Here is a 57,671-nt window from a genome sequence, read left to right as displayed (position 1 = left end):
GTTGGTGACCCTAGAGCAGCCATTAGTTGTCACGAATAACTATGGTTTAGGTCGATATGGTGAATTAGAGCTTGCCACCGAACGTTTATATCAAGGGACACAAGTTGCACTTCCTGGTGCGGCAGCAAATGCGGTTGAAGCGCAAAATCTAACTAAAAAAATACTCGTAGATGATGGCTCAACTCGTCAAAATCGCGACCCTATTGCTTACCCTGTACCTGGATTATCAGCAGAGAATACGCTGCGTACTGGCGATACAGTAAATACCGTTACTGGCACCCTAGCGTACAGTTTTAGCACTTACCGTATTCACCCAACGGTCACACCTCAGTTTATAGCAACGAATCCGCGTACCGATGCACCAGAGTTAAACCCTGACGCTGATTTACGTGTTGCCAGCTTTAACGTACTTAACTACTTTAATGGCGACGGCCAAGGCGGCGGTTTCCCAACTAGCCGAGGCGCTGACTCAGAAGTAGAATTAATTCGTCAGCAGGCCAAACTAGTTAGTGCTATCAGTGCTATGCAAGCTGATGTGATTGGCTTAATGGAAATTGAAAATGACGGCTTTGGCGAATTTAGCGCAGTTGCAAGCTTAGTAAATGCACTTAATGATGCCGACAGTCAAAATCAATATGCATTTGTGGACTTTGGCGTTGATAAAATCGGCACCGACGCTATTACTACCGCGCTTATTTATCGTGCTGATAAAGTACAGCAAGTAGGAACAGCAGCGATTACAACTGACGCGCCTTTTGACTACAGCAATCGCGCACCTATTGCGCAAAGCTTTAAGTCTTTAGAGACAGAAGAAGTCTTTACTGTTGCCGTTGCTCACTTAAAATCTAAAGGTGGTTGTGGAAGTGCAACTGGTGGAAACGCTGATCAAAATGACGGCCAAGCATGTTGGAACGAAATTCGAACTGCTGGCGCCAATGCATTTGCTGATTGGTTAAATAGCAAACCAACAGGGGTTGATGATGAAGATATCATTCTTGTTGGCGACATGAACGCCTATGCAATGGAAGATCCTATCCGTGCATTTGCTGATAAAGGCCTTAAAAATGTGGTTGCTGAGCTAGATGGCAACACTTTAGGTTACTCTTATAGCTTTTCTGGCCGAGCGGGTAGTTTAGATCACGCCCTAGTCAGTCCAAGCTTATTAAATAAAGTAGTCAGTGCAACCGATTGGCACATTAATGCCGATGAGCCTATCTCGCTTGATTATAACGTTGAGTTTAAATCTGACGCACAACAATCAACCTTATATGCTCAAGGTCCTTACAGAGCGTCAGATCATGACCCTGTTATTGTCGATATTCGCTCGACCATTATCGCGCCACCTGAGCCAGAACCTGAAGTAATTATTGGCGAAATTAATAATATTGGCGGGTGGTTTTGGTGGAAAAGCTACAGCTTTGAAATCCCACAAGGTTATGACGAGCTAACGGTTAGCCTTGACGGTGGCTGGGGTGATGCAAACTTATTTGTACGCCATAAAAGAAACCCGACTCTTTTCAGAAAAGATTGCGCCTCAATAAGCTTCGGTAATAGCGAAAGCTGTTCATTTACCAACCCTAAAGAAGGTAAGTGGCGAGTGCGTGTAAACGGCGCCATTCCTTTTGGTAATGTTAAATTAACGTACAAAGCAACAAAGTATGCTGATTAAGCTTAATTAGTCGGTTAACAATTAGGTATTGTGACCTAAAATATCTATATAGTTACTCAAAAGCCGCTTTCGCGGCTTTTTTATTTTTTATACAAATGTAATTCAGACAAGCTTCAGCAAACATTGCTTACTATCTATGCAAACCTTGATATGGCCTTTATCAAATTTCACACCTTTCATTTATTGTTTAATAAATACAAAGTGTGAAGCTGCGTTACTACACCTGCGCTAAAACGATAATTGCCCAGTCCTGCTAACCCATATAAAAACCATTGAGATAGACGTTACTCTCGCTGTAAATATATTTTTATAAAGGATTCAAAATGAAAGAACGCATTCACCTTATATCAACTTGTCAAAGGGCTTTTAAACCTTTGGTAGGGATGTTGATAGTTTTTTCACTGTGGGGAACGAACAACGCCATTGCAGCAACCTCATTAGAAGCGGCAATACCACAAGGCAGCTTATTTGATGTGATAAGTGCGCGTGCTAAAAAGCTTGCTGAGCAAGATTACATTGCACCTAAAAACATACAAATAGAAGCGCTCAATAGTATTGATTATCAAGACTACCGCTCAATTCGCTTCAAACACGATCAATCGGTATGGAAAGATGAAGGGCTTTATGAGCTGCAACTATTTCACCCAGGTTTTTTATATAAAACCCCAGTCAAAATCAATATCGTTGATCAAGATGCCAAGCTTAGCCGTCTCCCATTTAGCACAGACTTTTATCAATATGATGGAACAGCAGCATACCTAAAAGATGAAATAGCGAAAAGTGTTGAAGGTACACAGTTAGGGCATGCTGGTTTTAGATTGCACTACCCACTAAATAACGATGACTATAAAGATGAAATTATGGTGTTTCAGGGCGCTTCTTATTTTCGCCTAGTTGGACCTAATCAAGTTTATGGCTTATCAGCACGCGGATTGGCAATTGATACCGCACAAACATCTGGTGAAGAGTTTCCTTCATTTAAAGAGTTTTGGTTAGTAAAACCAACACCAGAGCAAACTAATATTACTATTTTTGCTTTACTCGATAGCCCATCGGTAGCGGGAGCCTACAAGTTTGAAATAGACCCAAACACACAGACACGAGTTAACGTCGACATGCAAATTTTTGCGCGTAAAGATGTTAAAAAGCTAGGTATAGCGCCATTAACGAGCATGTTTTATCACGGTGAAAATAGCACTAAGTTTTTTGATGATTACCGCCCTGAAGTACATGATTCAGATGGTTTGCTCACGCAGTCACAAGAGAGTAATTGGGTATGGCGTCCGCTTAATAATCCATCCCAACTCAGTGTAACCTCTTTTTCATATGAGAATCCAAAAGGCTTTGGCCTTGTGCAGCGTGACCGTGACTTTAATAACTACTTTGATATAGAAGCGCATTACCATGACCGCCCTAGCCTTTGGATAGAACCACAAGGTGAATGGGGCAATGGCCGTGTTGAGCTAGTAGAAATTCCAACAGATACTGAAACAAACGATAATATTGTAAGTTATTGGGTTCCTGAAAAGCCGTTCAAAGCAGGAGAGGCATTAAAGTTTAGCTATAAGATGACGACGTTTAATGATTATCTAAGCCAAAATAATTTGGCCAAAGTAGCTAGAACGCGTATTGGTAGTGCCGCATTACCTGGTGAAGATAATCCACCGCCAAAAAGCCATCGTCAATTTACTGTTGACTTTACCGGCCCTGATATCAATCAGTTATCAGCAAAATTAGCACTTAGCGCAGATCTTCAGCTGACTACCGGTGAAGCCCGCGATATTACAGTGCAAAAATTACCAAAATCATTAGGTTGGCGTGTTGCTTTTAAAGTCGCTCCCCAAGGTAGTGATCCTGTAGATATGCGTTTATCGCTAAAGCTACGTAATAAAGAAGTGAGCGAGGTATGGAGCTATGTTTGGTATCCAAATGACATCAAGTAAACAAAGCACAGGCACGCCGATGCCTCTTAAAACACTTCGTGTGTGGTTATTTGCTATCGCTGCTATTGGTCTTTCAGGCTATGGCATTTCAATTATGTTTGAAATTTTAAACTCAAATGGCATGACCTTGCTTGAGTATGCACTTCTTGCTTTATTTTCTATTACTTTTGCGTGGATAGTCACCGCATTTTGTAGTGGTTGTATTGGTTTTATACTGCAGCTATTTCGGATAGATCCACTCACACTTAAAAAAATAAAGCCGGTCTCTATTAACAGTGAAGCACTATCACAGCAAAAAACAGCTGTGGTTATGCCTATATATAACGAAGATACGCACAGAGTGATTGCAGGCTTTGAAGTCAGCTTACAATCATTAAAAGCGACAGGGCAATTAAAACACTTTGATTTTTATTTACTAAGCGATACACAAGACGCAACTATTGTTAGTAATGAATTAAGTGCATGGCATGCGTTATGTGAGCGCTTAGGTGATACTGCAAAGCAGGTATTTTATCGTCGCCGTGAAGATAACAAACATCGTAAAGTGGGTAACTTAACCGACTTTTGTGAGCGCTGGGGTAGCCAATACGAGCATATGATTGTATTGGATGCCGATAGTGTGATGACTGGCCAATGCATGCTAGAGCTCACTACCAGTATGCTAAATAATCCACAAGCGGGATTGATTCAGACTATCCCTATTCCTGTGCGCCAAGATACTTTTTTTGGACGCTTTTTACAGTTCGCTTCAATTCTTTATAGTCCAATGTTAGCTACCGGCTCTGCTTTTTGGCAGACCGACAAAGCCAATTACTGGGGCCATAATGCCATTATTCGCGTCAAAGCATTTATTGATTGCTGTGGCTTGCCAACACTAAAAGGTAAAGCGCCTTTTGGTGGTGAAATTTTAAGTCATGATTTTGTGGAAGCCTCTTTATTACATAGCGCGAATTGGGACGTATTATTACTTGCCGATATTGAAGGCAGTTACGAGGAAGTTCCGAGCAACATATTAGATTATGCTGTACGCGATAGACGCTGGGTTCAAGGTAATATTCAACACCTTGGCTTATTATCATCAGCAAAATTAAAGCTAATGAGTAAGCTGCATTTTTTACTGGGTGCAACCGCGTATATATCATCACTCATTTGGTTATCTATGCTGGCGTTAAGTACCATAGATGCGGTAACACGCGCTTTAAATAGCGATGTCTATTTTAATCGCGCCTATCAACTATTTCCAACTTGGCAAATAGCCAAAACAGAACTCATTGACTCATTACTTTACCTAACTATCATTATTTTATTATTGCCTAAACTCATGGGCGTGATTGTTACCTTAGTACACCGTAAGCAGCGCTTTGGTGGTGCATTAAAACTTACTTTAGGATCTATAATTGAAACCGTGTTTGCCATTATTGTGGCACCATTAATGATGGTTTTTCATGCATATTTTGTAGTCTGTGTATTTTTAGGTAAAAAAGTAAAATGGGACGCTCAACCGCGTGAAGGCAGAATGGTGCCATGGAAAGAAGCGTTTAGTTATACATTGTTTTCTTCGCTTGTTGCCATTGTATGGGGTAGCGTTGCTTATTACTTTACACCGGTCTTTTTTTGGTGGTTATCTCCTATTTTATTAGGGCTCATCCTCGCTGCTCCTATTGTGCGTTACTCAAGTAGTATCAAGCTAGGCATTAAGCTAAGGCAGTGGGGCATTTTCCTCTGCCCGAGTGAAGTAGATAATGATGCAACATTAGCAGCTCTTAAAGTACACCTCAAAGAGATAGCCGTTCCACCTGTAGGGCGTTATTCAACAGCAACACCGCTGTTACCATTAGAACATAAAGTGACAATGCCTATTCAGAACTTTAATAGTGAATCACATCGAAAGAAGTTTAAAGCACTCATCACAAAAACTGCAAATAAGCTAAGTTAATACCACTACAAATAAAAAAGGAGCAACCTTGTGTTGCTCCTTTTTTTTAGCTGCGTTTACACTCATTTTTTTAACCATGCTCATTTAATACGACGGGCTTCATTATCTTTAAATCAATCATGCTTTATAAAAGTTAAACAATAAAAAACCCGCAGCAAGTGCGGGTTTTTTTAAAGAGTTAGAGTGCTAATTACTTAGCCGCTTTTTTCTCTTTTTCTGCAGCGATTACAGTTTCAGCTACGTTAGCTGGACATGGTGCATAGTGTGAGAACTCCATAGAGAACTGACCACGACCTGATGTCATTGTACGTAGTGAACCGATGTAACCAAACATTTCTGATAACGGTACGTCAGCTTTAATACGAACGCCAGTTAAACCAGCTTCTTGATTGCTTAACATACCACGACGACGGTTAAGGTCACCAATTACATCACCTACGTGATCTTCTGGCGTGAACACGTCAACTTTCATGATTGGCTCAAGAAGTTGTGCACCCGCTTTAGGGATAGACTGACGGAAAGCGCCTTTAGCTGCGATTTCGAAAGCGATTGCTGATGAATCCACGGCGTGGAAGCCACCGTCGAAAAGTTCAACTTCAACATCAAGTACTGGGAAGCCAGCTAGAACACCTTCGTTCATCATTGACTTAAAGCCTTTCTCAACTGCAGGCCAGAATTCTTTAGGTACGTTACCACCAACAACTGAAGATGTGAACGTGAAACCAGAACCCACTTCGCCAGGCTTGATACGGTAATCGATTTTACCGAATTGACCAGAACCACCAGATTGTTTCTTATGCGTGTAGCTATCTTCGATTTCACGAGTGATAGTTTCACGGTAAGCAACCTGTGGTTGACCAACGATAAGGTCTACACCGTAAGTACGCTTAAGGATATCTACTTTGATATCTAAGTGAAGCTCACCCATGCCTTTAAGGATAGTTTCACCTGAATCTTCATCAGTTTCAACTTGGAAAGATGGATCTTCTGCAACCATTTTACCGATAGCAACACCCATTTTCTCATTACCGCCTTTATCTTTAGGCTGTACAGCAATCGAGATTACTGGAGTTGGGAATACCATTGGCTCAAGTGTTACTGGGTGCTTAGGATCACAAAGAGTGTGACCAGTTTGCACGTTCTTCATACCAACGATAGCGATGATATCGCCCGCTTGCGCTGAAGTAAGCTCTTTACGATCATCAGCTTGCATCTCAACCATACGGCCAACACGCTCAGTTTTACCAGTAAATGCATTAAGGATAGTATCACCCTTGTTAAGCTTACCAGAGTAAATACGTACGAATGTTAACGCACCAAAACGGTCATCCATGATTTTGAATGCTAACGCTTTGAAAGGTTCGTCTGCAGATACAATTGCGTGCTCGCCGTTTTCGTTACCTTCTTCATCCATAAGAGGTTGAGGATCAACTTCTGTAGGAGCTGGTAAGTAATCAACAACAGCATCAAGGATTAATTGCATACCTTTGTTTTTGAATGCAGAACCACAGTATGTAGGGAAGAACGCAAGGTCACGAGTACCTTTACGGATACAACGCTTGATATCTTCAACTGAAGGCATTTCACCTTCCATGTACGCTTCCATTAGGTCATCGTCTTGCTCTACAGCAGTTTCAACTAGGAACTCATGGTATTCATCAGTTTTTTCTACCATGTCTGCAGGAACGTCAACAATTGAGTAGTTCTCAGGAAGACCTGTCTCATCCCAAACATATGCTTGTTTGTTTAAAACGTCTACAACACCTACGAATTCGTCTTCAATACCAATTGGTAAAGTCATAACTAATGGAACAGCACCAAGTACTTTTTGTACTTGCTCAGTTACACGGTAAAAATCAGCACCCATACGGTCTAATTTATTTACGAAAATAATACGTGCAACACCTGATTCGTTCGCGTAGCGCCAGTTAGTTTCTGATTGTGGCTCAACACCACCAGAACCACAGAATACACCCACACCGCCATCTAATACTTTAAGTGAACGGTAAACTTCAACGGTGAAGTCAACGTGTCCAGGAGTATCGATAACGTTAAAACGGTGATCTTTCCAGAAACAGCTTACTGCCGCAGACTGGATAGTAATACCGCGCTCAGCTTCTTGCTCCATGAAATCGGTAGTAGACTCACCATCATGTGTCTCACCGCTTTTGTGGATTGTACCTGTAAGCTTTAGGATACGCTCAGTAGTTGTGGTTTTACCCGCATCAACGTGCGCGAAAATACCAATGTTTCTGTACTTCGATAAATCTGCCATTAATTTTACTCTTAATAAAGTCGATAAATTATTCGGCGGGAGTATAGCATTACTTAAAGCGAACATCACCATTGAAGTCGCTTAAAATGCAATCAATTTATAAAAAACTTGCTTTAAAGATATTTTGGGGTATGAGATAGGCTTGATAGGGGCCCGTTATAAACTGAATTTAAATGAATTAAGTGCTTAGTAAGTGCAATGCAGTGATGGCATGAAGCATATAAAATTATTTTGCTCCATGCCCATCATTAGTAAAATTACTCAAAAGTCATGGTTTTGACTTTGTCACAAATAACTAAATTACCCGCCGTTTTAGCTTTAATTTCATCAACACTTACACCGGGGGCGCGTTCTAATAAGTGAAAAGCGCCGTCTTTAATTTCTAATAAGGCTAGATCCGTAATTACTTTATTAATACAGGCAACACCGGTTAGTGGCAGACTACTTTTTCCCAGTAGCTTCGCTTCAGCTTATTTAATAGTAGCTATAAAGTAGTGTTTTCCCCGCAACATGAAATCCGTTTTACAGCCCTTACTTTAGTGCTATAAATGAACAAAAATTAAAATGAGAATTATTTGTATTTAGGTGTTGACAGTTACTTAGATCTAACTGATAATCAATCTCAACAAGGAGGAAGTACATTGCTTTTTGTGACGGTAAAATTCATTTGTTTCTCGACCCTGAAACAACGTGTGGCTCACGTTAAAGCCAAGATTATCTGTTATTAATCACAACGCCCCTTGATATTGATTGCAGATAATCGTCTATTACTTGCTTGCTACATTGCTCATATCGGTGACGGTTGATATGAAACTAAAAAGCCCTTACGGGCTTTTTTTATGCCTGTAATTTAATATACAATCAGCTCAAAGTTAATGAGAATTATTTTCAATTGAGTATTGACAGTTCGACAAATCTAACTGATAATCAATATCAACAAGACGGTAAAGCATACTTCTTGTGACGGAAAAGTTCATTTGTTTCTCGACCCTGAAACAACGTGTGGCGCACGTTAACAGCTATGGAAACCTGTTATAAACCACAACGCCCCTTGCTGTTTATGACCTGTTTCCGCCCTACTCATTTACTTGCTACATTGCTCATATCGGTGACGGTAGATATGAAACTAAAAAAGCCCTTACGGGCTTTTTTTATGTCTGTAATTTAGTGCGTAAGGCCTTAACCTGCGCTTTTATAAATTAACGACGGTTTTTTCGTGCACGTGCTCGGCGTTGTTTTTTCTCTTCTTCTTTGGCTTGCTTTTTAGCCTCTGCAGCAGCGCGCAATCCAGCCACCATTATTTCTTCCTCTTCACGCATGGTAGGTGTTTCCATGGTGATACGGCCAATAATACCATCTCGTAATTCATTAATTAGAATTTCTGACATTTTATACGTATCGATTTGGTTACCACCGCGAATACAGCCGCGTTTTTTACCCGCCATTTCAACAAACTCCCAATCACTTTCTGGTAGCTCATCTAACTTATAACGTGCCTTTAAAAGCTCAGGATAAGCATGCAATAAATACTCAGCGGTGTAACTTGCTACTTCTTCGTACTCAATAGCGGTATCACGTATCGCACCGGTTGCGCCTAAACGATAACCTGAGTTTTCGTTCTCTACTTTTGGCCACAGCATCCCTGGCGTATCGTAAAGCATAATGCCATCATCAAGCTTAATACGTTGCTGCGCCTTAGTTACTGCAGGCTCGTTACCTGTTTTAGCCACTATACGCCCAGCAAGCACATTTATGAGCGTCGATTTACCTACGTTAGGAATACCCATTATCATGGCTTTAATTTGCTTATCGGCACCAACTTTATGCGGCACTAACTTTTTACATAGCTCATTAATACGATGCACTTCAGCCGCTTTATCGTTACCAAATGCAATGGCTTTTACGCCATTTTCTTGCTCAAAATAGTCTTTCCAGGTTTGCGTCATTTTAGGATCAGCTAAATCGGCTTTATTCAAAATTTTGATGACCGGCTTACCTTCTCGTAAGGTAGCCACCATCGGGTTTTCGCTACTGTAAGGAATGCGCGCATCTAGCACTTCAATGATCACATCCATTTGTGGCATTATTTCTTTAATTTCATTTCGGGCTTTATTCATGTGCCCAGGGAACCACTGTATTCCAGCTCTACTCATTTGATTTATATGACCTTTAATTAAAGGCCGTAGCCTATGGGTACTAATGTGGGTACTAAAAGTAAAACTATGCTTTTGTACTTTTGATATTAATGTAAGTCTACTACATTACTTGAAGTTATTGCAGTTGCTTGTGTTATTCGGTAATGAGCTTACCATCATTAGGCTTAATAACCCTCAAATAAAGACTTTATATGCGTACATAGTTGATGACATATAAGCAATTAGTTAAATAGCATGGAGAGCTAAGGTTTCACGGGACAAACTGGTTCAATCGGTAATCCCCCCTCAATAATAACTGCAACCTATGAGTACATGAAAAAGTATGCTGTGGGTTTTGATGACATCCCAGATAAAGCAGTTAAGCGCCTGATAGATTCGATAGAGTATTTAACTGGAGAAAGATCTGTTAAATAAAACCCTTATAAACCCGACTTACCATTTCATAATTTAAATTATGAAATGGCCATGAAAAAACACGTAGCATTGAGCCGTGGCGTAGTAGTATGGTTAAATCGCGGCGCGCTTAAATGAATTATGCGAACCAGCGCCGATATCAGCAGTCTATTACAATGACACTTTAAAACCTAGGTAGTGTCCCCTGCTGACTGTAACTAAACTACTGTAATAACCTAGCACAGTTATTACAGTAGTTTAGCGCTTTATTATTTAATTACTATCGGATTAATTGGAGAACCTGACCCTTTTTTCATTTTCAAGGCTGCCGCAGAAAATAGGAATGTATACTGACCGTCTTCAGCACTGTCTTTTGCTAAATCATCTAACCAATATAATTCACTCAATACTACACCAAGGTCACGAATTAACGCGCCATGTAGAGGAATCACATAATCTTGACCATTGATATTTTGTGGCACAAGCTCTACAGCTAGATTATCAGCCGCAATAACAGGAATTTCCATGTTATCAACCCATCTTATTAGTTCTTTGCTATAACACAGCCCAGGCTCAGTTGTAGCTGACCATGGTGCATCAGGAGTATCGGCATAAAAGCGACCTACAGAACCAGTGCGGATTAACAGTATGTCACGCTTTTCAACTTTGACGTTTTGAGCTTTCGCTGTTTCCTTCAAATCATCCAGTGTAATGCAACTGCTAACAGGAAGACGGCCTGATTTACCCCCCTTCAAACGGCCAACATCTAACAGAATACCTCGACCAACGACACCATGCTCTCCCAGTACACCAACATCAACATGGTCATGACCATGCACGGTGCTATCAGCAGATACGCCACCGAATACTTTATCACCATACCAAGCATGACCAAGCGCATCCATATGTGTAGTACCTTGTAGATACATGAATACCGCATCATCTGAATATTTCACACCACCCGCTAATGCGTCTAACTTGCCAGTTGAATACATACTTTGATCTTGGGTCATAAAGTGTCTTGCTGGCACTCTACCGGGAAAAACAGGACCGATACCATGAGTAAGTGGTAGTTGAAGGGTAAAAGTTTCACCTGTTTTAACCGCTTTTACACCTCTTAGCGCTTGCTCATTATCTAGATAATTAAGTGCACCAATTTGGTTCTCTTTACCCCATTTAGTCCAGTTGTTTGGCATGTCTTTTTGTAACTCTTCGATTGGGCTCGTTTCAGCTAAAGCTGCACCTGCCGAAGCTAGTAGAGCACTTGCAATCGCAACATTAAGTAGTTTTGTTATACATTTCATAGTTTTTTCCTTTGTTGTTGAAGACGTCAATATTATTATTTTGTTGCTAACACACTTTTATGTACTTTGTTTCCAGATATTCCTCGATTCCCTGCTTACCGCCCTCACGACCAACACCAGAGGACTTAATACCGCCAAAAGGGACTGCTGCATCAGAAATCAACCCCGTATTAACACCGATCATCCCTGCTTCGATTACGCGTGAAATTCGTTTAATTTGAGCTAAATTAGAACTGTAAAAGTAGGCCGCCAACCCAGTATTTTGCGCGCGTAAATGCGCTAGTAGCTGGTTCTCATCGCTGTACTTTATCAAGGGTGCGATAGGACCAAATATCTCTTGTTTTACGCAGTCCATTTCAATCGTTGCAGAATTTAAAACAGTGGGTTTAAACCAATTTGGTGATTGTTCCCAGCGTTCTCCACCACATACTACTTCAGCTCCTTTTGTTACGGCATCCTGTAACAAGGATTCCACTTTTTCTAAGGCTTCTTGATTAATTAAAGGCCCCATATCAACGCCATCTTGAGAGCCTAAACCTAAGGTTAATTTGCTTACACGCTCGACAAGTAGTTGGGAAAAGTCGTCATAGATACTTTCATGGACGTAAAAAGCATTGGCACAAACACAGGTCTGCCCAGCATTGCGAAACTTGGAAACCATAGCTCCTTGTACCGCGCTTTCTATGTCAGCATTTTCGCTCACGATGAATGGTGCATTTCCACCAAGCTCCAAAGATAATCGTTTTACGTTCGTGGCGGATGCGGCCATTAAGTATTTTCCAACACCAGTAGAGCCCGTGAAGCTCAACTTACGAACAATATGACTTTGCGTTAAACATTGACCGATGACTTCTGCCTCGCCGGTCACTACATTTAAGACACCAGCAGGAATACCTGCTTGCGCAGCTAACTCAACCAAAGCTAAGGCAGTAAATGGAGTGTCAGGAGCAGGTTTTACAATCATAGTACAACCCGCGGCTAGGGCTGGAGCAACTTTACGAGTAATCATTGCAGCGGGAAAATTCCAAGGTGTAATAGCACCACACACACCAACAGGCTCTTTAGTGACAATCATTGTGTCTGCGTTTTCTGCAAAAGGCAGAACACCACCGTGCTCCATCAGTGAAGGCTGGGCGTACCAATTGACATAGCTGATGGCGTAATCTATTTCACCGAGCGCCTCATGCAGGGGCTTTCCTTGTTCCAAGGTTAGGATTTTTGCAATTCGCTCTCTGTCATTCGTTATTTTCTCTGCCCATTTTGCCAGAAGTGCACAACGCTGGCGCACGCTAACATCACGCCATTTATAAAAAGCTACCTCGGCATCAACGATGCAAGCATCAATTTGTTCGCGGCTTAAACAAGGGACAGAACCAATTTTTTCATCCGTCGCTGGATTTAAAATTGATTGTCCTTTTACACTGGCCCCTGATACCCATTCACCATTGATAAAAGCCTCTTGACGCAATTTTAAAGCTTCAATATCAAACATCGTCTTCTTGTTCCTCATTGTTATGTTGACGCCAACGCTTTTGTTTTTTAACTAAGGTTGACTGATCTATATCAAGTGCTTTCGCAGCTGCTCGAGTTGTTCCGTGCTCAAGCAAAGCTTCGGTGATTAATTGTTGCTCCAAGGCCTCCACTTGAGATTTCAATGTATGAGTTCCTGAGTTCATCACCTTCTTAATAGCAAGCTCTTTTGGTAATTGAGCCACCGTAATTAAAGATTCATTTGCCGTAACAACTAAGCGCTCTGTTAGATTGATTAACTCGCGAATATTGCCCGGCCAATCATACGAACTTAACTGCGCAATGAGGTCGGGATGCCATCGACAATCCAATTCATACTTGTGGTTAAAGTGTTGAATAAAGTGCTCGAGTAGAGGTTTAACTTCATCGGTTCTTTCTCTCAAAGGAGGCAGGCTAATAGGCACAACGTTTAAACGGTACAGTAGGTCTTCTCTAAATAACTTAGCTTCAACCAAACGCTTGAGATCGTGATGCGTTGCCGAAATCAAACGGAAGTTGGTGGTTTTAAACTCAGTGCCACCGACGGGAATAAAACGGTGCTCAGCAATCACTTTGAGTAGCTTTGCTTGTAAACTAAGAGGTAGATCACCTATTTCGTCGAGAAATAGTGTGCCATTGTTAGCCGCTTCTAGTAGTCCGGTTTTGCCTTTACTCAATGCGCCAGTAAAAGCGCCAGGCACGTAGCCGAAAAGTTCAGCCTCGAGCAATGACTCAGGCATTGCTGCGCAATTAAGCTCAATAAATGGACCGTCACAGACTTTGCTGTATTGATGGATTGTGCTTGCCAGCAGTGTTTTTCCCGTTCCCGTTTCGCCCTGAATAATTATTTTTGCGCTTGAGGTGGCTACTTTTTTAGCCAAGTCATAACAGGCTTTAGTATTTCTACTAATAATGAAAGACGCTTGGTTATCAGCATTTTCGACTGATGCACCATAGTGCTCTCGTAGTTTAAATATTTGCTCTAGCTTTTCTTCTGCTCTTTTAGCCTTTGAGAGTTCAGTGATATCTCTGACTGTAGTAACGACATATTCAATTCGACCTTGTGCATCAAACATTGGTGTGCCCGAAACAAAGATCTTGTGGTCATTGCCAATAGTTTGAACAATGGTCACAGCGCCAAGTTCTTTCAGCACTTCAAGCGAGACCGAGCGAGAAATGAAACCCGCTTTGACAATTTCGGACATGTGCTTGCCAATGAGGTTGCGCTTGTTAAGTCCTGTAATGCGCTCATACGCTTTATTAATAGTAACAGTGACGCCGAAGCCATCGGTGATATAAACACCATCACTCATGGCGTCTATCACTCGCTGCAAGTTTTCATCAAGAAACATTGCTTTTGTTCCTATCTTTATCGCCTTTTCCTTCACGTAAACGCCAGCCGTAAATTAAAAAACAAAGTAGTATTCCGGCGGCAAATGCCCAAGTAGCACCTTTAATTACAAGGATTGCAGCTATCACCCCGGCGATCCCTAGATCACTGTCACAACGCGCTTCTTGTATGCCAATTCGAACACTCACATAACCTTGGATTAACAATGTTAATGCCAACGCGATACCTAAAATTGGTTGCACTAAACTGACCACTGGTAATAGTAAAAGGCCCGTATTGGTTCCCCAACGGAATGAGCCCGCGCCTCCAAAAACAGAATCCATCGCCTTTTTACCTTGTTTATACCTTTCCACGATAACCACGTGCATGGCTGCCCATAAAGGGCCGCACATCGCAACATCAGGACCTAAAATACTCATCCCAAGGTTACGAGCGCCAAAAATCATATGAGCGCGATCAGGGTCGTAATCAATTTTTTCATCTTGGCGAGCTTCATCCGCCTCTTCTAAGATTGATTTACTTTGCAATACATCACCAAACAACACAATGTAAGCAGCGAGAACCGTTGGAATTGCAGTTAGAAACATTATTATTGGCGGAAAGCCCACACCAAATACCGTATATTCGGTAAACATCGTGACAAAATCGGGTTTTGTAATTCCCCACTCAATGTCAGGCCATGGCGCTTCAGAGAGTATGGGGGCAACAATGATGGCCAGAGCGATGATTGGGAACACGCCAAGGTTGCCAAGAAAGCGAAAGCTCCAATGGTGTTGTTTCAACCTAGCAAAGTGCTTAGAGAAAATAAGATAAAAGGCGATGCCTACCGCAATAGTGATCGTGAATGGGTAAGTTTCAAATCGCCCGCCCTCTTTGAATACAACAGCAACAGCAGCAAGGCCTGCGCCCATAATTACACCTGCTTTAATTGCACTTGGTATAATATGAACAACGCGTTTTGCCGCTCCAGATGCACCTAGTAGCATTGCGAATAAACCGAGCATCATCTGGAACGCAATCAAAGCATGGACCCGCGCTTCGCCTTCCGGAAATGTCGACACATAGATCATTAAAAGAGGGATTGCTGGTGTGATCCAGCCAGGCACGACGGGGTCTCCCAATAAATGATGTAACAAATAGAAAAAGCCATTAATCATAACAATTGCAAGTGCAGCCTCGAATGGCATACCGAGCAATTCAGTCATTAGTGAGATAGCGGCTAAATCGACAGCGCACATAAGTAGCCCTTGCAGATAATCTGGCCATTCAAAGCGATAATGAATAAATGGTAAACGGACTTTAAAAGGACCTAGTGGGAAAAATGGTGCTTCATCCCCTGCGACTCGCTTCTTCCATAATGACATAACTTACCCCTTAAAAAGCTTCTGTATAAATGGCTTCAATATCTTGAACACTGAGCTCTCGTGGATTATTGCGTAACAAACGCGTAACACCGCTAGCGGCATTGGCCAATTCACTTATGTCCTCTTGTTTAATTCCGTAATCACGAAGTCTTCTCGGAATGCCTACGATTTCACATAAAGATTCAATTTTTTCGACAACATAGGCTCCAGAGTCTACCAAACTAATCGCGTTATTCGCGCCCATTGCTATAGCGATGTCTCTAAACTTCTCTGGACAAGCCGAATAATTCCATCTCATAACATGAGAGAACATGAGGGCATTACTAATTCCGTGCGATAAATGAAACCGTCCCCCTATAGGGTACGCAAGGGCATGCACCGCACCAACTCCTGCATTACCAAAAGCTAGGCCAGCCATCAGACTAGCAGTAGCCATTTGTTCACGCGCCTGAATGTTGGCAGGGTCTTTATAAGCAATAGGTAAGGCCTCAATAATCATTGGAATTGCACCGATAGATATTGACCGTGTAATCTCAGAGGAGAAATTAGAGAGATAGCTTTCAACTGCATGAACTAAAGCGTCAACTCCGCTTGCTGCGGTTACTGATGCGGGGCAACTCAACGTTAGTTCAGGCGCTACAATTGCAACATCTGGCAGTAGTTCATTGCTAACGATTCCCTTTTTGAGCTCCGCTTGAACATCTAACAGAATGGATATGTTGGTGACTTCAGAACCCGTACCTGCTGTAGTTGGCATGCATATTAGCGGTATCGTTCGCACCGCAACATTATCTTCACCAAATAACTCCGTCAACGGTTTGGTTTCACCACTGAATACAGCCACTGCTTTCGCGGTGTCCATAGCGCTTCCGCCACCAATTGCGATCACCCCATCGCATAGGTTCTGATCAAAGACATTACAACATGCTTGCACAATATGAGTTTCAGGTTCTGCCGAAATATCGCTATAAGTGAAAATATCTGCAATGCCATTCTCATTGAGCAAAGTCATAATTGGTTCGATAATCCCTGCTTTCAAGACGCCTCGGTCGGTCACAATCAAAGGACGCTTAATTTTCAAACTAAGCATTTCTTTAGGTAATAAATAACTCGCATTTTCGCCTGTTAACAATCGACGAGCAGTTTTGAAGATTTGAACATTTTCGAGACTCATCCATTTACCTTAATATAAACATTTTTTAATAGTTATTAACATTAGCAATCTACGTACCAATCTTTAAATTTCACACAAGTACTTGATAAATTACCAAAAATTAAATTTTGATCAATAAAATCAGCATAAAGATCGATGCTTAAATTCATCAAAAATACAAAAATGATGATTTATTTCATCAAAAATACAAATTAAACACCATGAAATTCCCATTAAAAACAAAGCATTAACATTTATCACCTGTTGGCATAGTTAGTGCTATCTATTCTGTCTCTAATAGAGATATGTCACTAAAATAAAATTTATAAGGACAAGTAAATGCAATTAATAAAAACAACAGGTTATGTAACTTTGCTAGCATCAGGGCTGCTTAGCGCCCAAAGTCATGCGCAAACTGATCAAGCTTGGGATTTTAACTTTCACGGGACAGTAAACACTCACGCGGTATATGTAAGTTGCGATGATTCAGGAGATAGCGTTGCTGGAAATGCCTTGCTATGTTCTGGTGATGATGCAACCTCGGTTTCTAATGGATATAGCCCTGCCAGCTTTCAGTTTTCAGCGGCTACTCGACGCAATGGCTTCGATATTAATGCTGTTCTTGCCATTGAACCTGGTACCACTGATAACAGTGCATTTAATGGTAATGGCGACAACAGAGCGTATAGAGCATTCTTCACAGTAGGTAATAATGAATTTGGTATTTTAAAAGCTGGTCGTGACTATGGAATATTTGGTCTAGATGTTGTTCTTGAAGACATGGCTCTTGGAGGTGTTGGAGCAACAGCTTCAATTAGAAGTCCATTAAATACTAGTCTAGGTGCTGCGGGTTACGGCTATATCTTTAGTGATCGCTTGTCACAAATAACTTATAGCAAATCTTTTAATAACGGGATTCATGCAGACATAGGTGTATTTCAAGCGCTTGATTCAGTGAGCTTTGGCGGTAATGGTTACGTCGGAGACTCAGGCTCTAAAAGACCTGGCGTACATGGTCGTTTAAAGTACAAGTTCTCCAATGGCTATATTTCCAGCTCCTTTTATAACCAAACTGTAGATACGGTCAATAATGATTATTCTGCTCGCGGAATAGATCTGACAGCCGCATTACAATTCGACGACACCCGTTTGGCAGTCTCAGCTTTTGATGCTTCCGGACTAGGTTACTATGGTTTACTAATCGATTCGGCCGACGTTACTGGCATCCCAAGAGATAGTTCAGGTTGGTTTACGCAAATAACTCACAAACTTGGTGAAACGAAGTTAGGCTTCAATTATGGTATTTCAAAGGTAGATCTTGCTGGCGTGGACACGTTAATTCAGGTCAAGCAACAAACAAAAGCCAGCATTGGAATCTACCATACATTGTGGGAAATATTTACTCTTTCAGGTGAATTGTCTTCAATGGAAGCAGAAAACCATCAAGGTGGAACAATAAAAAATGAAGCTATTAGTGTAGGTGTGGCAGTTTCTTTTTAGGTTGCACCTAAAAAATACACGGTTAATATAATAATCTAGTATTTAGGCCGAGATTCTAGCTTGGCCTTATATTTTTAGACTTTCCTCAACCAGTCTAAGTCTCATTTTATAAATTGAACTAAATGCCTGTTCTTACAACCGATTTTTCGATCAAGAACGACTGTATAAAAAAGAGACAGACATAATTGAATTAGTTGAATTGTTTTGCGGTATCGGTGATTTTTTAACGTATTTATACCCTAGTGGGGAAAACAATTAATCGATGATGACACCCTAAAACGTCAGCAGCAGGGCATATAAGGACCAGTAAAGTTATGAATATTGTTATTAGTTTTCATATGCGAGTACTTATGCCTATGTGTGCCTATTTTACTTCGCTTAAATGAAAGCCTAAAAGTATTGAATTCATTGACTCCATATGTATTAGGTATGCCCATAAAATTCGTACTCTTAGACGCAAAACCTTTGATGGAATAGCCCTGCGTGTCAATGAAATAATAGGCTTGATTTATGGTTTCAAGCTGCATTTAATCGTGAATCATCATGATAAAATTGTTGTCGCGAAAGTAAAAAAATTTGAATGTTAACAAAAGTTCGACTTAGAAACCCAGTACAATACGCACAAGCTAAATACGTACCTCTCAGAGATGTTATTGTCTAACTAAACGATTATTCGCTGTGTAAAGAGAAAGATCTAGACCATTAAAGTCACTATCATCGGTGACTATTTTAGTGATTTGGTTAACTGCCATAGATTCAATGTAAAACGCATCATAAGCATCCAAACAATGCTTATTTAGGGCATCTAATGCTTTATTCGATATATTTGCGTCAATATTGATATCTAACGACTCAGACATCTGAGTAATCTGCTTCCAAGCATTTGATACTTCGCCCATTACTCGGGCACGCAGTTCTGGCAACATGCGAAACTGTTTTCTAGTTAGTTCTTCACCTGTATCCTCTTTATAAATATCATATTCAGTTTTTTCGACAATATTGGTTAACTCAGATAAAGTTAACGGGCTATGGTAGATACAGGCCCCCTCGTCTAATATTTTTTCAATAAATGCTGGATACTCTTGAAGTTGATATCTCAAAGGGGCATTTGGTGTTTCTATCTCATTCGATGCCGCATATGTAACCCAAAACCATACATTAGTGTCAATAAAATATTTATCAGAGCAGTGAGGTGTAACCTTTTTTAAATTGTTAATTTCCGTCATCGTTAATCTTCATGCTTATCGAGCGCTTGAGTAACTTTACTTTCTCCACCATAATAATTAATTGCATTTTGAATAACTGTATTTAACAAACTAATACCAATATCATTGCAATTTACTATCTTCATACTCTTCATTAAATCATCAATTGAAATTTCTCTTAATAAAACACCGACGGCAGCGTTAAAAAAGGGGGATGCATATAGTGCAACACCTTGAAAATCAATCTCAACATTTTCATTATTTAAAAGTGGTTCCGAAATTACTTTATTTAATTTCGAGCCACTTTGCATCGAAATAGCATTTTTACCGACTAGCTCAAAAACTTTTACTTTTAACATTACCGCCTCCTAGAAATACTTAGTCTGTTGAGTATTTTCAGATTTAAAGTGATAGTATTTATTATCGCAATTTATTTTAATGCTTACTAAAGTGCCAGGTAAGTCATACTCAGATTCACTAATAGTAAAGTCACTACCATCGATTATTTTGGCTGAAACTTTATTGCTGTAAACCCTAATTTCACCATTGTTTAGTTTCACAAAGTCACTTAATAAATCAAAACCTAAACCTCTTGCCATTCCCTTTTTAATACTATCGGTCTCAGTAGAGTTCCCTCTAGTTAAAGCCCATTCTAATGCATCAGAGGGAGTCTCTATATCTTGATTATATTCCATTACGTTATTTACGATACCAGGACCAAAATCTAATACACTCAAGCTTAACGTATTTTCTTTGCGATCATATTGACCACAACTATACACCCCGAGCTGACTTAAAGCTTGAATAGAAGTCCCGTGCCCGTATGCATTCATAAATATTTCAAAAATTCGACTGACTATTTCTGGCTTTAATGCACCACTAAGCTTTACTTTATCATCAGATAACCATTGGTCATTCAGGTGCTCAGCTATATTATCTTCATCAAGCTTTGTCGTGTGCTCTCTATAGCCAATATAATCACCTTGAGCATAACCACTAAAACCACTTTGGGTAAAATGGCTCAAAAAGTTATTCTCTATTAAGTTTTTTCGTATTAATTCACTCATTGAATTCACATCAAACATGACACCAGCTGTAGCAAAAGGCTCTCCATTGAATGCTCTTATAAGAGTTCTAGCTAGCTTAGAGTTTTGGAAATTAACATAACGGGATATTCCACCTAACAGCACTACACCATGATGGTCTAACCTAGAACACTTACTAAAATCAAAATCAAAACTCTTTTTAGGGTTTGATGTGATAATAGATATTACTTTCAAAATTTGATTAAATCCATTGGTATCAAATTTCACAGTAGGTATTATTATTTTCTGTTTACTCATAACTGTATTCCACGCTGTACCGATGGGCATTTTAGCGCTTTGAAGCCTCTCACCCTTTGGCTATTCATTAAAGCTTAATCTTCTAAAATAAAGCCTTGCAGGTGCTTATCTACCTTTATTCTTAATTTAAAAGGAGGAATAGCACTACCTTCTATATTCTCAAAGTATGCTTTAGCTTTATCTATATCAACTGTCGCTTTTAGGTTATCAAATCGGCCAAATTGGTTTATGTTTTTCTCATTAATTACACTGCCCATTAGCTCAATTAAAAGCGATTTATCAACACCTAAAGCATCAACCAAAGCATTAATTTTGGCGTTTTCTACGTTGTTTTGATAATCGTTTATGTAATCTCTAAAGCTATGACCATCTACTAACTTAGCATCACCGCGCTGTAAATCATGCAAAAACAACTTAGCATACTTTTGTTCGGTTTGCGTGAGCGATGAAAACGACTTATGTAGTTCGTTGAGTGTAAGCTCAACACTTGCCTTATCCTGGCCCTGATTCAGTTCTTTTAAATATTTATCAAAGCGACTGTTCATATAGTCGGTGTCGATTTTATCGGTATCAATTTCAGTCAAATAACCGCTAATATCAAAAGGTACTTCACCGCCACCAGCACCGCCGCCATCACCTGAACGAGCAAGCTCTTTATAACGTAGCACTAAGCTCAGGTAGGTTTGCTCGTCTATAGTTAACTCAGCCTCATCGCTAACAACAGAGTCAACCGAATACTTAGCACTCTGTTCAGCAATGCCCACACTAAAATCACGCCATTGAAAGCCCTGCACTTTTGCTGCCTCTAAGTGCTGGTTAAAGGTTTTAAATAAATCTGCAAACTTAGCGCAGGCTTCAAGATCTTCGGGTAGCTTTTCAAAACTTTCAACGCCAGCACTTGCAAATAGCTCTGTTATATCTGCTGCTATTGTGTTCATAGCTTCAAGGTTGCTTTCTAAGCGATCAACAAATAAGCCTATAGGGCGATCTCCTGAATAGAGTTTAACTGCATCGTTAATGTGCTGTTCCATGGTGTGAGGATAACGGTAGTAACGAATAATACCGTGTGGTTTATCTGGTCCAAATAAGCGGTTAGTGCGAGAGAAGGCTTGAATGATATTTTGGTATTTAATTACCTTATCAAGGTACAGCGTGTTAAGCCACTTAGAATCAAAGCCTGTTAGCATTTGGTCTACTACTATTAGTAAATCTAACTGTTTTTCTGGCTCTGTGTGTATGCGCTCATAGGGCTTTTTATGGGCAAGACGTGCGGCTAAATCTTTTTTAAACTTACCATGTTTTGCAAAATCAAAGTCTTGTCCATAACGTGCATTATAATCAGCCATAATCTCGTCTAAGCCATCACCTTTAAAAGTGGGGCCTCGATCGCCGCTACCGTCATTATCAATATTAGGGTCAAACAAGGCTGATATTTTAAGTAAAGGTTTGGCCGCTTTTAACCGGCGGTAGTAGTCAATGGCTTCAGCAATACTGTTAGTAGCTAAAATGGCATGAAATTTATTAGCCTGGCTTAGCACATCCCATTTATCTAAAATGTCGCTTACTACTTTTTCTTGGTGGGCATCTGTTAAGTATTGGTCTTTAGGCACATAGTCTTCAATGCCTTTATGGTATTTACCCGTTGCATCTTTTTTGCCTGCCATAGGCACATCATTTATAAAGTGGTTAAACTTTTTCTTTTTAGCGGGGCTACTCATAGCATCAGCCACCGAGTCAGCTTTTGCTTGGGCTAAAGCCACCTCTTTTTTTAAGTCGCTATCTTTAAAGGTTGATACTTTATAAGGATCAAAGCCTAGTACGTTGCCATCGCGTATTCCATCAGCAATACTGTAGCGATGTAATTCGTTACCAAATACGGTGCTGGTGGTGTTGCCGCTTTTTTCATTCTCTTCTTGAATGGGTGTACCCGTAAAACCAAAAAACAATGCGCTAGGAAAAGTACGCTTAATGGTAATCAACATATCACCGAAGGTTGAGCGATGTGCTTCATCAATAATAAACACTAAACGTTTAGCTTGTATTATTTCAATATCGGCAGAGTTAGTCGCTGTGCCTTCATCATCAACCGCTTCAAATACGTTACTCATTTTTTGAATAGAGCTAACTATTAATGTTTCTGCCGGATCTGTACTTTTTAACTTAGAGATTAATACATCTGTATTCTCTGTTGCTTGCACGTCTTCCCCGTCGCCAGCAAAGTTACGGTACTCTGCGAGTGATTGAGTCCCTAACTCAATTCTGTCCATTAAAAATATAACTTTGTCGGCATCTTTAGATTGCGAAATTAACTGTGCAGACTTAAAGCTGGTCATGGTTTTACCAGAGCCAGTGGTATGCCATATATAGCCCCCTAGGCGCTCGGTATTCGAGTTTATTTGCTTCCAATTAGTTTTAGCTACTTTATCGGATATCGCATTAGCGGCGTAATATTGATAACTGCGCATTACTTTAAGCACACCGTCGGTATCGTCGGCCACGGTATAAAAACCAATCAACTGGTGCGCCATAGGGATAGACAGTAAGTCAGACGCTATATCTTTCCAGTAATTTTTGGGCTCATTCATAAAGTCGGCCCAGTTAAATTGGTAATCTGGGTTAAACTTGCCATCTAAGCCTGGGTTGGCAAAATATTTTGTTTCGTTCGGCTCCATAGCTACAAACACTTGAATAAGCGAAAACAGCCCACTAAAAATGCCTTCTTTACTGTATTTTTCAATTTGATTTACAGCTTGGCTTACCGGTACTCCACTTCGTTTAAGTTCCACGTGAATAACGGGCATACCATTAATTAATAACAGCACATCGCCGCGCCTGTCGTTACGCAAAGGACTGCCCCGTTCAAACTGTGGCTGTTGTACAATTTGGTAACGGCTTTGGCCTGCGGCTATTTCTTGGCGGTCATATATTTTTAAGCTAACCTCTTTACCCAAGCGCTCAGGGTGTGCGGGGTTATCACGCTTAATTGCTACCGTTTTACCATTAATTAAACCATTCAGCTTTAGCGGAGTTTTAAGCTCTTTTATCTGCTCAATAATCTGCTGCATCTCAGTTGTAGTTAGTGGTATATCGTTTAAGCGGTCTTGTTGGCGGTTGTTTTCAAATAAAATATTTGCCCAATTTTGCAGTAAATCAGCTTCGGTTTTGTTTTTTAATATTTCAGCTTCCCAGCCTTTATGGGTAAGTACTTCAATAAAAGCCTGCTCAAATTGTGCTTCAGTTTTAAACGTAGTCATTGCTTTTCTGCTCTCGTCCTTGTTATACAAACATTTTACCCAAGCAGGCCTGCTTGACGTGGTTTAGCTTAGTGATTTGTTGTTGATGTTGATTGATCAATGCATCAAGATTTTGGAAGTAGTCACCGATAGCATTTTGCTCTGCTCTTTCAGGTAAAAAAACCGAGAAAGCACGAATATCATGTAAACTCAGATGCGGTACCGCTGTTTCAGTCTTAATACCAGAAATGTGAGTTAAGAAGTCTCTTTGTATGTATTGATAAATAAACTCAGGGTTTACTTCACTACACCTAACACGCGTAACACGTTGAACCAAAATAGCTGGCAAATTTCTTGAATTTATTTTAGCGTAACTTTTCCCAATTAGTGCGCCATCCATTTGAATCACAATATCTTCTGGCTCAAGAATGTAACGCTCCAAACCTTTAGATGATGGCCAAAACTCAGAAATTTCTGGTGACGAGTCCAAATACCCTCTTTTAACATTCATACCTCTCACTAAAAAGTAACCTTCAGAAGTGAATTCTTTACTATTAAAAGGGTTGCCCGTTAGTAGAGCCGTGCATTTTTCTAGGTTAGACTCCTCCCAATCCACATTAAATCCTTTGAAGCGGATTTCTGGGATAGTTTCACCTTGTTTAGGGAACATTTTTGCCAGCATAGCTTTTTTAATGTTGCTGAGCTTGTCATGCTTTTGTTGGTGTTGATTGATTAGGGTATTGAGATTTTGAAAAATAGTGCCTATTTTTGTTTGTTCTTGTTTGCAAGGTAATGATAACGCAACTGTAGCTATGTCACTTTGCCCTATCGTGGTCATAGTTGTAGTTTTACCACCAAGAATAAATTGTTCACGTGCAGATGGTGTTTTAAACAAACATGCTAAAAAAACAGGATTAGTAGTAGCCTTACAAGGCTGCATTCTAATTAAATGACCATCAAATGTAATGTCATTTCGGTCACTTAAATTAACATTTGAATATGCAATTCCTTCTTTAACTAAAGAAGATCTAGTAAAGAAAATATCGCCATATTCGACTTTGTTATTCTTGAATTCTTTTTCGTCAAGATCCAAAAGTGAAAGGTTTTCAATATGAATTGAATCACCGGAATACATATCTTTAACATTAATTAGGCGGTATCCTTTTCCCACTTTCTGTGGGTCGTTGAAGACACCATTGCTAAACCCCGTCTCAGTTAGGTCTTGCAATTTTTTATGATCCCATTCCCCACTAACCCCCTTAAACCGGATCTCAGGAATCTTCTTATTTTCGCTCATCTTATTCGCCCTTCAATAAGTTTGTTAGCTCATTTAAGCCTTGCATATCAAACTCATTACCCGTTAAGTCACCCATTATCTCGGCTAATTCTTGTTCGGTGGTTTTTATTTCACTGGCTACCTGCGAATAAGTAACCGCATATTTATTAGCAAGGGCTTGCACTTGGCCTGTTAGTTGGGTAATTACGGCGCTTGGCATGGCGGCGAGCTTATTACTTAATGGAGTAATCCACTTTAGGTGAAGCAGCTCGTTTACTTGCTCGTCTGATAAACTCTCAATCGTTGTTTTGGTTAAGAGGTGCAGTGCAATAGCGGCTTCTTTAACTGCTTTTTTAAGTGCTTTTTCTTCGTCGATTAGCTCATTAGCCTTGATGATTTTTGCTTCGTAGCTTTCCTGCTCAAATTTAACTTTGCTGTCTTTTTGCTCTTTCAAGAAGGCTTTAGCGGCTTTGCCCACTTCAGCATTAACAAAGCCGTCTTTGCCTTCTTTTACTGTAGTTTGCTCTTTATCTTCTTCACTTAGGGATTCTAAAACTTCTTCAAGTTGGCTTGAGATTTCTGCAAGGCGAGTCTCTTGTTCTGCCAAAGCTTGTAAATCGTCACTTAGGTGCGTTTGTTGTACTAAATCAAACGGCAGTATATGACCTTTCCAAGGCGTATTAGCATCTTGCACCTCAACATCTTTGCCTTTTTGTTTTTTAATAACCATATTAGCCACTACCTGTTTAGCAGCAGCAAAGCCTTCGGTCTGCATCATTTCTAAATCAGCACTAATAGTTTGCCATTGGTTATTTTGGTGTTGATAGGCTAGGTATTTATCAATAAGTTTAATAGGCGCCAAGCGCTTAAAAAGCTCTTCACTGAGTGAAGCCTCTATTTGATTGAGATTAACCGTTTCCCACTTTTTAATAAGTGTGGTGTGTAAATAGTCATCGTAACCATTAAATGCTTGATTATAGGTAGTGATAAATTCACGCACTTGTGGGTGTTCACTAATGGTGGCGTTCACGTTTTCTTTAGCAACAGCAAGTTCGCTATAGGCGGCTGACTTAGGGGTAAACAATGCAGAGTGCAGTTGCGGTAAAGCTTGCCAGTAAGTTTGCAGCTCGGCAATTTCACTATTAGGGATACCACCAAGCATAGTGGCGTGTAGATCCCAACTCTCTGCGGCAGCTGAAGAATCAACGTAACGGGGAATATTTAAGTTGTAGCCATTTTCGCGCAGGGTTTGCTTGCTTACTACTTTTGAAAACTTATCGATACTTTCACGGTTAATAACTGAATCAGTCACTCGTTTTATATCACTTGCTTGTAGCTTGTTGTTTTTACCTTCTTTATAAAAGTGTTTAGAGGCATCAACCACTAGCACATCGGTATTTTGTCGTTTTTGTTTAAGCACAATAATAACGGTTGGAATACCTGTACCAAAAAAGATGTTAGCCGGTAAACCGATAATCGCGTCAATGTGGTTATTTTCGATTAGTTGTTTACGTATTTTGCCTTCTTCGCCACCACGGAATAATACGCCATGTGGTAGCACAATGGTCATTACGCCATCGGGCTTCAAGTGATAAAGGTCGTGCAGTAAAAAAGCAAAATCAGCTTTAGTTTTTGGCGCAAGGCCAAAACGCGAATAGCGAGGGTCGCTGTCTTTAAAGCTAGGGTCCCAGGCTTGTGAGTAAGGCGGGTTTGAAACAACTGCATCTACGTATAATGGTTCGTATGTAGCAAGCGGATCACTTTCATCAAAGTATGGCCAATCGTCTTCTAAGGTATCGCCATTACGGGTAGTAATGTTGTCGGGCAGAATACCGCGCATGATCAGGTTCATACGGGTTAAGTTGTAGGTGCTTTCTTTTAGCTCTTGAGCGTAGTATTTAATATTGTCTTTATTTTTTGCGTATTTAGCAACTGAAGTACCAATATTTATTAGTAATGAACCTGAGCCACTGGTTGGATCGTAAATCTTAATTTTATCTTTATTTTTTAGTTCATGTGCTGTGATTTCTGACATGAGTAGTGACACTTCATGAGGCGTGTAAAACTCACCGGCTTTTTTACCAGCATTGGCGGCAAACTTTTCAATTAAGTATTCGTATATGTAACCCAGTACATCGTAACCAACATTACCGCCCATAGGGATGCTTTTAATTAAGTGTAGTAAATCACTTATCGCTTTAGTACGTTTAGGCGCACTTTCACCTAGCTTGCTTAAACCTGTTTCAAGTGTGGTGAAAATACCTTCAAATAGTTTTTTATGATTAGGGTGAATAAGACGGCTAAAAGCAGAAAGTGCATCACGCACGTTAGACTCATCAAAGTCTGACTTAGGATCAACCCAGGTAGAAAACAAGTTATTGTACGATATAAAGTAGCCTAAGTTGCTTTGCACATATTCTAAGGTGTCAGGGTCGTCTTCGCCAAGGGCTTTAATTTCATCTTCGGTCATGCCTTGCTCTTTAACAAAGCTAACTAATTTATCACTTACGTACTTGTAAAATATAAAACCTAAAATAAAGTCTTTGTAGTCGTTCGCTTCAATTTTCGAACGCATTTGGTTGGCTGATTCCCAAATTTTAGCTGCCAGTTGTTGCTTATTCATAAATAAAACTATTTCCTAATACTTAAGTAAAACGCAAACAGGTAATGTTGCTTACGCTTCGAAAAATTCTTCGTCTATTTTTTTCAGGTGTAATACCTGCTCGTCTCTGCTGCCAATGTTGTATCGCAGCATGAGTTTTGCTAATTCTTTACCATTTATGAGGACTATACGCATCCCTAGGTCTTTGGCTGTTTGCATGGCTGATAGGGTAAAGTCTGAAGTGGTGATAAATATTCCTTTTTGCGCTTTTTTAAGATTGAGCGCGCCAAAAAAGTCTCGTATATCGCCTGAGCCAACATTATTACCTTGTGCATAACGTTTAGCTTGGATATATATCTGATCCACGCCTAGCGGGTCTTGGTTAATAACGCCATCTATGCCGTTATCTCCTGACTTTCCTAGTGCATGCGCTGCGCCCTCGCCAGTACCACCGTAACCCATAGCTAGCAGTAATTCGATTAATAGGTTTTCAAAAAAGGCTGGTGTTACCTTACGTGTGCGCTCAATAATTTCTTCGGCTAGAGCATCGTTTATTTTACGATACGCTGAGCGGAGTGCTTCATCAGGCGTAATATCACTTTCAGCTTCGGCAGGCACTACTGTAGTGCTTTGCGTTTCTGTGGAATCGTTATTTTTTTGCTTAAAGGCAACAAACTCATCAAAGCGCTTTAAGTAGTCGTTATTAATATCTACATTATCTTTTAATGCTTCAATACCGCGAGGTGTTATTACAAAATGCGCTCTGCGTGTAACGTCAAGTAAGCCAGCCTTTGTTAAGTAGGTTCGGGCCCAGCCAACACGGTTATCTAATACAGACTGCTTACCACTAGGTAGTGTTTCGGTCCGCTCTTCATCGGTTAAATTAAACTGCTCTGCGAGCTGGTTAATAACATCACGTAGCTTTACCTCATTAACTTGCCCGTTGTTATAGGCTTTAAACGCGATTTGAAGAAAGGGCCGCATAAACTCTTGGTAGTTTGGGATCATCCGTTATCCTTTTGTTTTTCTATCCAGGCTTCTATATCTTCACGTTTAAAACGCCATGAGCCACCTACTTTAAAGCCTGGCAACTTTCCTTCACCCGCTAATCGATAAGCTGTTTTTTCATTAAGCTTTAAATAAACCGCAAGCTCTTGGATTGTTAGTATTTCGTCACTCATTGATTTATCTCTAACTGTGAACAAAAGTAGAGTATGAGAAAATTGCGGAATGGTCAATTTAATGCTGTAAAACACTTTTATTGTAGCTTTTACCTAATACGACATAGAAGCTCAGGCTTAATACCCGAGCTTTATATTGAGCTTACAAGACAGTTGTAGGTTTAGTTACCCTCTTTCACCAATTCTATCCATTATCCAATCATCAACTTCTGACTCTAACCAAGCTACCGACTTAGCACCTAGCGATACTTGCTTTGGGAATATGTCTTTCGCCATAAACTCATAAATTGTTGAGCGGCCTAGTGATGTTTTTTCGATTACTTCTTTTAATTTGATTAAACGCATGGAATTTCTCCGGTTGGTTATTAGTACATAACCTTTCCGAGGTCAGTATTTTTTTATGCCTTCAAACAAAAAAATTACACATATACATCACTAACTTGCATGAACCACTAAAGAGGAATTCACAATGCAAGGTCAACAGTCGTTATACGAATTTAAACACCCCGTAAATGATGAGCAGATACTAGAAGCCGCCGCGTAATCATCGCTAAAAAACAGTTTCGTGATGGCGTTTTAAATAGCCCTAATGATTGCGAAGAATACTTAAAACACAAACTCGCGATACATGAGCATGAAGTATTTTCCGTACTATTTTTAGATAGTCAGAACCGCATATTGGAGTTTAAAGAGCTATTTAGAGGCACTATTAACGCTGCCAGCGTTTACCCTAGAGAAGTTGTTAAAGAGGTGCTGGAGCTTAATGCTGCATCCGTTATATTGGCACATAACCACCCTTCAGGCGTTACTACGCCTTCTCAAGCAGATAAACTCATTACTACCAAATTACAGCAGGCACTTAACCTAATTGATGTATCGGTGCTTGATCACATCATCATTGGCGAGAGCACGTATTCATTTGCTGAACATGGCTTAATTTAAAAGGAGTTAAATATGGCGTTAAAAATAGAGCAAGTATCAGGCTTAAAAGTGCCTGAGTCTTTTATTGGTGTGATTGTAAGTGCTGTTACTGATGGAGGTGATTCTGTAGGTGGGGCAAAGGCGGTTACTCTAAACTTTAGAGATCCAGACTACAGTCCCGAAGCTGGAGGCTTTCACCCTGTAGAGGTTAGGTTAGAAAAACAGGCCACCAGCTGGCAGCTAGTTTATATTACTGACTTTTCGTATCAAGGCCGTCATACCCCTGAACTAATAAAAGAAATTGATGTGTGCTTTAGTATTAAGCAGGTTTATCACTTTTTAGCTGGTTGGTTGAACGCTAGGGAAGGTAAAGAGCTATTAGCCTTATTCATTTCAAACTTTGTTGAGTACTACAACACGGGTTGTTATCAGGTTACGGTTACGACTGAATAAAGGGAGGTTTTATGGCTGAAGTACAAGCAGTTAAAGATCTCGATACAGTAAGGCTCGTTAGCTATTTACTAGAAAAACGCTGCTCAAAGCAAATGAACCAAATATGGAATATTGGCTTAAATCTCGCGCTTAGAATATCTGACTTACTTGCAGTGAAGTTTACTGACATAAATAATGATAGGTTGATTATTTACGAGTCAAAGACCTCGAAATTAGCTGAAATAAAGTTAAATGATAAGGCGCTCACCTTAATCAAGGAAATTAAACTGACTCATCCACATCACATCTACTTATTTCAATCATACCGAAATCAACAAGCGATCAATTCACAACCTAAGCCGCTATCACGTAGAGCGGTTACAAAAGCATTTTCGCTGGTGGGTGAAGAACTAAATATTCATTTAGGTACTCACTCAATGCGTAAAACGCGTGGCTATCACTTGTATCAGAAAACCCACGACATCGCCCGAGTAATGAAAATGCTTCGCCATAGCTCCGAAGCAACAACACTTCGTTATATAGGCATAACACAGGAGGAAATAGATAAAGACTTTGAGGAGTTAGAGCTATAAATTTATTACATATGATAGGAGTAAGTTTGTTATGTCGTTAGAAAAAGCCGTTGCATGCGGTGTAGTAGGAAATGAAGTCTCTAAACAAATAACCGGTAGTTCTGAGCTATCACTCAGTAGAACAGCCATTGCTGTGAGCTCTGGTGCTGTAGCAGGCGCTACAGTATCCGGTGCAGTTGTCGTTGGACTAGGCGTGGCGTCTGCGCCAGTTACGGTGCCTTTGGCTGTTGCTAGTGGTTTGTTAGCCGGAGTCGCGAGCTTATTTGATTAGAAGTAAACAAAGAACGCATTTTTGCAGTGCGTTCTTTTTTTGCTTTTGCAGTGTAAATAGTGCTTCTCGTAATGCTATTTTGGGAACTTGCCAGCCCTTATATACTAAGGATTTGAGCTTATTTAGCTAGTTGAAGGTCTCAAAAGCGCGTTAAGCTGAGTTATGAGTACCTAGTCTAATCAGTAGACAACACCTCAAGGTTATAACGGCTATTAATATTCATCCTTAGGTTGCCTTTGTAAGAGTCAACAGTGCCCGTTCCACAAACCTGTTTATTTTTTAGAGAAGGCATTTCTCCCAGTTTACTCTCAATTTTTGGCAGCATGCTATCCCAAATAACAAACGTAATAGAACTGTTTGGATAGTTGTCATCAAGATTTAAGTATATACCTTTTTTAAAATCTCGGAGTTGGATTAATTCACCACACACTCTTACTTGTTTGCCCTCATATTGCTTGGCTTGCGAAGAGTCTACAGTTAATGGCTCTGCTAGCACAGAGAAAGGGAAAGAACATAAAAGTGCCAACCGTACGATATGTTTCATACTAGTCCTTGTATTAAAGTTAAATTATTACTTTAAATCATAACACGTTACATTTTTTTTAATAAAGACAAGAAGGGTATATAAATTTACTGCAAGCACATATGCCCCTCTTGTTTAGTGCCTATTTCTGACTATAACCAAAACACCGCTGTCCTAATCCGTATTGCTTAGTATTAAGCTTGGCGAAGTAACTTACTCTACAATAAAGAGCGTGGAAGTTTTGAGCGAAATTAGGGTTGTTAACGTCAAGGTAATAGTGTGCATTTTTAGTCAAGTGAACTAATTGCATCATTTCATCTAAGGGTAAGCTCAACGCACTTGCCCAGGCCTTAGCTATTCGGGTAAACAAGTTATCGCTTTCTATATTTATTTTACCCGTACAGTGGTACCGGTCCTTATTGAAAAACAGCAAAAAATGATAATGCTGTTGGTGAGCTTCGTCTTTCTCTCTAGTCCAAATATATCTAATATTACATGGATGTGGAGTTTTACCATCACGAACTTTACGTTTTGTATCTGCTTTAATCTGCGCCTCAAGAGAAGCAATAAATCGTGTAATAATTTTATTGCTATCTAAATCAACTGTATTTGAATAAGCAGGTAGCCTTAAATCAATTCTGACTGCAAACGTTCTTTTATGTTCACTACATGCAGCATGCATTACTTTCTCAATAGCATTTAAGTAGGGAATAACTAGTTGCTGATCTACTCTAGCGAGTGTTTGATATTGCTTGTATGTAGGGTTTGTTGTTACTGGGTATTGGGTTGGGTTATTCATACTCTTTCTCCTGTTATGTATTGTTTCATATCAGGTGTATGAGTCGTAGTTTTTTAATTGGTATTTGTTGTGATAATGACTTCGTTACTAGTAACTCTTATAAATATTACCAAACCGAGAATTGGCGATTATAAAACCAGCTCAGTTTGTGGAGATTAACTTCATTAATGCATTACTAAGCAACTGCTTTACAAATTTAAAGTTACTCTGAAGTTATAATTTAACCAAAAATCGCCTACACCCCATATAAAACATAGCACCTAACGCATCTGAGCTACATAAAAATCACTGCAAGGAAACTATAAAACTACCATAATGTCACTAAACAAACTACACTGAAGACTACTTTAAGTGCTACTTAGTAACAGAGCATAATTATGACTAAATTTAAGGGTGTGAGCCAAATAGAGGGAAAAGAAAGACGTTTCATTGAGTCGTGCTTCCGTGTACTCCAACGTGAAGGCGTACAACTCCCTATGAGGTTTGAGACTCCCATAGAAGGTGCAAAAATTATTAATCAAATTATTGCATCAAGAGAGGCTAGCTCAGAAGAAAAAGACCAAATGGCTTTATCTTTAATTGATGAAGCCAAGCAGGAGCTATTGCCTTTAGATGAATTTAATTGGTTTAAAGATGATGAGCGTGCATGTTACTTTGTCTGGGCTTCCATCTATTTATATAAATATTTATCTACCCCTCATCATCCAATCAACAAATCACCAAATCACCCACTTATATTCGCTGTTCATTACAACCAACTAGGTTTAAAAAACAACCCATCAAACTCACAGGAAAGATTTGATGAAGTTGTAAAATACTTTGATTACATCCCGCAACATAAACAATGGAAGTTAGATCTAATTACTTATCTAAAAGATATTTGGAGTCAAATATTTAAAAGCCGAAAGCCATTTTCTTGGTTAAAAAAAGATAACGATGAACAGTGCCTATGGGCATGGGAGTACATGCAAAGAGTAGATATTAATCGCTCCAAACCTATGATTTACGAATTTTCAACTACAAATACAGCTGAAAGATACCTAGCTATATATGCTGCATTTGATACGTGGAAAACAACAGTTGAAGCTAAGAGACTTTTTTCAATCGATTTTAATAAGGCGTGGCAACAAAAAAAGCACCGCGATAGCAGACAAGGAAAAAAAGCATGCAGTTTAGTGTTACACGAAGAAACTAAGTTAAAACTAGATGAATTAGCTAAAGCTAAACACGTAACCCTAAGTCAGCTAGTTGAGCAATTAATTGAAAAAGAACACCGGCTAAAGGACAGCTAGAAAAACTTAGTTGCCTTTAGAAGCTTGCTCAATAAACTCACTCCACCAACCCATTATTGGCCTGCGTTGCTCTAAATAATCAGAGCGGTTATATGCCGCTCTTGTTTCGTTTTCATCTGCGTGGGCTAGGCAGGCTTCGACCAAAAGGCTGTCGTAACCTTCCTCATGAAGAGCTGTAGATGCAACTGAGCGCAAGCCATGAGCCACCAGCTTATCTTTGTAACCCAAACTGCGTTTAATCGCGGCATTGACCGTATAAGTGCTTGCATGGCCCTTTTCATTACGCTCACTCGGGAATACATATTCATGGTGACCGCTGAGTGGCTTCATTTGCTCAAGTATTGCCAAAGTAGCAGACGTTAAAGGTACTCGGTGCGCTCTTCTGCGTTTCATTTCTTCGGCTGGGATCGCCCATACAGCCTCTTCAATATTAATGTCAGCCCACTTAGTGCCTGCGGCTTCCTTTGAGCGAGTCATAGTGTGCAATTGCCACAAGATTAAAAGTTTAGTTTTATTCTGAATAGTTTGTGAGTTATTCAAAGCAGTTAAAAAATCAGGGAGCTCTTCAGGCTTAATAGTAGCCATATGTTCTACTTTATTTTTAGTAAATACTTTTATGATTTTTGCTAGTGGATTGGCATTGATGAAACCATGGTTTACTGAGTAATCCATGATTTGATTCAGGCTTTGGCAAATACGCTTGATTGTAGAGTGTTTACCGTCAGCCTCAAGTGGCCTGAGAATTTCAATGGTATCAATCGCTGTAATGCTTTCTAAAGGCATGCCCTTCATTTTCGGGAAAATATACATCTCAAGCGTTCGCCATTCTCTAGCTGCATGATGAGGTGTAACAGTTGGCTTTTTTCGTTCAAACCAAAGCTCTGCGGCAGCTAAAAAAGTATTCGCAGCTTTTCGGCTCTCTGTTCGCTTTTTTGCAAGCTCATATGCCTTTGGGTTAATACCTTGCGCTAGTAGTTCTTGATACTCAATAGCTTTAGTACGTGCGTTAGCAAGCGATAGTGCTGGATAAAGCCCAAGGGGTAATTTATTAAATTTATCACTTATTGGATCTTTAAACTTAAATTGCCAAGATTTAGTACCACTAGGTAAAACACGCAGTTGAAGACCGCCACCGTCAGAAAGCGTTTGTTCTTTGCCTGTACTAGTAATTGATTTTATTTTCTTATCCGTTAGACGAACTACAGGCCTAGCCATAATAAGCTCCATAATGATGATTAAGGCTAGTATATATAAAACATAATCTCATGGGTACTAACGTGGGTACTAAAAATAGTAGAAGCAACAAGATTAGACTGGACAAATACGGAATAAAAACAGATTAAACACATGTTTTTTAAGGAGTTTAAGTAACACTACGGAGCGGCACGGAAGTTAATACAAGCGCCCAGGGAACCACTGGATAGCCATTTTTAACTCCTAACATATAATTTGTAGCTATTTTAACTGGCAATTCATTTAATTGCGCTATACTGGCGCAAATTTTTTCATATAAGACACTATGGCTCTCAAATCTACCATTATTAAAGCGCAACTATCGCTTAGCGATATGGACCGTCACGTATACCAAGACTTTAATTTAACCTTGGCACAACACCCATCAGAAACTGAGCAGCGCTTGATGATCCGCTTACTCGCTTTTGCACTTAATAGCTGTGATGGATTAGAGTTTACTAAAGGTTTATGTGCTGATGATGAGCCGGAGCTTTGGCATGTCAATTACAGTGAAGAAATAGAGCTTTGGATTGAGCTAGGGCTGCCTGATGAAAAGCGCCTTAAAAAAGCTTGTAATAAATCTAAAAAAGTAGTGCTTTATACTTACGGTGAGAATAACCAAGCTATTTGGTGGCAAAAGCATCAGCCTAAATTATACGAGTTTAAAAACTTAAGCATTTTTAGCCTTGATTATGCTGCTACTCAGTTATTAGCTGCGTTGGTTGATCGTAATATTAAATTGGCTATTACCATTCAAGATGGTGAAGTATGGGTTAATACCGACACCACGAATATTGAGATAAAACCGCAGCAATTAATGTAATTACGGTAGTTATACCAATTGCATTAAATTAGTTATCTATTATAGCGACAAAGAAATAAGTCGGTAACAAGGCGAAAATTGTGACATATAGTTGTTCTATATAAATAATTTTTAACGTAGGTAGCGGATTATTTAATACGCTAGAATGATCATGTTTTTAATAAAATTGGTAATAGGGGGCGTATGAAAGTTAAACGCGTTATTGTTTTACATGGCTTGTATATGTCTGGCTTGGTTATGCGCCCGTTGTGCTCACGCTTGGAAGAGTCGGGGGTTAAAGTTTTAAACTTAACCTACAATACTCGAGACCCTAATCGAGATGCTATTTTTACGCAAATAGATGAGTTTATTAGCAATGAGCCTTCTGCTTTAGTGTGCCACTCTATGGGGGGCTTAGTTGCTCGCGCCTATTTAGAGGCAAACTCAGCACCAAGTCATCATGTTGAAAAGGTGATCACCTTAGGGACGCCACATACTGGCAGCCATATTGCTGAAAAAATGCAGCAAAAAGGGTTCGAGCTATTATTAAAAAATAGCGTTGAGTTTTTACTCTCTAAGAATGGTGATTGGCCTTTTAAAGCCAAGCTATACAGCATTGCCGGCGACTTACCGATTGGCTTAATGCCACTCATTGTAAAAGGCAGCCGCTCTGACGGCACCGTACTGCTGGATGAAACCAAACTTAAAGGTATGGCTGAACACAAGGTGTTTCATTTAAGCCATACCAGTATGATTTACTCACGCCAAGTCGTTAATTATATTCTTGAGCGCTTGAATGAGGACATTTAGTCCTCGGCTGCAGCCGCCACTTTGTAGCTGATCAAAAATATAATACCTAGCACTAAGGGCATTGGTGCAGCGATATAACCAAAGGCATCAGAGTTTGCAAAACTCGCACCCGCTAAGTGCGCAACTAACCCTAATACAAACCCTAGCAAAGCAATACCAATAACGATGAGTTCAGCTTTATTTTCTTTACGTGTTTTAGCTTCCATTATTTCTCTCCGCATCTAATCAAGTAGCCCCTTAACTCAATAAAGTGATCCCTATCAAGTTGGGCTATAGTGATTATGCGCTTTACTTATGAGCGTTTTTTGACCTACATCAATAAATAAAATAAGTGTGCGCTGCGCCTGTCAAAAGCTTGTTTTAGATCATATTTTGTACTCACAAAATAAACAATTTCGCTGCTCAAGGTAGTATTTTTATAAACACAACCCATATCTATGAAATGGCGTTAGTTAATTTATTTATAAAACCACAGATACGGTGATAGCTTTTAGCTATGACACCAATATGTATAAACGATTTTATTAATACACCCTCTTAGGTAATACTGACTGTATTGAGCAAGGTGTAAACAAATTCATAAAACGGTTATTTAAGGAGCAAAGTATGTCGCAAGTAAATGCAATTGGTTTAAACAGTACAAAAAGTGAAGATATTATTAAGTCACTGAATACGCTTTTAAGCAGCTATCAAATTCAATATATGAATGCCCGCGGTTTTCACTGGAATATTAAAGGCCGAAACTTTTTTGAATTACATTTAAAGTTTGAAGAAATTTATAACTTACTACTGTTAAAAGTAGATGAAATCGCAGAACGTATTTTAACGCTTGATGGTGCACCGCTACATGCATTTTCAGATTACTTAGAAGTAAGTGAAATTAAAGAAGCAAAAGGGATCAGCGACGGCGTAACCGCAGTAGAGAACTTACTGGCCGGATACAGCAGCTTAATTAAAATGCAGCGCGATATTCTTGCACAAGCCGCTGAAGCTGATGATGAAGGTACCGCGTCATTAATGAGTGACTACATTAAAGAGCAAGAAAAACTAGTGTGGATGTTAAAAGCCTACCTAGATTAAGTTATTTTAAAAAATAGAAAGCCTCAGTTATTACTGAGGCTTTTTTGTAACAATCATTTACGGGCTATGACAAAGCGATAAAAAAGGCCATTTCTAGCGCTTTTTCTTCTAAGCTTTTAAAGCGACCCGATGCCCCACCATGTCCTGCATCCATGTCGGTTTTAAACACTAAAATATTATCATCGGTTTTATATTCACGCATTTTAGCCACCCATTTCATTGGTTCCCAATACTGTACTTGTGAGTCGTGCAAGCCGGTTGTCACCAATATATTGGGGTAGTGTTGCGCACTAATATTGTCGTACGGTGAATACGCTTCAATAATCTCGTAAAAATGGGGGTCGTTTGGGTTACCCCATTCATCATACTCATTGGTTGTAAGCGGAATGCTTTCATCTAACATTGTGGTGAGTACATCTAAAAATGGCACATGGCAGCCCACTCCACAGTAAAGCTCAGGCGCTTGATTTACCACTGCTCCCATTAATAACCCCCCAGCACTGCCACCAGAGGCAAACACTTTACTTTTGTTGCCGTATCCTTGCTCAGTGAGCGCTTTGGTTATATCTATAAAGTCATTAAAGCTATTTTTTTTATGCTGTTTTTTTCCGTGTTCGTACCATGAACGCCCTAGCATTTCGCTGCCGCGCACATGTGCAATCGCATAAACAAAACCACGGTCGAGTAAACTCAGTGATGTGCTCGAAAAGCTAGGATCTATGGTGATCCCATACGCACCATAACCATATTGAAACAACGGATTTGAGCCATCTTTTTTAAAGCTATCTTTACGATATACCAACGACACGGGTACTTTCACCCCATCTCGAGCACTTATCATAAGTCGCTCTGACTGGTAGTCTTCTGCGTTAAAATCACCGAGTACTTTTTGTTGTTTAAGTAAGGTTTTTTCGCCTGTGGTTAAATCAACATTATAGAGCGAGCCTGGCGTTGTTAAGCTTGAATAGTAAATGCGTGCATGGGTTACACTTGGCTCTGGGTTCATCGCAATAGCGGCGTAGTAACAAGGATCATCAAACTCAAGGTTCATTCGCTCGCCGTTTTTGTTAACCACAACAAAGCGTGCTTGGCCTTGTTCGCGCTCGCTAAGCACTAAAAAGTCGTTAAATAGTTCAACGCCTTCTAATAATACAGTTTCACGGTGAGGGGTATGTGTTTGCCACTGGTTTTTATCAGCAATGGTGTCGCTTGTTGCGGTCATTAATCTAAAGTTTTTGGCCTGCCAGTTAGTCACTATATAAAAAGTATCACCAAGCTTATCGATATCAAATTCATGCCCCTCTTCGCGCGGCATTAAAGCGGTAAACTCACCTTGCGGTTGATTGGCATCAAGCACCCACATGTCGTTAGTTTCTGTGCTCGCTAAATCAATAATAATTAAGCTTTCATCACGGCTTTTACCTAAGCCCATAAAAAAGCTGCTGTCTTGCTCTTCGTATACCAGCACATCTTGGCGTTGCTCAGTCCCTAGTTCATGTCTAAAAACTTGATAACCTAATAAGGTTTTTAAATCCTTTTTTACATAAAATACGGTTTTATTGTCGTTCGCCCAAACCACTTGCCCCTCGGTAATCTCAAGTACATCGTCGAGCATTTTATTGCTGCTTAAATCTTTAAACCGTACTGTGTATATCCGTCTGCCATCGGTATCTTCAGAGTAAGCCATTAATTGCTCGTTGGGGCTCAGCGCCACTTCCCCTAACTCATAAAACTCATAGCCATTGGCAAGTGCATTAACATCAAGTAGTAGCTCTTTATCAGCCATTGCCATACTGCTGCTGCGATAATGACGCGCATATTCATCATCTCCGCGAACCTCTGAGTGATACCAATACTGGCCGTCTTTTACCGGTACAGTGTTATCGTCTTTTACAATACGACCTTTAAGCTCCTCAAATAATGTATTTTGTAGTGGCTTAATGGCAGCTAATTGTGCATCACAATAGGCATTTTCTTGCGCTAAATGTGCGAGTATATCGGCATTTTGTCGCTCATCATCGCGCATCCAATAATAATCATCACTGCGTGTTTTAGCATGAGTAGTCAGCGCATGAGCTTGCTTTTTAGCAACAGGGAAATTAGGTAATAAGCTTAAAGAATAATCAGAAGAAGACACAAAAAAACCGCTTAAAAAATAACAATGGCGATCAGTTTATCATAAAAATAAAAAAGCCCACTCATAGTTGAGTGGGCTAAAGCGGTATAAATTCGATAACTAAAAACTACGAGAATTTTTATTGTTGTCGTTATACCTAAGGGAAGTTGATTTACTGTATTTGCTGCCAAGCCATCGCCCAGCTTTCACCAACGCCTGGCTCAAACATAGCGCTATTCTCATTCACACGGCAAAACTCACTAAATGGCCATGCCTTACACTGGTATATATGCCCTGTTTTTGGCTGTAATACTTTGGTGCCCGCACTGTACATATCGCCATTTTGAGGATAAACCGCGTCGTATCCAAGGCTATTGACTGTGATTAATTTTTTATTTTTTTCAGCGCGATTAAAGTGAACCACCGCGCTACAAATACCACTGCTTTCAAGTGCAAATATTTTGTTATGTCGGTACGCAACCACCAATCCTTGCTCTGTCATTCTGCCAGCGCACACAAGCGGAATATGCATATTAATATGCTCAACCACCAGCAAACTCCAAGCATGCGGTTCGCCCTGCTCTGGAGAGAGTATTTCATAATCAAACGCTAGCTGAGTTAATTCGCCATGCTCATCGTAAAAGCTCACACTAACCGTATCACCAACAAAGAGCTGGCTATACTGATCGAGCCCAAGACAACCAATAGTTAACCATTCTCCACATGTTAATGATGAATGTATAAACACTGCAACACCTTAAAGAGTCAAACGTCGCCCATAACATATGGCTTTCAACAGGCAAACTAGCTCATGAGCTAATATGCGTTAACTAAAGTATTAGGCTAAAAACCATTGTGTAATACCAATACCGACTGATTGTAATTCGCAATGTTGCAATAATCAAACAAAAGAATGTAACCAGAGTTTAAAAACAATACTAAAGTTTGCACTAATGAGCATAAAACAAAAAAGCCAACCGCTTTATAAACGGTTGGCTTTTTTCAGCTACATGATCTGGGTGATGTTAACTTACGCTCGCTTTTTTACTTGCGAACGGGCGCTTAAATAGCGCGCCTATGTCGGTTAAAATAATATACAAACATGGCACCAAAATAAGGGTGATCAGTGTTGCAAACATAACCGCAAAGCCCAGAGCTACCGCCATAGGTATTACAAATTTGGCTTGTAAACTGGTTTCAAACATAATCGGCAATACCCCTGCAAAGGTCGTAATTGAGGTAAGTAATATGGGCCTAAAGCGTGCACAGCCTGCTTCAATAACCGCATCTTTTATACTGATACCAGCTCGACGCGCCTGATTAATAAAATCAGTCATCACCAAAGAGTCGTTAATAACCACCCCTGCAGCAGCAATTAAACCAAAACCCGACATTAAACTAATATCTAAACCAAACCAAAAATGACCCCATATTGCCCCCGTTAAACTAAATGGAATAACCGACATTACAATGAGAGGTTGTGAGTAACTTTTTAACGGTACGGCAAGTAGTATATAAACTAAAATCATACCACCAGCAAAAAATAGCAGTTGCTCATTAGCTTGCGCCTGCTGTTCTTCAATTGCGCCACCTAGTTCTGACTTAACACTTGGGTATTCGTCCAACAGTTGTGGTAGTAAATTTTCTTTTACTTGCTTAACCACTTCGCCTGGCTCAATCACTTCCTCATCAATGTTGCCATACACATAAACAGTGCGATAACCGCCTTCACGACGAATATAACTAATACCAGGGGTTTCAGTTAGCTCAACCACATCTCCTAGCAATACTTCTTTGCCTTGGGGCGTGGTGATAACCGCGTGTTTAAGCGATGAAAACGCTTCGCGAGTAAGCTTAGGGTAACGAACCATCACCCGTACTTCTTCACCGCGACGAATAACACGTTGCGCCTCGCCACCATAAAAACTGGCACCGACTTGATTTGCAATTGAGGCCAAATCTAACCCTAAGTCAAAGGCGACTGGTTTTAAGCTCATTTGTACTTCTTTGCTAGCAGGATCAATCGTTGAACTGATATCAAATAAGCCTTCTTGCTGCTGCAATAATCCAATAAAGCGACGCCCGGCTTCATTCAATGTATCAATGTCAGAGCCATACAGTAAATAGCCGAACTCACCGCCACTACCGCCGCCTCCACCGCCAACATCATCCTGAATAGTTAGCGATTTAACACCCGCAATATTTGGCATCGCTTCACGCCAGCGGCGCGAAAGCTCAAAGGCATTATAAGGGCGTAAATCTTCATCAACCAATGGCGCTAATAGTTGCGCCTCTGTACGACCCTGATTAAATACCAATACATCGCGAATCATCTTTTGCCCTTCTTCGCGCGCTGTTTGCTTATCTATTTCAAGCACCATGGCTTCGATTTGGCGAATAGCATTAATAGTTTGGATGTCTGATACGTTATCGTTCATCTCAAGATTAATTTGCGGGAAGTCATGCGGCACTTTAGGTGACGGGATCATTCTTACCTGATTAGACGAGATTAACGCAAAAGTAAAAATTAACAGCGCAATAAAGCTAAATAACACCGTCCAGCGCCATTTGATACAATTAATAATAAACTGCCTATAAGGCCCATTTACAAAGCCAAAAAAGCGCTTATTAAAACGTGCCCGCCAGCCATTAGGGTTTATAGGTGAAAAGTGAGTATGCGCAATATGCGCTGGTAGTATTAGCTTAGATTCTATTAAGCTAAATATTAAACATAAAATAACTACCACTGAAATACCATAAAAGAAGGCACTTTCAGGTCCACTTGAAAGTGTAAATGGCGCAAATACCGCAATGGTTGTGAGTACTCCGAAGGTCGCCGGGGTGGCAACTCGTTTTGCGCCATTCACTACATTGACAACACCGCCGCCTTTTTTCTCTATTTCGGTGTAGGCGCTTTCACCTATGACTATGGCATCGTCCACCACAATCCCCAGCACCATAATAAAGGCAAATAAAGACACAATATTAATTGTGATGCCAAATAACGGCATCAGCATCATCGCACCTAAAAAGCACACTGGTAAACCAATCATTACCCACAGTGCCAGCTTAAAACGTAAAAACAATGAAAGCATAATGGCAACTAAAATAGCCCCTTGAAACAAGTTAGCTTTCATCATATCTAAGCGTGCATTAAGGTAGTATGTCATGTCCATTAATGGCTCTAAACGCACACCCAATGGCAGCTCTTTATTTTTTTGGTCCATGTAGGCTTTAACAGAATCGGCCACCGGAATAATATTTTGCTCTTCGGTGGCTTTAACCGATAAATAAACCGCGTTTTCGCCATTAAATTTAAAGTAACGCTCACCTTCAACGAACTGATCTTTGATTATTGCAATATCTTGTAGCAACACTTTGGCACCATTGGCGCCAATTTTTACCGGAATTTGCCTAAACTCTTCACCAGAATAAAACTGATTTTCTACTCGAACCGAAATAACACCCGCATCAGTTTTTAATTGTCCGGCTGAAAAGTTAGCCGAATAACGACGTACCGCGTTCGCTACATCCGATAAAGTTAAATTATATTGGCGCAATGTATCGGGTTCTATTTCTATGGCAATTTCATCCAGTGGCACATCGTTTACCACTAAAGATACATTCGATAACTGCAAGAGTTCATCTTCAACCTGATTTGCGATTGGCTTAAGCTCATTTAGCGGTAGGTCGGCAACGAGCGTCATGCCAATTACATCTTGGCGAAACTCTATTTGGCTAATGGTAACCGGCTCCATTCCTGCAGGAAAAGTCGCGATACCATCTACTCGCAGCTTGACCTTATCGAGAACGTCGGTAAGCTCTGCGTCAGTATTAATTTCAAGGCTGGCAGAACCCCCATTACGAAAAGCGCGATATACCCCTTTTTTTATCTCAGTTATATCTTTTAGCGACTCTTCAATTTTTATTAAGATACTTTCTTCAATTTCTTGTGGCGACGCCCCCGGGTAGTTTGCATTTACAGTAATATAGTTAACTTCTATATTAGGGAACATTTGTCGCTGAATGGTAAAGTAGCTTATAAGCCCCATTACAATAATAAAAAACATCATTAAATTGGCAGCAACAGAGTTGTTAGCAAAATACGCAATTAACCCTGTTTGTTTGGTTGTATAGGGCTGTTCTGTGATATTCATAACTCACCCTACCTTAAAGTTTTTCAGTGGATGCATTTTCTGCTGCATCTGTATTTTTAGTCTCTGTTAAACCGGCTATTTTTACTGCCATGCCTTTTTGAGGGTATTCCGGTAAGGTGGTAACGAGCTTATCGTTGGCTTGCAAGCCATCGCTAATATAAAAATATTCGCCTTCTTCACGAATCACTTTTACTTTACGCGGCTCTAACTGTTGCTCATCATTAACTATCCACACGGTTTGGTTATTTACTAACTCTTGCGGTAAACGATAAATATTATTGAGCATAGAGCCGGCAAAGTTTACTTGTACATAAGTGCCAAATTTAATTGCAGGCTGCTGATTAGTCAGTCCGTAAGGATCTTCAATTCTTACCACTAAACTGCTCATGCGAGTCGCGTTATCAACAATCCCTAAATCGCGGTCTATTACTGCTTGGCGAGTAAACCCATTGAATCCTGTTTTGACAACGGTTGCCGTTACCCCTTTAACGCGTTCAGGTAAAAACACACTGTCAAAGCCAGCGATCGGAATAATCACTTCAGCGGTTTCAATATTATTCAGCTCGGCAACTTGAGCGCCCATACTAACAAACTGGCCAACCCCCACATTCCGACTAACCACTAATGCATCGTAAGGTGCGGTGATTTCACAATTGTCTAAATCGCGTTGGGCTCTTTTTAATGCAGCTTGGGCCGATTTAACCGATGCCTGCGCACTCAATACTTGTGGTTTGCGTAAAAATAAATCTGTACGCGCTTTATTTGGGAAACGTTTTGCTTCGTCTTCTGCTACTTTAGCCTGCGCTTGCTCTTCAATTAACATCGCTTGAGCGCGGGCAAGTTCAGCTTCAGCTTGCAATACCGCAGCCTCGTAGTTATCTTTTTCAATAGTAAATAAGGTTTCGCCGCGACCCACAACACCACCGGCCACAAAGCTTGGATGCCAGCTGACGACTTCACCGGATACTTGCGCTGAAAGTTGGGTATTTTCTAGTGGCTGCACTTCACCATAACTATTAATGATAACTTGATGATTGTTAGCGGAAACGGCTTCAACTTGCACCGTTGGACGAGTGTCTATGACTTCTTTTTTGTCTGACTCTTTTGCAATCGCATTAATTGCAACAAAACCAGCAACACCTAATGCCAGTGCTACAAATGGAAAAGCCCATCTAAGTACATTACCTTGCATTGATTATTTCTCCCAAATTACTATTAGCACCATGATACCAAAGCTTAATGAAACATTAACGTGACATTTGTAAGCAACTGTTACAAAAAGGTATAAATAAGGTCTTCTTCAGCAAATAAAAGGTAAGTAAAAAGCACTGTTAAGCCGCTTTATAAATGTATTGTTACAAATTTTTACCATTATAAATCATAAAGCTAATCACTTTAGGTTAGTATTTATTAATCATACTGTGCGAAAAAGCATGACACACCGTACAGTAAAATTACATTAACAACTAAAAAAGACTAAACGATGAAATTAACCACACTTACCTTGGCGCTTAGTATAGCGCTTGGCAGTAGCTATACTGTTGCAGCAGAAAAAAAAGAAGAAAAAAAGCCACAAACATTAAGTGAAATGATTAAAGGGCAAACCGAATTTGCGGGTATTTTTAATCTTTACCAAGATGAAAAAACCGGTGACCACCTAATGGTAATTAACGAGTCACAGCTCGATACCCCTTTTGTTTATTTTGCACATACCATTGATGGTGCGACTGATGCGGGTCATTTTCGTGGGTCGTACCGTGAAACAAAGTTAATTGAATTTAGAAAGTACTTTGATCGTATCGATATTGTTAGTAAAACCCCGCGTTACTTATTTAACGAAAATAGCGCGCTAGCTAAAGCCAGCGAGGCAAACATTAGCGAAGCGGTACTTGCAAGTATAAAAATAGAAAAGCAAGAAGAAGGTAAAATAGCCTTTAATGTTAACAAGCTATTTTTAAGTGAAGCACTGCATAAAGTATCACCAACGCCTAATCCGAACGATAAAAATGCTAAAAAGCGTTTTAAAGTAGGTAAATTAGATGATAAAAAATCACGTATCATCAAACAGCGTCCTTACCCTAACAATCTAGATGTGGTAGTTGACTATGTATTTACCAATAGCAGCCCAACCGTTCGAGGTTCAGGTGCTGTAAGCGACCCCCGAAGCGTGTCGGTAAAAGTTCAGCACTCATTTGTAGCTTTACCTGATAATAGCTACCAACCTCGCTTTGATGATGCGCGCATTGGTTATTTCACTAATCAGTTTGATAAAATGACATCAACTGACTGGGCACCATACCAAGATGTAATAAAGCGCTGGGACCTACAAAAGAAAGATCCAAACGCAGCACTTTCAGAGCCAGTAAAGCCGATTACCTGGTGGATAGAAAATACTACGCCTGTTGAATGGCGTGACACCGTGCGTGATGCCGTACTTGCTTGGAATAGCTCATTTGAAAAGGCAGGCTTTAAAAATGCAATAGAAGTAAAAGTACAACCTGATGATGCCGATTGGGATGCTGGTGACATTAACTATAATGTACTGCGCTGGACTTCATCACCTAAGCCACCTTTTGGTGGATATGGGCCAGCATTAGCTAACCCGTTAACCGGTGAAATTTTAGGCTCAGACATCATGCTTGAGTTTGTATTTATGAAAAACCGCTGGATATACGATACGCTTTATACTCAAGGCACTATGAGCCATACACAACCTGGAAGCAACACTGAGCTTAATTGCTCTTTAGGTTATGAATTACAACAGAACCTAATACTTGCAAAAGGCTTAGCAAATGGCGCTGATATTGAAGATACTGAAATGTTACGCCAAGGCTTAACCCAGCTGGTTTTACATGAAGTAGGGCATACTCTAGGTCTCAATCACAACATGAAATCTTCTATTTTGTGGGATGAGAAAGAAGTTCACGACAAAAGTAAAACCCAAGGTATAGTAACCGGCTCAGTAATGGACTATGCGCCAGCAAATATAGCGCCAACAGGTGTGACTCAAGGCGATATTTTCCAAACTAAACCAGGTCCATACGATGATTGGGCAATAAACTACGGCTACAGCGCAGCACTTAAAGATGAAGCAGCAGAACAAGCTCGTCTTGATAAAATACTCGCTCGCTCAAGCGAACATGCACTGGCCTTTGGTAACGATGCCGACGACATGCGTGCACCAGGTCGCCACATAGACCCTCGCGTGATGATTGGTGACTTGTCGTCTAACCCTGCAGCTTATGGTGCAGATAGAATGGCACTGATCAATACACTATTTTCTGAACTTAAAGACAAAGCTACAGTAAAAGGTGAGTCTTACCAACAGCTTGTTACTTCAGCTAACAGCCTATTTGGCCAGTATCGTGCACAAGCAGGCGTGGTATCTCGTCAAATTGGAGGGGTTTATGTAGAGCGTGCCGTCGTGGGCGATGAAAATGCAGCAAAGCCTTTTACACCGGTACCACTTGAGCGTCAAACCCAAGCAATGGCTATTTTAGCTGAGTATGTGTTTGCTCCAAATGTACTGCAAAGCATGCAGCCATTGTATAACTTTATGCAGCAGCAGCGTCGTGGGTTTAATCATTACGGTAAAAACGAAGACCCTAAACCGCATAAAATGATTTTAGGTATGCAAAAGAGTGTACTAGCGCAACTACTTCATCCTGCTGTGTTACTGCGTATTTCAGATACTGCTTTATATGGTAATGAATACACCCTTACGCAATTTATGGAGGATTTAACTGCAAGTATCTTTGTTGATAGTAAAACCGCTAATTCAATCAGTCATAATTTACAGATTGAATATGTTAATCAGCTAATTGCAATTGCAGGCCTAGAAAAAGCAAGTAAATACGATAACTTAGCGAAAACAGCCGCGCTATATCAGCTAACTCAAATAGCCGATCAAGATGTTGCATGGGGCGCTGATACCGCAACCAAAGCACATAAAAAATATATCGACCGCTTAATTAGCAAAGCGCTAGAAGCGTAAATAACACTGAGTAAACCAAGGCCACGTTTTACGTGGCCTTTTTTACACTAACTCAAAGGTAAATAGTGCCTTTAAGGTACCTTACGGCATGACCCGTTAATGTCACTGTTGTATCACCCACTTCACAGTGTAGCTTCCCACCTCGTTGTGAGGCTTGATAAGCACTGAGAGAATTTTTTCCAAACTGCCCTGCCCAATAAGGGGCAAGCCCAGTATGAATTGAGCCGGTTACAAAGTCTTCATCACCCCCACTGGCAGGCCAAAAATAACGAGAAATAAAGTCATACCCAACACTCGGTGCTGTTGCAACCACATCTAATGGGGCTAATTTTTTTAGTTGTTCATTGGTTGTTTTCAGGTCTACAACCTGCTGCTCATTATCATAAATAGCAAAATAAGCTTGGCGGTTTTGCAGCACTTTAACAGGTTGTATAGACAGGCCAGCTAATAAAGCATCAGGGATGAGCTGAACCTCTTCAGGGGCTTGTTTAGGAAAGGTCATGGCAAAGCTGCCATCGTTATTTTTATTAACAATCAGTTCGCCCACCGTCTCTGTGCTGAAGCGCACCTGCGTTATATTATGTTGCTCACAAAGCACATAGGCTGCAGCCAATGTAGCATGGCCGCAAAAATCAATTTCCATTAATGGCGAAAACCAACGTATCGCAAAGCTTCCATCTGCCGACTGACAAGTAAAAGCGGTTTCAGACACGTTGTTTTCCGAAGCTATATTCAGCATAAGATCATCACTAAGCCAAGACTCTAGTAGGATCACGGCAGCATAATTACCTTTAAACAGTTCACTGCTGAACGCATCGATTTGATGGATAGTTAATTTCATAGTGGGCACTTTTTATTTATTGGTCACTCAAGGTGCCACAAATTAAATTAACGGTCACTCTAATTTTACGCCAACACAGGACGTACGCGATAATACTGCATACACGCAAATTGCAGTGCATTAGTTAGCAATATCATAATAAACATTAATATATGCGAAGTACTTTGCACTGGCATGGCTAGCTCTGCAAACAAACCACAGATACCTGCTATAAATTGCAAACTAAAATAGCGCGCACTAAGGTTACTAATATTCCCTGTGCGAAGTGTTTTATAGGTTTGTGGCATAACCCGTACCGAGCTCATAATTAAGCCCACATAGGTTAAGCCATTAAGTACCACAGCGGTATCTAAGTTGGGGTTAAGTAACAACAAAAATGGTAATAACGAAAAGCTAAGCATGCCAAGTAACTGCAGCTTCTGACGTTTAGCGGCATTATAACGTGCAAAAAAGTATAAAATTAAACCACTCAATAATCCTGTCGCAAAAAATGGCAAGGCAATATAAAAGCGAGAAAAGTAAAGATTGTAGCTAATGAAGTATACACTTTGCGCTAAACCAAATGTCATCATTAACAGTGACACACCTGATACACTGCGGTTTTTTATAATTTTATTGAGTAGCGGTAAAAAACTAAAAACCAAAATAAACACTGACAAAATAGGCAAATAATACGCCAAAGCAAACCTCGCTCGTTACATTGTTGTTAATAAAAAGGAAGAAATAAAACATTTTTTAAACATTTGTTTTTAAAGGCTTTATTTTTGTGCGCGCATTGTAGAGCTGGCTAGGTTTTATACAAGCTTCACACCAACTTTAGTTTCTTCCTGTGGCAACTTGAGTATACAAAAACCGTTGCCATAACTTCACAGTCTCACTATTTTATAATTGCAACACAAATGATAACTGTTATCATGCGCATATCTAAAAATTAACATGCAAGCTTAAGTAATGAGAAAAACACTGTTTAAAGTTCATAGTTGGTTGGCGCTAATTGCCATTATTCCGTTAATTGTTATTAGCATTACCGGCAGTGTTTTAGTGTTTAAAAGTGAAATTGATGGCTTACTGATGCCTGACAAACACTTTGTGGTACAGCAGCAAGCTGCTCGCTTACCTATGGACTCATTAATAGATAAAGCCGAAGCAGCCTTTCCTGAGTATGTAGTAGGAAGCTGGGAGCTTTTTAATAACACCACCGCCGACCGGCTTTATTTGGTTAAGCGTGGCACTGACGATTGGTATAAGTTGCATTTAGACCAATACACCGGAGAGATTTTATCAAAACCAGTAAGCACAACTCATTATTTTACCGACTGGTTTTTAGAGCTCCATTACACCTTTTTACTTAACGACTTAAAAAGTTTACCTGGGCAAACAGGTACCGTATTAGGGTTCTTTTTTGCTTTATTTTTATTAACTCTGGGCATCACCGGCTTAATTATTTACCGTAAATTTTGGCAGCGGCTATTTAGCGTACGCTGGCGCGCAACATTACAAATAGTACTTAGCGACATTCATAAAATGACTGGAGTATTAGGCTCACCTATCCTTATCGTTTTAGCGATTACCGGTGGTTATTTTAATGGTGCAGTGTGGTATCACGAAGTAATAGAACACGCAGAAGAAGAGCACCACACTATTACAAATAAATTATATAGTGACGACATTTCTTTTGAGCGCATTCTTAATGATAGCAAGCTGCAAATACCCACTTTTAACACTACTTTTTTAGTTTTCCCGCGAGAGCCTGATGAAAATATTACTCTTTATGGCGAAGTAAATACCCGTAATCCACTTACCAGTGAATACGCCAATACCATAACTTACAATAAGCAAACAGGTGAACACATGGCTAACTGGGATATTCGAGAGGCTGGTGCGGGTTGGCAAGTAATAGACAGTTTTAGAAAACTACACTTTGGTTATTTTGCTGGGCTTATCAGTAAAATACTATGGTGTATTGTTGGCCTTAGCCCTGTATGGCTCGCTGGTACAGGTTTTTATTTGTGGCTTACCCGCCGTAAACGTAAAAAGCATTCACAAAGAAATCGTGTCCTGCAGCGAAAAAGCGCTAACGTTTTATAATATTAGTACTCAGCTAAGTTACTAGCTTTAGGTAGTAACTTAGCTAAATAGGCTTTTACAATGAATAGTAAAAGCTTAACCACGCGCGCATTTCATCTTCAAAGCTGTCACCTTCTACTCGCGACAACCCCATATCAAAGGTTAAGTCATTAACGCCCGCAGGCCCCATCCCGAAGCTAAAATCACCTTGGTATTTTAAGCCATAACTTTGTGCATAAACGCTGTTGTCTAATTGATGTTGCTTGTAATAAAGCCAAGGCATCCCCTCTTTAAAGTTAATGCCACCACCATACCCCTGGTAGCGCTCAGTGGTTGCACTATAAAAAGGCAGTTCAGCAGCAAGCACAAATTCACTACTTTGCTGCTGATTAATTAAATTAGAACTGAATCCACCTAATGTCAGGCTACTGTCATCTCTTTGCTTTTGCTCAAAGTTAACAAAAATTGGTATATCAAACGCTTTACCAAATATTTTTGCTGCCAAGTCATAACCTTGCCAATGACTACTGTGATTCTGCCCATCATAAATGCTGGCATAAATACTCTGCCCTATGGCAAATGCTTGGCGGTCATGTTGCCAGCTTTGAGCAATACTCAACCGTGTCCAATTTTTATGGCTATTTTTATAATCTGTATAGTTATAAGCAAGCTCTGGGGTTAACTGAAGCTGGCCAAATTTCAATGGATGGTTTATTGCAGCAAAACCACCTCGGGCATCAATATCAGCGTTTAAGCTAGGTTGATATTGATGTGATGTATCCAAATTATAATCAAATAGCGCAAGCTTAAACTTTGTATTAAACGCATTGTATTTTGCTTGTATAAAGCCGCCATGTAATGCACCGTCATGCAAATCAATGTTATAACCCGCTTGTAAATCAAGTTGTTTTAATAAGTCGCTACTTTTTATACCTACACTTAGCAAACTGGTTGACGCTGAATAATACTGTGATCCCAAGGCAAACGTCGCTCGCTGCTCAAGTACTGCGTAATCGCTTTGTTCTGCTATCTCATCGGTATATATTTTTGCCGGTGGCAGGGTATGCTTATTTACCATCAACAATGGAGCTTCACTGTTTACAGCGAAATCAGTCACGGCTGTGCGATTTTTTGTTGTTAGCGTTTTTACATCAGGGCCATCGGCATTAATAGAGAAATAAAGTAGTGAGCCATCTTCAGCCTCAATCGGGTATGCGAGCGCTTCTTGCCCGTTAGTTAAGCGTGTGAGGGTGTTATTTTTTATATGATAATTATAAATATCAGTTTTATTATTTAGGCCAGCAACAAAATAGATAGATTCCCCATCTTGACTGAAACTCGGCTGACTTAAATACTGATACCCGTTAGGCATTGGGATTGACCGCCTGGCATCACCGTTTAAGTCTTGTATATACAACTGCCAATTTTCGTTTAATGATGCTGATAAGTAAGCTAATTTTGTTTCATCGGGGTTCAGAGTCGGGTAATCATAACTTGTTTTTAAGCTCTTAGTAAAAAATGGCGTGATTGTTTGTGTATTAAGATCGACTTTTACTAATTCAGAATACCCAGCTCTTATTTGCTCACCGTAAAGTGTTTCACCATCACGGGTAACACTAAAACGGCGAATACCGGCCAGCTCTGTAAGTTGCTCTATGTTGCCAGTGTCGGTGTTGTAGCTAAAAATGTCAGACACTTTGTTATAAGTTCCCGATTCTTCACTACTGTAGGCATTAAAATAAAGTGTGTTGTTATTTACCCATTGCGGGTTAGCAATACCTGCGCGATTAATTTGATTTAGTACTTGTTTTTGTTCGCGCTTAAACACGATTGGCGGGGTATCAGGAACATCTTGCTTATCGTTCTCTAGGAGCTCCTTTTGCACCTTAGTAAACTTATCTCGTGCTTTGGTGTTGTCTTCTGTACTGTAAATTATTAGTTTTGTTTTACTCTTTTCATCACGTTCAACTATCGCAATTTTGCTACCATCATTTGAAAGAGCTGGATTGCTAGCGTATAAATCAAGTTCTAACCAAAGCTTGCTATTAAGTGGTGATTCGGTTTGCTCTTGTTGCATCGCTTTATAGGTATACTCTGCAATAAATCGACGATATAACCTTGCAGCGCTTTGCCCAAATACATCAGAAAATGCGTCGTCAAAATCTCGTGATTTCACTGCTCGCATACGAACCCATACATTATCGAGTAGCTGCTCTGAGTAATTTTGCTCTAGCCAATATAAAAAACGACTTCCCATTAAATATGCCATAGAGCCCGCCATAAAGCCCTCATCGCTATTTAGTTGCCCATAGGTGGGAAGCGCTCCCTGCTGAGCAAACTCTCTAAGTATTGCCTCAGCATAGTTATCAAATAAGCGCCCTCGACCTGTCATTTTTGATTCGATTAAAGTGGCGTACCCTTCGGCTACCCAGCGCGGTGTATCATCATAGGTTAAATCGTATATATCCCATACACCGCGAATCTTTTGCTGCCAGTCGTTACGGGTTGGCTGCGCTAAATGGACTAAATGAATGTATTCGTGCAGCACCAACAATTGCTGCCAACCCGATGAATTTGATATCACGGTATCCGACTGCGGTGGCGTAGTAAAAAGCGCCATAACAGGATTATTAGAGGTTGGTAATGCAAAGCCATTCGCTGCATTTAGAGGGTCAAACACCACCACATCGACGATTTTATCAAGCGCACGGTTTTGTTGCTCAAGCACTTTAGTGCGAACAATTTCCAGCTCCACAGCAGTCGATTTAGCAAAATCAGTATGCTCACTACTAAAGTGAACATTAAAATGCTCGGTATGAATGGTTTGCCAATTAGCAGCAAAGCTAGGTGCAGCCAATAATAAGGCTGATGCAATGAGTGACTTTTTCACAATAATCCCTTAAATAGTACATTTGATAATGTTTAGAGTATTATCAAATGGAAAAAACGGGCAGTAAAAAAGTGTAATAAAGCATGTGCAAATGTGTATTTACACCCGCTTTATTATTTAATCTGAGTTTTGAACAAAGGAAGTTACATCCAACTGCGAGGGTCTGACTCAGCCTGCATAAGTATAAAATCTATAATGAAGTCAGCATCTTGCTGTTTTAAATATGGGACGTACGCACCGCCTGCAGCAAGTTGTATATACAGGCTTTTTAAGCCAGAACGACGCATAAAAAAGGTGCTCACACTGCGAGCGCTTTGTGCTTTGTACAGCTCAAATACCCGGTAATGCACACCAATCATACCTTTGCGTACCACCAAATAAAAACGCCCATCTTGTTGATGAAGGTAATACCCATAACGTTTATAAGATAAAAACACTAACGCGGCTAATACCAAGAATAATGCTAATGCAATTAATACATTAAGTTGCATAAAGCTAATAAAAAAACCAGAAGCAACGCTCGGTAGCAAAGCATAAAACACCGTGTTTTTATATAACAACGCCCTTTCTACCGCATTGAATGCCAGCTTTTTACTGTCAAACCACGGATAAATCCACTGACACACATTATCAACTTGCTCCTGCGTGAGCACAGGCAGCACTAAGGTTTGTTTATTCTTTTTCGCCATGCTTGCAGCACCGCCGCTACTGGCTTGCAAACACTCCACAGTAAAGCGTTTTAATAGCCTAGCAACTAGGTTTTGCTTAATAACGATTGACTGTACTTTGTCTAAACTAATTGATAGTTGATGACGCTCTAACAGCCCTGCAATACGTTTGAATTTATTATTTTTAAAGTAAAGCTGATAGTTATAAAAACGAATGAGCGACATAGTCACCGATAAAAACACCGCAATAAATACCAACATAATAATTAAAGTAATAACCGCAAACACAGCTGCATTAGCCATCATACCGAGCTCTTGTTGATAATAACTCTCTATTTTTGTTATAAATTGCTGCTCTAAAAAGTCGATGGCCACATTCATAAAAGGGGCAATTGCCGCAAGTGCTAAAATAGCCATATTCGACATTAAACCAAACTTAGCTATTTCTTTATTGGTGATAACTAAACTATTTTCGCTCTGCTCTTCAATATGAGATTGCGCTGTATCAGCGAGCTCTACTGATGGTTGCTGCTGCGCTTTATAGTCAAACACTCGTTTACGCATTTGTTGCGCGTAATCTTTAGTTACCCCAGGCAAAACAGCTTCTTGAGCCACACTGCCTGCCGCATCAAAAATACAATTAACTAACCCTATGGGGGTGAAGTAAAATGGCTCCGCTATATTTACGTTTTGCACTCGAGAAAATTTTAAGGTAAGTCGCTCTTTTTTAAATACGCCTTTATTAAGTAAAATTTCATGCTCGTCAGTAATACAAAAACGAAAACTACGGTAATACAAAAAACAATAGGCAAGCAATGAAGTCAAAGCAACCGCGAGCCCAACTTGCCCCCAAAATAGTTTATTTTCTACTTGGGTAACAAATACCACCAACACGGGCAGTAAATTAAATAAGCCGTCTTTTATGAAGCGCACACTAAAATGCATTACAAAATAAGCCAGCGCCCAAGGCGACACTTTTTGCCAATTAAGTGAAGGTGACGTTATTTGCGCAGCATCAACATTCACTGGCAGCTGCCTCGCTTGCGGTTTCATCGTGGCGATAGCTTTGTACAAACTGACGAATACTTTTGCATTTTTCGTGGGTCAGGCCGCTAATTTGTAAATCGGCACTCATACCGCCGGCGCTATAAAGTCTTAAACTGGCTAAACCAAGCTTTCGCTCTATGGGCCCACGGTGTATTTCAATATGCTGCACACGCGCTAACGGTAAAATTGTCACCTGCTGCCAAATAATGCCTTTTTTAAAAGCAATATCGTGGGTACGCAACGCGCTGCCCTGTAATTTTATGCTAAACACGCTATATAACGTACACAGTAAAATTAATAGCGGAACAGCAACCAATAAGTAACCTTGCGCCATAGCAGCAAAGTCTGTATTAAAATAGCAAACAGCCGCTAGTACTAAGCAAAAAGGAATGAAAAATAACAACCAATTCAATTGTGCATGCAACAATGCTTTGTCCGCAAGCGGCTCAAACACTATGCTTTTATGTTGCGGTAGGTCGGTTATTTGTTGATTAGTAAACACACTTTGCTCCATTACGCGTATGGTAGGCTTAGCCAAGCCACTTAATTGTTGTTACTAGGGTATGACTTTGTTTTGGCTCAAGCGTAACCGCATCTTCAAGTACATTCGCAGCCTCTAGGCATAACATGCTTTTATAATCATCATCGGCAAAATTTGATAGTCGCTTTGATTTTTCAATCCATGGATTCCATAACACGCACGAGCGCGAGTTTTCTCTGCTAACGCTGATCATCCCTTGAGGAGTTTCAATGGTTTGCACAGCCACGGCTTGGGTATAAACCATATCGGTTTCACGGGTAAAACCAACCACATCACTTTGCTGATACGGCCCTTGGCCAAATTCTATGTATTGCGCTCCTTGCAGCCCTGTTACGCGAGTATTATTAATATCATCAGTTGGAAAGTAAGTATGCAGCGCCTGTGTATAACTAAATGGGGTGTTACCTAAATTACAGGTGGTTAAACGCACCTCTAACTGCTCAGATAAAATAAACTCAACCCTTAAAGAAGATTGATGAGGCCAAAAGGTAGAATCTATCTGCTTCATTGGTAATTTTAGGCTAACAGTAATCTCGTTCTCGGTTTCATGCACTTCATCGGCTTGCCATACGTGCGTGCGCGCAAAACCATGTGCTGGAAAGTCTTTATTTTCATGTTGACCAAACCAAGGCCAGCAAATAGGAATACCGCCACGAATGCCCTTCCCTTCACTAAAGGTTTCATCCCCAGACACCCACAATAGTGGCAATTTACCTTTGGGTGTAAACTCAGTTATTTGCCCACCTTGTAAAAATATTTTCGCCTTACATTGGCGACTATTAATACTAATAAATTCCAAACCGCTATGTGTACGCTCAATACATACTGAGGGTGATAATTGCATTTTATTTCCTTTAACACTGAGACTAATTTTTTAGTACTTAACCTGAGTTCAGGTTACTGTACACAAACAATAATGCATACTTAAAGCATAAGCTACATAGAATAGTTATTTAAATTGAGTTAGTTACTATATTTTTATGCCACACCAACGGCCAAATTACGATTAAAGTTTTACACCGGTGGCTTGCGTATCGCTTTTAACTTACGTAAGGTGCGCAGCCTTAGCAAACAGAGTGTTATTAACTTTTAATAAAATAAAGATAATAAATGCCATTTTAATTACTGCTCAAATTAATAAAAACCATTAGGGTCTGTTGACCTTTTAAGGTTAAATTTGCAGCAGTCTGTTTGGTATTTA

The 57,671-nt window shown here is 40.1% G+C and carries 44 protein-coding genes and 2 pseudogenes (1 of these 46 running past the window's edge); 15 read left to right on the top strand and 31 right to left on the bottom strand.

Translation table 11 applies throughout. From position 1 onward, the window contains the following. The 3 genes from QMA00_RS05735 to mdoH form a co-directional block, all read left to right on the top strand. Positions 1 to 1,669 carry the 3' portion of an ExeM/NucH family extracellular endonuclease gene (locus tag QMA00_RS05735; RefSeq protein WP_076922322.1) on the top strand. The gene continues 995 nt to the left of window position 1, outside the view, so the window shows 1,669 of its 2,664 coding nt (coding positions 996-2,664); its start codon lies off the left edge, out of view; its stop codon occupies positions 1,667 to 1,669. Positions 1,670 to 1,992: 323 nt separating this feature from the next. After that, positions 1,993 to 3,612, top strand: a complete 1,620-nt coding sequence (locus tag QMA00_RS05730; RefSeq protein WP_076922323.1) for a glucan biosynthesis protein G — start codon at positions 1,993 to 1,995, stop codon at positions 3,610 to 3,612. Further along, on the top strand, positions 3,584 to 5,548 hold the full coding sequence (gene mdoH / locus QMA00_RS05725) for a glucans biosynthesis glucosyltransferase MdoH (RefSeq protein ID WP_076922324.1): 1,965 nt from the start codon (positions 3,584 to 3,586) through the stop codon (positions 5,546 to 5,548). Before QMA00_RS05730 ends, mdoH begins: the two co-directional genes overlap by 29 nt. Before the next feature lie 190 nt (positions 5,549 to 5,738). Here the strand turns inward: mdoH and fusA are convergent, their stop codons facing one another. The 8 genes and pseudogenes from fusA to QMA00_RS05685 form a co-directional block, all read right to left on the bottom strand. Continuing rightward, positions 5,739 to 7,823 (bottom strand): elongation factor G, encoded by a 2,085-nt coding sequence (gene fusA, locus QMA00_RS05720; RefSeq protein ID WP_076922352.1) that lies wholly within the window; start codon positions 7,821 to 7,823, stop codon positions 5,739 to 5,741. Between the two features lie 257 nt (positions 7,824 to 8,080). Continuing rightward, positions 8,081 to 8,290, bottom strand: a pseudogene (locus tag QMA00_RS05715) (succinyl-CoA--3-ketoacid-CoA transferase); the annotation flags it as partial. 732 nt (positions 8,291 to 9,022) lie between these two features. Continuing rightward, positions 9,023 to 9,976 (bottom strand): ribosome biogenesis GTPase YlqF, encoded by a 954-nt coding sequence (ylqF, locus tag QMA00_RS05710; protein WP_055012320.1) that lies wholly within the window; start codon positions 9,974 to 9,976, stop codon positions 9,023 to 9,025. A gap of 665 nt (positions 9,977 to 10,641) precedes the next feature. Further along, positions 10,642 to 11,676, bottom strand: coding sequence for a cyclase family protein (locus QMA00_RS05705; protein WP_290156377.1), 1,035 nt, complete (start codon positions 11,674 to 11,676; stop codon positions 10,642 to 10,644). A 46-nt stretch (positions 11,677 to 11,722) separates the two neighbouring features. After that, positions 11,723 to 13,168 (bottom strand): NAD-dependent succinate-semialdehyde dehydrogenase, encoded by a 1,446-nt coding sequence (locus tag QMA00_RS05700; RefSeq protein WP_290156375.1) that lies wholly within the window; start codon positions 13,166 to 13,168, stop codon positions 11,723 to 11,725. Beyond that, positions 13,161 to 14,537, bottom strand: coding sequence for a sigma 54-interacting transcriptional regulator (locus QMA00_RS05695; RefSeq protein WP_290156373.1), 1,377 nt, complete (start codon positions 14,535 to 14,537; stop codon positions 13,161 to 13,163). The genes QMA00_RS05700 and QMA00_RS05695 overlap by 8 nt, the downstream gene beginning before the upstream one ends. Next, positions 14,527 to 15,900: a hypothetical protein gene (locus tag QMA00_RS05690; protein ID WP_290156372.1), complete on the bottom strand. Its 1,374-nt coding sequence runs from the start codon at positions 15,898 to 15,900 to the stop codon at positions 14,527 to 14,529. The genes QMA00_RS05695 and QMA00_RS05690 overlap by 11 nt, the downstream gene beginning before the upstream one ends. Positions 15,901 to 15,910: 10 nt before the next feature. Beyond that, positions 15,911 to 17,074 carry an iron-containing alcohol dehydrogenase gene (locus QMA00_RS05685; protein ID WP_273001632.1) on the bottom strand — a complete coding sequence of 388 codons (1,164 nt, stop codon included), beginning with the start codon at positions 17,072 to 17,074 and terminating at the stop codon, positions 15,911 to 15,913. A gap of 318 nt (positions 17,075 to 17,392) precedes the next feature. Between QMA00_RS05685 and QMA00_RS05680 the strand changes: the two genes are divergently transcribed. Continuing rightward, positions 17,393 to 18,553 carry a porin gene (locus tag QMA00_RS05680; protein WP_273001633.1) on the top strand — a complete coding sequence of 387 codons (1,161 nt, stop codon included), beginning with the start codon at positions 17,393 to 17,395 and terminating at the stop codon, positions 18,551 to 18,553. Positions 18,554 to 18,951: 398 nt separating this feature from the next. Beyond that, positions 18,952 to 19,140 (top strand): transposase, encoded by a 189-nt coding sequence (locus QMA00_RS05675; RefSeq protein WP_335675205.1) that lies wholly within the window; start codon positions 18,952 to 18,954, stop codon positions 19,138 to 19,140. Between the two features lie 63 nt (positions 19,141 to 19,203). On the opposite strand, the gene QMA00_RS05670 is transcribed toward QMA00_RS05675, so the two are convergent. From QMA00_RS05670 to QMA00_RS05630, 9 genes are all read right to left on the bottom strand, one after another. Then, positions 19,204 to 19,779, bottom strand: coding sequence for a PIN domain-containing protein (locus QMA00_RS05670; RefSeq protein WP_290156367.1), 576 nt, complete (start codon positions 19,777 to 19,779; stop codon positions 19,204 to 19,206). A 2-nt stretch (positions 19,780 to 19,781) separates the two neighbouring features. After that, entirely contained in the window at positions 19,782 to 20,117 is a 336-nt protein-coding gene (locus QMA00_RS05665) for an STAS-like domain-containing protein (protein ID WP_273001635.1), read from the bottom strand. A 9-nt stretch (positions 20,118 to 20,126) separates the two neighbouring features. Then, entirely contained in the window at positions 20,127 to 21,101 is a 975-nt protein-coding gene (locus QMA00_RS05660; RefSeq protein ID WP_273001636.1) for a hypothetical protein, read from the bottom strand. Positions 21,102 to 21,175: 74 nt separating this feature from the next. Continuing rightward, entirely contained in the window at positions 21,176 to 24,355 is a 3,180-nt protein-coding gene (locus QMA00_RS05655; RefSeq protein WP_290156364.1) for an HsdR family type I site-specific deoxyribonuclease, read from the bottom strand. Positions 24,356 to 24,377: 22 nt separating this feature from the next. After that, positions 24,378 to 25,631, bottom strand: a complete 1,254-nt coding sequence (locus QMA00_RS05650; RefSeq protein WP_290156362.1) for a restriction endonuclease subunit S — start codon at positions 25,629 to 25,631, stop codon at positions 24,378 to 24,380. A gap of 1 nt (position 25,632) precedes the next feature. Next, positions 25,633 to 28,233, bottom strand: coding sequence for a type I restriction-modification system subunit M (locus tag QMA00_RS05645; RefSeq protein WP_290156360.1), 2,601 nt, complete (start codon positions 28,231 to 28,233; stop codon positions 25,633 to 25,635). A gap of 51 nt (positions 28,234 to 28,284) precedes the next feature. Further along, complete coding sequence (locus QMA00_RS05640) at positions 28,285 to 29,220, bottom strand: restriction endonuclease (RefSeq protein ID WP_290156358.1); 936 nt, start codon at positions 29,218 to 29,220, stop codon at positions 28,285 to 28,287. Next, positions 29,217 to 29,393, bottom strand: coding sequence for a helix-turn-helix domain-containing protein (locus tag QMA00_RS05635; protein WP_033103556.1), 177 nt, complete (start codon positions 29,391 to 29,393; stop codon positions 29,217 to 29,219). The genes QMA00_RS05640 and QMA00_RS05635 overlap by 4 nt, the downstream gene beginning before the upstream one ends. A 165-nt stretch (positions 29,394 to 29,558) precedes the next feature. Further along, positions 29,559 to 29,738 (bottom strand): AlpA family transcriptional regulator, encoded by a 180-nt coding sequence (locus tag QMA00_RS05630; protein WP_008108599.1) that lies wholly within the window; start codon positions 29,736 to 29,738, stop codon positions 29,559 to 29,561. Between the two features lie 124 nt (positions 29,739 to 29,862). Here QMA00_RS05630 and radC point away from each other — a divergent pair. The 4 genes and pseudogenes from radC (at position 29,863) to QMA00_RS05610 (ending at position 31,610) form a co-directional block, all read left to right on the top strand. Next, positions 29,863 to 30,335: pseudogene (gene radC, locus QMA00_RS05625) on the top strand (DNA repair protein RadC). A 12-nt stretch (positions 30,336 to 30,347) separates the two neighbouring features. Then, complete coding sequence (locus QMA00_RS05620) at positions 30,348 to 30,767, top strand: DUF2787 domain-containing protein (protein ID WP_290156356.1); 420 nt, start codon at positions 30,348 to 30,350, stop codon at positions 30,765 to 30,767. An 11-nt stretch (positions 30,768 to 30,778) separates the two neighbouring features. After that, the gene (locus QMA00_RS05615; RefSeq protein ID WP_290156355.1) at positions 30,779 to 31,339 is read left to right on the top strand and encodes a tyrosine-type recombinase/integrase; all 561 of its coding nucleotides are present in this window, start codon (positions 30,779 to 30,781) and stop codon (positions 31,337 to 31,339) included. 31 nt (positions 31,340 to 31,370) lie between these two features. Then, positions 31,371 to 31,610, top strand: a complete 240-nt coding sequence (locus QMA00_RS05610; protein WP_290156352.1) for a hypothetical protein — start codon at positions 31,371 to 31,373, stop codon at positions 31,608 to 31,610. Between the two features lie 175 nt (positions 31,611 to 31,785). Here the strand turns inward: QMA00_RS05610 and QMA00_RS05605 are convergent, their stop codons facing one another. Next, positions 31,786 to 32,154, bottom strand: a complete 369-nt coding sequence (locus QMA00_RS05605; protein WP_182720779.1) for a hypothetical protein — start codon at positions 32,152 to 32,154, stop codon at positions 31,786 to 31,788. 121 nt (positions 32,155 to 32,275) lie between these two features. Further along, the gene (locus QMA00_RS05600) at positions 32,276 to 32,932 is read right to left on the bottom strand and encodes an inovirus Gp2 family protein (RefSeq protein ID WP_290156351.1); all 657 of its coding nucleotides are present in this window, start codon (positions 32,930 to 32,932) and stop codon (positions 32,276 to 32,278) included. Between the two features lie 377 nt (positions 32,933 to 33,309). On the opposite strand from QMA00_RS05600, the gene QMA00_RS05595 reads away from it, so the two are divergent. Continuing rightward, entirely contained in the window at positions 33,310 to 34,224 is a 915-nt protein-coding gene (locus QMA00_RS05595; protein WP_290156349.1) for a hypothetical protein, read from the top strand. 6 nt (positions 34,225 to 34,230) lie between these two features. On the opposite strand, the gene QMA00_RS05590 is transcribed toward QMA00_RS05595, so the two are convergent. Beyond that, a complete protein-coding gene (locus tag QMA00_RS05590) occupies positions 34,231 to 35,439 on the bottom strand; it encodes a tyrosine-type recombinase/integrase (protein WP_290156347.1) in 1,209 nt (402 codons plus the stop codon). Between the two features lie 304 nt (positions 35,440 to 35,743). On the opposite strand from QMA00_RS05590, the gene QMA00_RS05585 reads away from it, so the two are divergent. Continuing rightward, a complete protein-coding gene (locus QMA00_RS05585; protein WP_076922327.1) occupies positions 35,744 to 36,280 on the top strand; it encodes a YaeQ family protein in 537 nt (178 codons plus the stop codon). Between the two features lie 183 nt (positions 36,281 to 36,463). Further along, entirely contained in the window at positions 36,464 to 37,069 is a 606-nt protein-coding gene (locus QMA00_RS05580) for an alpha/beta hydrolase (protein ID WP_010392243.1), read from the top strand. Here QMA00_RS05580 and QMA00_RS05575 read toward each other — a convergent pair. Further along, on the bottom strand, positions 37,066 to 37,275 hold the full coding sequence (locus tag QMA00_RS05575; protein WP_016899028.1) for a hypothetical protein: 210 nt from the start codon (positions 37,273 to 37,275) through the stop codon (positions 37,066 to 37,068). The two genes, QMA00_RS05580 and QMA00_RS05575, sit on opposite strands and share 4 nt — an antisense overlap. A 400-nt stretch (positions 37,276 to 37,675) precedes the next feature. Here QMA00_RS05575 and QMA00_RS05570 point away from each other — a divergent pair, with 400 nt between their 5' ends. Continuing rightward, on the top strand, positions 37,676 to 38,149 hold the full coding sequence (locus tag QMA00_RS05570) for a Dps family protein (RefSeq protein WP_008112861.1): 474 nt from the start codon (positions 37,676 to 37,678) through the stop codon (positions 38,147 to 38,149). A gap of 64 nt (positions 38,150 to 38,213) precedes the next feature. On the opposite strand, the gene QMA00_RS05565 is transcribed toward QMA00_RS05570, so the two are convergent. The 4 genes from QMA00_RS05565 to QMA00_RS05550 form a co-directional block, all read right to left on the bottom strand. After that, the gene (locus QMA00_RS05565) at positions 38,214 to 40,286 is read right to left on the bottom strand and encodes a S9 family peptidase (RefSeq protein WP_076922328.1); all 2,073 of its coding nucleotides are present in this window, start codon (positions 40,284 to 40,286) and stop codon (positions 38,214 to 38,216) included. A gap of 151 nt (positions 40,287 to 40,437) precedes the next feature. Further along, positions 40,438 to 41,013 (bottom strand): hypothetical protein, encoded by a 576-nt coding sequence (locus QMA00_RS05560; protein ID WP_013466224.1) that lies wholly within the window; start codon positions 41,011 to 41,013, stop codon positions 40,438 to 40,440. Between the two features lie 277 nt (positions 41,014 to 41,290). Next, complete coding sequence (locus QMA00_RS05555; RefSeq protein ID WP_076922329.1) at positions 41,291 to 44,422, bottom strand: efflux RND transporter permease subunit; 3,132 nt, start codon at positions 44,420 to 44,422, stop codon at positions 41,291 to 41,293. Between the two features lie 13 nt (positions 44,423 to 44,435). Then, the gene (locus QMA00_RS05550; RefSeq protein ID WP_076922330.1) at positions 44,436 to 45,614 is read right to left on the bottom strand and encodes an efflux RND transporter periplasmic adaptor subunit; all 1,179 of its coding nucleotides are present in this window, start codon (positions 45,612 to 45,614) and stop codon (positions 44,436 to 44,438) included. Between the two features lie 291 nt (positions 45,615 to 45,905). Here QMA00_RS05550 and QMA00_RS05545 point away from each other — a divergent pair, with 291 nt between their 5' ends. Beyond that, complete coding sequence (locus tag QMA00_RS05545) at positions 45,906 to 48,416, top strand: zinc-dependent metalloprotease (RefSeq protein ID WP_076922331.1); 2,511 nt, start codon at positions 45,906 to 45,908, stop codon at positions 48,414 to 48,416. Between the two features lie 52 nt (positions 48,417 to 48,468). Here QMA00_RS05545 and QMA00_RS05540 read toward each other — a convergent pair whose 3' ends face one another. After that, positions 48,469 to 49,257 carry a PhzF family phenazine biosynthesis protein gene (locus tag QMA00_RS05540; protein WP_076922332.1) on the bottom strand — a complete coding sequence of 263 codons (789 nt, stop codon included), beginning with the start codon at positions 49,255 to 49,257 and terminating at the stop codon, positions 48,469 to 48,471. Between the two features lie 65 nt (positions 49,258 to 49,322). After that, a complete protein-coding gene (locus tag QMA00_RS05535) occupies positions 49,323 to 49,937 on the bottom strand; it encodes a PQ-loop repeat-containing protein (RefSeq protein WP_076922333.1) in 615 nt (204 codons plus the stop codon). A 271-nt stretch (positions 49,938 to 50,208) separates the two neighbouring features. On the opposite strand from QMA00_RS05535, the gene QMA00_RS05530 reads away from it, so the two are divergent. Next, positions 50,209 to 51,345, top strand: coding sequence for a PepSY-associated TM helix domain-containing protein (locus QMA00_RS05530; RefSeq protein ID WP_262976205.1), 1,137 nt, complete (start codon positions 50,209 to 50,211; stop codon positions 51,343 to 51,345). Between the two features lie 55 nt (positions 51,346 to 51,400). Here QMA00_RS05530 and QMA00_RS05525 read toward each other — a convergent pair whose 3' ends face one another. From QMA00_RS05525 to QMA00_RS05510, 4 genes are all read right to left on the bottom strand, one after another. Next, positions 51,401 to 54,214 carry a PD40 domain-containing protein gene (locus QMA00_RS05525; protein ID WP_076922335.1) on the bottom strand — a complete coding sequence of 938 codons (2,814 nt, stop codon included), beginning with the start codon at positions 54,212 to 54,214 and terminating at the stop codon, positions 51,401 to 51,403. Positions 54,215 to 54,357: 143 nt separating this feature from the next. Beyond that, positions 54,358 to 55,935, bottom strand: coding sequence for a PH domain-containing protein (locus tag QMA00_RS05520; RefSeq protein WP_254843667.1), 1,578 nt, complete (start codon positions 55,933 to 55,935; stop codon positions 54,358 to 54,360). Further along, positions 55,898 to 56,443: a PH domain-containing protein gene (locus QMA00_RS05515; protein ID WP_076922337.1), complete on the bottom strand. Its 546-nt coding sequence runs from the start codon at positions 56,441 to 56,443 to the stop codon at positions 55,898 to 55,900. Before QMA00_RS05515 ends, QMA00_RS05520 begins: the two co-directional genes overlap by 38 nt. 16 nt (positions 56,444 to 56,459) lie before the next feature. After that, positions 56,460 to 57,314: a D-hexose-6-phosphate mutarotase gene (locus QMA00_RS05510; RefSeq protein ID WP_076922338.1), complete on the bottom strand. Its 855-nt coding sequence runs from the start codon at positions 57,312 to 57,314 to the stop codon at positions 56,460 to 56,462. Positions 57,315 to 57,671 lie beyond the last annotated feature (357 nt).

The organism is Pseudoalteromonas sp. APC 3694, assembly GCF_030407565.1.
GTDB lineage: Bacteria > Pseudomonadota > Gammaproteobacteria > Enterobacterales > Alteromonadaceae > Pseudoalteromonas > Pseudoalteromonas tetraodonis.
The sequence above is the reverse complement of the archived record's forward strand: the minus strand, read 5'-3'. Positions and strand labels throughout refer to the sequence as shown.

What these genes read in the sequence shown, in the direction of transcription:
- QMA00_RS05730 (WP_076922323.1), top strand. Translation starts at nt 1,993, where the DNA reads ATGAAAGAACGCATTCACCTTATATCAACTTGTCAAAGGGCTTTTAAA.
- mdoH (WP_076922324.1), top strand. Translation starts at nt 3,584, where the DNA reads ATGTTTGGTATCCAAATGACATCAAGTAAACAAAGCACAGGCACGCCG.
- fusA (WP_076922352.1), bottom strand. Translation starts at nt 7,823, where the DNA reads ATGGCAGATTTATCGAAGTACAGAAACATTGGTATTTTCGCGCACGTT.
- ylqF (WP_055012320.1), bottom strand. Translation starts at nt 9,976, where the DNA reads ATGAGTAGAGCTGGAATACAGTGGTTCCCTGGGCACATGAATAAAGCC.
- QMA00_RS05705 (WP_290156377.1), bottom strand. Translation starts at nt 11,676, where the DNA reads ATGAAATGTATAACAAAACTACTTAATGTTGCGATTGCAAGTGCTCTA.
- QMA00_RS05700 (WP_290156375.1), bottom strand. Translation starts at nt 13,168, where the DNA reads ATGTTTGATATTGAAGCTTTAAAATTGCGTCAAGAGGCTTTTATCAAT.
- QMA00_RS05695 (WP_290156373.1), bottom strand. Translation starts at nt 14,537, where the DNA reads ATGTTTCTTGATGAAAACTTGCAGCGAGTGATAGACGCCATGAGTGAT.
- QMA00_RS05690 (WP_290156372.1), bottom strand. Translation starts at nt 15,900, where the DNA reads ATGTCATTATGGAAGAAGCGAGTCGCAGGGGATGAAGCACCATTTTTC.
- QMA00_RS05685 (WP_273001632.1), bottom strand. Translation starts at nt 17,074, where the DNA reads ATGAGTCTCGAAAATGTTCAAATCTTCAAAACTGCTCGTCGATTGTTA.
- QMA00_RS05680 (WP_273001633.1), top strand. Translation starts at nt 17,393, where the DNA reads ATGCAATTAATAAAAACAACAGGTTATGTAACTTTGCTAGCATCAGGG.
- QMA00_RS05670 (WP_290156367.1), bottom strand. Translation starts at nt 19,779, where the DNA reads ATGACGGAAATTAACAATTTAAAAAAGGTTACACCTCACTGCTCTGAT.
- QMA00_RS05665 (WP_273001635.1), bottom strand. Translation starts at nt 20,117, where the DNA reads ATGTTAAAAGTAAAAGTTTTTGAGCTAGTCGGTAAAAATGCTATTTCG.
- QMA00_RS05660 (WP_273001636.1), bottom strand. Translation starts at nt 21,101, where the DNA reads ATGAGTAAACAGAAAATAATAATACCTACTGTGAAATTTGATACCAAT.
- QMA00_RS05655 (WP_290156364.1), bottom strand. Translation starts at nt 24,355, where the DNA reads ATGACTACGTTTAAAACTGAAGCACAATTTGAGCAGGCTTTTATTGAA.
- QMA00_RS05650 (WP_290156362.1), bottom strand. Translation starts at nt 25,631, where the DNA reads ATGAGCGAAAATAAGAAGATTCCTGAGATCCGGTTTAAGGGGGTTAGT.
- QMA00_RS05645 (WP_290156360.1), bottom strand. Translation starts at nt 28,233, where the DNA reads ATGAATAAGCAACAACTGGCAGCTAAAATTTGGGAATCAGCCAACCAA.
- QMA00_RS05640 (WP_290156358.1), bottom strand. Translation starts at nt 29,220, where the DNA reads ATGATCCCAAACTACCAAGAGTTTATGCGGCCCTTTCTTCAAATCGCG.
- QMA00_RS05635 (WP_033103556.1), bottom strand. Translation starts at nt 29,393, where the DNA reads ATGAGTGACGAAATACTAACAATCCAAGAGCTTGCGGTTTATTTAAAG.
- QMA00_RS05630 (WP_008108599.1), bottom strand. Translation starts at nt 29,738, where the DNA reads ATGCGTTTAATCAAATTAAAAGAAGTAATCGAAAAAACATCACTAGGC.
- QMA00_RS05620 (WP_290156356.1), top strand. Translation starts at nt 30,348, where the DNA reads ATGGCGTTAAAAATAGAGCAAGTATCAGGCTTAAAAGTGCCTGAGTCT.
- QMA00_RS05615 (WP_290156355.1), top strand. Translation starts at nt 30,779, where the DNA reads ATGGCTGAAGTACAAGCAGTTAAAGATCTCGATACAGTAAGGCTCGTT.
- QMA00_RS05610 (WP_290156352.1), top strand. Translation starts at nt 31,371, where the DNA reads ATGTCGTTAGAAAAAGCCGTTGCATGCGGTGTAGTAGGAAATGAAGTC.
- QMA00_RS05605 (WP_182720779.1), bottom strand. Translation starts at nt 32,154, where the DNA reads ATGAAACATATCGTACGGTTGGCACTTTTATGTTCTTTCCCTTTCTCT.
- QMA00_RS05600 (WP_290156351.1), bottom strand. Translation starts at nt 32,932, where the DNA reads ATGAATAACCCAACCCAATACCCAGTAACAACAAACCCTACATACAAG.
- QMA00_RS05595 (WP_290156349.1), top strand. Translation starts at nt 33,310, where the DNA reads ATGACTAAATTTAAGGGTGTGAGCCAAATAGAGGGAAAAGAAAGACGT.
- QMA00_RS05590 (WP_290156347.1), bottom strand. Translation starts at nt 35,439, where the DNA reads ATGGCTAGGCCTGTAGTTCGTCTAACGGATAAGAAAATAAAATCAATT.
- QMA00_RS05585 (WP_076922327.1), top strand. Translation starts at nt 35,744, where the DNA reads ATGGCTCTCAAATCTACCATTATTAAAGCGCAACTATCGCTTAGCGAT.
- QMA00_RS05580 (WP_010392243.1), top strand. Translation starts at nt 36,464, where the DNA reads ATGAAAGTTAAACGCGTTATTGTTTTACATGGCTTGTATATGTCTGGC.
- QMA00_RS05575 (WP_016899028.1), bottom strand. Translation starts at nt 37,275, where the DNA reads ATGGAAGCTAAAACACGTAAAGAAAATAAAGCTGAACTCATCGTTATT.
- QMA00_RS05570 (WP_008112861.1), top strand. Translation starts at nt 37,676, where the DNA reads ATGTCGCAAGTAAATGCAATTGGTTTAAACAGTACAAAAAGTGAAGAT.
- QMA00_RS05555 (WP_076922329.1), bottom strand. Translation starts at nt 44,422, where the DNA reads ATGAATATCACAGAACAGCCCTATACAACCAAACAAACAGGGTTAATT.
- QMA00_RS05550 (WP_076922330.1), bottom strand. Translation starts at nt 45,614, where the DNA reads ATGCAAGGTAATGTACTTAGATGGGCTTTTCCATTTGTAGCACTGGCA.
- QMA00_RS05545 (WP_076922331.1), top strand. Translation starts at nt 45,906, where the DNA reads ATGAAATTAACCACACTTACCTTGGCGCTTAGTATAGCGCTTGGCAGT.
- QMA00_RS05540 (WP_076922332.1), bottom strand. Translation starts at nt 49,257, where the DNA reads ATGAAATTAACTATCCATCAAATCGATGCGTTCAGCAGTGAACTGTTT.
- QMA00_RS05530 (WP_262976205.1), top strand. Translation starts at nt 50,209, where the DNA reads ATGAGAAAAACACTGTTTAAAGTTCATAGTTGGTTGGCGCTAATTGCC.
- QMA00_RS05520 (WP_254843667.1), bottom strand. Translation starts at nt 55,935, where the DNA reads ATGAAACCGCAAGCGAGGCAGCTGCCAGTGAATGTTGATGCTGCGCAA.
- QMA00_RS05515 (WP_076922337.1), bottom strand. Translation starts at nt 56,443, where the DNA reads ATGGAGCAAAGTGTGTTTACTAATCAACAAATAACCGACCTACCGCAA.
- QMA00_RS05510 (WP_076922338.1), bottom strand. Translation starts at nt 57,314, where the DNA reads ATGCAATTATCACCCTCAGTATGTATTGAGCGTACACATAGCGGTTTG.